At 63.7% G+C, this 40,761-nt stretch carries 39 protein-coding genes (1 of these 39 running past the window's edge); 18 read left to right on the top strand and 21 right to left on the bottom strand.

The genetic code is table 11. From position 1 onward, the window contains the following. Window positions 1-400: 400 nt before the first annotated feature. Window positions 401-1,093 carry an anti-sigma factor gene (locus AC58EF_RS16330; RefSeq protein ID WP_497277425.1) on the bottom strand — a complete coding sequence of 231 codons (693 nt, stop codon included), beginning with the start codon at window positions 1,091-1,093 and terminating at the stop codon, window positions 401-403. Next, a complete protein-coding gene (locus AC58EF_RS16325; protein WP_497277424.1) occupies window positions 1,090-1,533 on the bottom strand; it encodes an RNA polymerase sigma factor in 444 nt (147 codons plus the stop codon). Before AC58EF_RS16325 ends, AC58EF_RS16330 begins: the two co-directional genes overlap by 4 nt. Window positions 1,534-1,669: 136 nt before the next feature. Here AC58EF_RS16325 and AC58EF_RS16320 point away from each other — a divergent pair, with 136 nt between their 5' ends. From AC58EF_RS16320 to AC58EF_RS16310, 3 genes are all read left to right on the top strand, one after another. Next, window positions 1,670-2,899, top strand: a complete 1,230-nt coding sequence (locus AC58EF_RS16320) for a S8 family serine peptidase (protein ID WP_497277423.1) — start codon at window positions 1,670-1,672, stop codon at window positions 2,897-2,899. Between the two features lie 83 nt (window positions 2,900-2,982). Beyond that, entirely contained in the window at window positions 2,983-3,621 is a 639-nt protein-coding gene (locus AC58EF_RS16315) for a hypothetical protein (RefSeq protein ID WP_497277422.1), read from the top strand. Between the two features lie 127 nt (window positions 3,622-3,748). Beyond that, window positions 3,749-4,495 carry a hypothetical protein gene (locus AC58EF_RS16310; RefSeq protein ID WP_497277421.1) on the top strand — a complete coding sequence of 249 codons (747 nt, stop codon included), beginning with the start codon at window positions 3,749-3,751 and terminating at the stop codon, window positions 4,493-4,495. Between the two features lie 43 nt (window positions 4,496-4,538). Here AC58EF_RS16310 and AC58EF_RS16305 read toward each other — a convergent pair whose 3' ends face one another. Together AC58EF_RS16305 and AC58EF_RS16300 are read right to left on the bottom strand one after the other, a co-directional pair. Next, window positions 4,539-5,651, bottom strand: a complete 1,113-nt coding sequence (locus tag AC58EF_RS16305; RefSeq protein WP_497277420.1) for a CobW family GTP-binding protein — start codon at window positions 5,649-5,651, stop codon at window positions 4,539-4,541. Continuing rightward, window positions 5,648-6,052: a MerC domain-containing protein gene (locus AC58EF_RS16300; RefSeq protein ID WP_497277419.1), complete on the bottom strand. Its 405-nt coding sequence runs from the start codon at window positions 6,050-6,052 to the stop codon at window positions 5,648-5,650. Before AC58EF_RS16300 ends, AC58EF_RS16305 begins: the two co-directional genes overlap by 4 nt. Before the next feature lie 84 nt (window positions 6,053-6,136). Here AC58EF_RS16300 and AC58EF_RS16295 point away from each other — a divergent pair, with 84 nt between their 5' ends. The 5 genes from AC58EF_RS16295 (at window position 6,137) to AC58EF_RS16275 (ending at window position 12,871) form a co-directional block, all read left to right on the top strand. After that, on the top strand, window positions 6,137-7,360 hold the full coding sequence (locus AC58EF_RS16295) for a GTP-binding protein (RefSeq protein WP_497277418.1): 1,224 nt from the start codon (window positions 6,137-6,139) through the stop codon (window positions 7,358-7,360). Continuing rightward, entirely contained in the window at window positions 7,357-7,953 is a 597-nt protein-coding gene (locus AC58EF_RS16290; protein ID WP_497277417.1) for a DUF1826 domain-containing protein, read from the top strand. The genes AC58EF_RS16295 and AC58EF_RS16290 overlap by 4 nt, the downstream gene beginning before the upstream one ends. Before the next feature lie 73 nt (window positions 7,954-8,026). Further along, window positions 8,027-10,081, top strand: a complete 2,055-nt coding sequence (locus AC58EF_RS16285; RefSeq protein ID WP_497277416.1) for a S46 family peptidase — start codon at window positions 8,027-8,029, stop codon at window positions 10,079-10,081. A gap of 1 nt (window position 10,082) precedes the next feature. Next, complete coding sequence (locus tag AC58EF_RS16280; protein ID WP_497277415.1) at window positions 10,083-10,907, top strand: class I SAM-dependent methyltransferase; 825 nt, start codon at window positions 10,083-10,085, stop codon at window positions 10,905-10,907. A gap of 32 nt (window positions 10,908-10,939) precedes the next feature. Continuing rightward, complete coding sequence (locus tag AC58EF_RS16275; protein ID WP_497277414.1) at window positions 10,940-12,871, top strand: CocE/NonD family hydrolase; 1,932 nt, start codon at window positions 10,940-10,942, stop codon at window positions 12,869-12,871. Between the two features lie 48 nt (window positions 12,872-12,919). Here AC58EF_RS16275 and AC58EF_RS16270 read toward each other — a convergent pair whose 3' ends face one another. The 4 genes from AC58EF_RS16270 to AC58EF_RS16255 form a co-directional block, all read right to left on the bottom strand. Further along, window positions 12,920-14,317 (bottom strand): alkaline phosphatase PhoX, encoded by a 1,398-nt coding sequence (locus AC58EF_RS16270; protein WP_497277413.1) that lies wholly within the window; start codon window positions 14,315-14,317, stop codon window positions 12,920-12,922. A gap of 117 nt (window positions 14,318-14,434) precedes the next feature. Beyond that, window positions 14,435-15,685, bottom strand: a complete 1,251-nt coding sequence (locus AC58EF_RS16265; protein WP_497277412.1) for a DUF3526 domain-containing protein — start codon at window positions 15,683-15,685, stop codon at window positions 14,435-14,437. After that, window positions 15,682-17,124 carry an ABC transporter permease gene (locus tag AC58EF_RS16260; protein ID WP_497277411.1) on the bottom strand — a complete coding sequence of 481 codons (1,443 nt, stop codon included), beginning with the start codon at window positions 17,122-17,124 and terminating at the stop codon, window positions 15,682-15,684. The genes AC58EF_RS16265 and AC58EF_RS16260 overlap by 4 nt, the downstream gene beginning before the upstream one ends. After that, window positions 17,121-17,858 (bottom strand): ABC transporter ATP-binding protein, encoded by a 738-nt coding sequence (locus tag AC58EF_RS16255; RefSeq protein WP_497277410.1) that lies wholly within the window; start codon window positions 17,856-17,858, stop codon window positions 17,121-17,123. Before AC58EF_RS16255 ends, AC58EF_RS16260 begins: the two co-directional genes overlap by 4 nt. 157 nt (window positions 17,859-18,015) lie before the next feature. Here AC58EF_RS16255 and AC58EF_RS16250 point away from each other — a divergent pair, with 157 nt between their 5' ends. The 5 genes from AC58EF_RS16250 to AC58EF_RS16230 all read left to right on the top strand — a co-directional run bounded on the left by AC58EF_RS16250 (window position 18,016) and on the right by AC58EF_RS16230 (window position 23,929). Further along, window positions 18,016-20,103, top strand: a complete 2,088-nt coding sequence (locus AC58EF_RS16250) for a TonB-dependent siderophore receptor (protein WP_497277409.1) — start codon at window positions 18,016-18,018, stop codon at window positions 20,101-20,103. After that, window positions 20,100-20,501, top strand: coding sequence for a hypothetical protein (locus AC58EF_RS16245; RefSeq protein ID WP_497277408.1), 402 nt, complete (start codon window positions 20,100-20,102; stop codon window positions 20,499-20,501). Before AC58EF_RS16250 ends, AC58EF_RS16245 begins: the two co-directional genes overlap by 4 nt. After that, window positions 20,498-22,018 carry a TonB-dependent receptor gene (locus tag AC58EF_RS16240; RefSeq protein WP_497277407.1) on the top strand — a complete coding sequence of 507 codons (1,521 nt, stop codon included), beginning with the start codon at window positions 20,498-20,500 and terminating at the stop codon, window positions 22,016-22,018. The genes AC58EF_RS16245 and AC58EF_RS16240 overlap by 4 nt, the downstream gene beginning before the upstream one ends. A 101-nt stretch (window positions 22,019-22,119) precedes the next feature. Next, on the top strand, window positions 22,120-22,983 hold the full coding sequence (locus AC58EF_RS16235; RefSeq protein ID WP_497277406.1) for a DNA methyltransferase: 864 nt from the start codon (window positions 22,120-22,122) through the stop codon (window positions 22,981-22,983). Next, entirely contained in the window at window positions 22,916-23,929 is a 1,014-nt protein-coding gene (locus AC58EF_RS16230; protein WP_497277405.1) for a type IIL restriction-modification enzyme MmeI, read from the top strand. Before AC58EF_RS16235 ends, AC58EF_RS16230 begins: the two co-directional genes overlap by 68 nt. A 65-nt stretch (window positions 23,930-23,994) precedes the next feature. Here AC58EF_RS16230 and AC58EF_RS16225 read toward each other — a convergent pair whose 3' ends face one another. Further along, complete coding sequence (locus AC58EF_RS16225) at window positions 23,995-24,963, bottom strand: recombinase family protein (RefSeq protein ID WP_497277404.1); 969 nt, start codon at window positions 24,961-24,963, stop codon at window positions 23,995-23,997. A gap of 99 nt (window positions 24,964-25,062) precedes the next feature. Then, window positions 25,063-25,419: a recombinase family protein gene (locus tag AC58EF_RS16220; RefSeq protein WP_497277431.1), complete on the bottom strand. Its 357-nt coding sequence runs from the start codon at window positions 25,417-25,419 to the stop codon at window positions 25,063-25,065. A gap of 324 nt (window positions 25,420-25,743) precedes the next feature. Between AC58EF_RS16220 and AC58EF_RS16215 the strand changes: the two genes are divergently transcribed. The 3 genes from AC58EF_RS16215 (at window position 25,744) to AC58EF_RS16205 (ending at window position 27,281) form a co-directional block, all read left to right on the top strand. Then, complete coding sequence (locus AC58EF_RS16215; protein WP_497277403.1) at window positions 25,744-26,385, top strand: DUF433 domain-containing protein; 642 nt, start codon at window positions 25,744-25,746, stop codon at window positions 26,383-26,385. 5 nt (window positions 26,386-26,390) lie between these two features. Continuing rightward, window positions 26,391-26,759, top strand: a complete 369-nt coding sequence (locus tag AC58EF_RS16210; RefSeq protein ID WP_497277402.1) for a DUF5615 family PIN-like protein — start codon at window positions 26,391-26,393, stop codon at window positions 26,757-26,759. Window positions 26,760-26,951: 192 nt separating this feature from the next. Beyond that, the gene (locus tag AC58EF_RS16205) at window positions 26,952-27,281 is read left to right on the top strand and encodes a hypothetical protein (RefSeq protein WP_497277401.1); all 330 of its coding nucleotides are present in this window, start codon (window positions 26,952-26,954) and stop codon (window positions 27,279-27,281) included. 528 nt (window positions 27,282-27,809) lie between these two features. On the opposite strand, the gene AC58EF_RS16200 is transcribed toward AC58EF_RS16205, so the two are convergent. Both AC58EF_RS16200 and AC58EF_RS16195 read right to left on the bottom strand, forming a co-directional pair. Further along, a complete protein-coding gene (locus AC58EF_RS16200; RefSeq protein ID WP_497277430.1) occupies window positions 27,810-28,091 on the bottom strand; it encodes a type IV toxin-antitoxin system AbiEi family antitoxin domain-containing protein in 282 nt (93 codons plus the stop codon). A gap of 344 nt (window positions 28,092-28,435) precedes the next feature. Beyond that, window positions 28,436-28,855: an acyl-CoA thioesterase gene (locus AC58EF_RS16195; protein ID WP_497277400.1), complete on the bottom strand. Its 420-nt coding sequence runs from the start codon at window positions 28,853-28,855 to the stop codon at window positions 28,436-28,438. Window positions 28,856-29,060: 205 nt separating this feature from the next. On the opposite strand from AC58EF_RS16195, the gene AC58EF_RS16190 reads away from it, so the two are divergent. Continuing rightward, on the top strand, window positions 29,061-29,213 hold the full coding sequence (locus tag AC58EF_RS16190; RefSeq protein WP_497277399.1) for a hypothetical protein: 153 nt from the start codon (window positions 29,061-29,063) through the stop codon (window positions 29,211-29,213). A gap of 126 nt (window positions 29,214-29,339) precedes the next feature. Here the strand turns inward: AC58EF_RS16190 and AC58EF_RS16185 are convergent, their stop codons facing one another. The 6 genes from AC58EF_RS16185 to AC58EF_RS16160 all read right to left on the bottom strand — a co-directional run bounded on the left by AC58EF_RS16185 (window position 29,340) and on the right by AC58EF_RS16160 (window position 38,656). Next, the gene (locus AC58EF_RS16185; RefSeq protein WP_497277398.1) at window positions 29,340-29,993 is read right to left on the bottom strand and encodes an outer membrane protein; all 654 of its coding nucleotides are present in this window, start codon (window positions 29,991-29,993) and stop codon (window positions 29,340-29,342) included. 175 nt (window positions 29,994-30,168) lie between these two features. Then, complete coding sequence (locus AC58EF_RS16180; protein ID WP_497277397.1) at window positions 30,169-31,563, bottom strand: L-serine ammonia-lyase; 1,395 nt, start codon at window positions 31,561-31,563, stop codon at window positions 30,169-30,171. 2 nt (window positions 31,564-31,565) lie between these two features. Then, window positions 31,566-35,765 carry a translocation/assembly module TamB domain-containing protein gene (locus tag AC58EF_RS16175; RefSeq protein WP_497277396.1) on the bottom strand — a complete coding sequence of 1,400 codons (4,200 nt, stop codon included), beginning with the start codon at window positions 35,763-35,765 and terminating at the stop codon, window positions 31,566-31,568. Continuing rightward, window positions 35,765-37,837, bottom strand: a complete 2,073-nt coding sequence (locus AC58EF_RS16170; protein ID WP_497277395.1) for an autotransporter assembly complex protein TamA — start codon at window positions 37,835-37,837, stop codon at window positions 35,765-35,767. Before AC58EF_RS16170 ends, AC58EF_RS16175 begins: the two co-directional genes overlap by 1 nt. Window positions 37,838-37,892: 55 nt before the next feature. After that, window positions 37,893-38,363 carry a DUF1465 family protein gene (locus AC58EF_RS16165; protein WP_497277394.1) on the bottom strand — a complete coding sequence of 157 codons (471 nt, stop codon included), beginning with the start codon at window positions 38,361-38,363 and terminating at the stop codon, window positions 37,893-37,895. Window positions 38,364-38,476: 113 nt separating this feature from the next. Then, window positions 38,477-38,656, bottom strand: coding sequence for a YdcH family protein (locus tag AC58EF_RS16160; protein WP_497277393.1), 180 nt, complete (start codon window positions 38,654-38,656; stop codon window positions 38,477-38,479). Window positions 38,657-38,844: 188 nt separating this feature from the next. Here AC58EF_RS16160 and AC58EF_RS16155 point away from each other — a divergent pair, with 188 nt between their 5' ends. Further along, window positions 38,845-39,003 carry a YdcH family protein gene (locus AC58EF_RS16155; protein ID WP_228166595.1) on the top strand — a complete coding sequence of 53 codons (159 nt, stop codon included), beginning with the start codon at window positions 38,845-38,847 and terminating at the stop codon, window positions 39,001-39,003. A gap of 165 nt (window positions 39,004-39,168) precedes the next feature. On the opposite strand, the gene AC58EF_RS16150 is transcribed toward AC58EF_RS16155, so the two are convergent. From AC58EF_RS16150 to AC58EF_RS16140, 3 genes are all read right to left on the bottom strand, one after another. Next, entirely contained in the window at window positions 39,169-39,534 is a 366-nt protein-coding gene (locus AC58EF_RS16150; RefSeq protein WP_497277392.1) for a PilZ domain-containing protein, read from the bottom strand. Between the two features lie 64 nt (window positions 39,535-39,598). Beyond that, the gene (gene dksA / locus AC58EF_RS16145; protein WP_497277391.1) at window positions 39,599-40,063 is read right to left on the bottom strand and encodes an RNA polymerase-binding protein DksA; all 465 of its coding nucleotides are present in this window, start codon (window positions 40,061-40,063) and stop codon (window positions 39,599-39,601) included. A gap of 558 nt (window positions 40,064-40,621) precedes the next feature. Continuing rightward, on the bottom strand, window positions 40,622-40,761 hold the end of the coding sequence (locus AC58EF_RS16140) for a hypothetical protein (RefSeq protein ID WP_497277390.1). 190 nt of this gene lie beyond the right edge of the window; only the last 140 of its 330 coding nucleotides appear in the window; its start codon lies off the right edge, out of view — the gene reads right to left on this strand; the stop codon is at window positions 40,622-40,624.

The raw sequence follows: 40,761 nt of genomic DNA, 5'->3' as shown, positions 1-40,761 counted from the left end.
GGGAAAGACCTGACCAGTGTGCGAATGGCAATGACGCGGATAGCGAAGGGGTAATCATATAGCAGCAGCCGACCAATTCAGGCCACTCCTGTGCGACCGTTGGAATGTCCGCTGGCGCCGGAACCCGCCCTTTGCTCTTTAGAAAGATGCCGGTCAACGGACGCAAGCTTGCCGATGAGGCGCTTTATCGGCGGCCAAGCCTCAAAGTCCCGTTCACAACCGGAACACGCGCAACGCCGTGGTGAACAATCGCGTGTTCGATCCTGGCGTCTGACTGATCGGAAAGCCCTACAGCGTCGAGCAGCTTTCCGTTGAAGTACGCGCAATCCTGACGGGTGATCTCACTGCCGGGCCGATCAGCCCCTGCCGCACTTAGGGGTCGCAGGAACCAAGCCAATAATTATTCCCTCCAGCCCTGCCGCCGAGCCTTTCGTTCGCCCTCGGCATCCAACGCTGCCCCTCGAGCGAGATCCTGGATCGCGGCGAGCACTTCGGCCTCGGCGCTGCCGGCTTGGCGGTATTCACTCGCTTGCGCTTTGTCGCCGCCGAAGACCTTGCCCAGCTGCCAGCCGCGGTCGTCGCGGCAGGCCACACCCGACTGTGCTTCGCTGGAGAACCCACGGCAAAAGCGACCTTTCTTATCCCGGAAGCTCAGCAGGATGCGGACCGGCGCCTGCGCCTGCTGTGTGGCGACGAGCTGACTGTCGAGCGCAGTGGCGATGTCGCCCTCAGCATATTCGCGGACCCCGCTCTGGCTGATGCCGTAACCGACGAGCGCGACGACGAGCGAAGCTGCCAGCGCCGGGCCGAACCAAGTGAAGGGCGGCGCCGGGGGCCTAACCCGCTTGCGTGCGGCCTCGGCGAAATCGACCACTTCGGCCCCGCCTCTGACCGCGCGAACCAGGCGTTCAGGCACCGGCGCTTCGGCGACCGGCGCGAAATGGGCCGAAAGACGCGCCCTAAGCGCGCGGTGAGCATCGACCTGAGCCTGCAGCTCGGGATCGGCCGCCACCGCCGCTTCGACCTCACTTAGCGATCCTCCTTCCAGCTCACCATCGGCATAGGCGGCGATCTGCTCCTTCGACGGGTTCATGCCGCTTCTCCCAGCAGTGCCATCAGCGCATCGCGCCCACGCACCAGGCGCGAATTCAGAGTGCCGACCGGGCAGCCGACGATCTCGGCAGCCTCCTTGTAGGAATAGCCTTCGACCATCACGAGAAGGACAGCCTCGCGTTGTTCATCGGGCAGCTTCGCCAGTGCCCGGTCGACATCGTTCAGTTCCGCGCTCGCCTCCTGGCCGCCGCTGGCGCCCACGCTCAAGCCTTCATCCGCACCGAGGAAGGTCTGCATCCTTCGCGTGCTTGCCCGGCCTTCGTCGATCCAGATATTGCGCATGATCCGATACATCCAGCTATCGAGCCGGGTGCCCGCCTGCCACTGTGCGCGGCTGCGGAGCGCCCGTTCGATGGTCATCTGGCAAAGATCGTCGGCCTCGGGCAGGTTGCGGGCAAGGCTCGAGGCGAAGCGCCGCATGCGCGGCAGCAGCGCCAGAAGCGCATCCTCGAATATCTCAGCCCTTGGTCTCGACAGTGTCTTGGCCTTTCATGGATGAAACGACGTGGTCCGCCCGTTTAATCCATGCTTCATGATAAAAGGCGTCAAAGGAATCATGCAAACCCGATTATCCAGGTTCGTGCTCCTGGCGACGCTCACCGCGGCGCCTGTGACCGCGCAACTCGGCCTTCCGCCGATGGGGCCAGCGGTAGGCGGCGTGCTCGACCGGGCGGGCGGTATGCTCGATCCGATCCAGGGCGCCGTCGGCGAAGTCACCCGCAGCGCTACCCGTCTCGCCGACGCCCGCCTCTCGCGGCTGGGCGACCTCGTGCGGCGCAACCGCGAGGTGCTGGAGCTGGACGCCGCCGGCGATCCCGCCCGGCGCGGCGAGTTGCTGCTGACCGGCGCCAGCGAGGCCGAGGTCGCCCGGGCCGAGGCGGCAGGCTTTGCGGTGCTGGGCCGCGAGCGGCTAGATACGCTCGACATCGCGTTGGTTCGCCTGAGCGTGCCCGCGCAGCAGTCGCTCGGCCAGGCTGAAGCGGCGCTGAAGAAGCTGCTGCCCGGCGCGGTTGTCTCGGCCGATACGCTGCACTTCCAGTCGGGCACGGCGGCGGCGACCAGCGCCGCCGCCGCCACGGGCGCGGCGGCGACCATCGACCAGCCCGTCGGCATGATCGACGGCGCCCCCGGCCCGGCGATCCCGGTCGCCGCCATGCGCGGTTTCGCCGAGGGCGCGCCGACGCCCAGCCACCACGGCAGCGCAATCGCGTCATTGCTGAGGTCAGCGGGCGTGCGGCGGATCGCCGTGGCCGACGTCTACGGCACTGACGCGGCGGGCGGCAATGCGCTGGCCGTGGCGCGCGGGCTCGATTGGCTGGTCGGCCAGCAGGCCTGCCGAGTGATCTCGATCAGCCTGGTCGGACCGAACAACCCCTTGGTTGCCCGCGCGCTCGCGGCGGCACAGCGGCGCGGCGTCCATATCGTCGCGGCAGTGGGCAACGACGGGCCGGCGGCACCGGCGTCCTATCCGGCTTCCTACCCTGGCGTCATCGCCGTGACCGCGGTCGACGGCCGCGGCCGCGCGCTGATCGAGGCCGGCCGCGCGGCCCATCTCGACTATGCGGCGCCGGGCGCCGACATTTTCGCGGCCAATGCCGGCGGCAAATGGGGCAAAGTGCGCGGCACTTCCTACGCTGTGCCCCTTGTCGCCGCCCGCGCGGCCACCGCGCTGAATCGCGGCGTCATTCCGACGCTCGACCGCGAGGCCGTGGACCTCGGTCGCAAGGGCGCCGATCCGATCTTCGGCCGCGGCCTGCTCTGCCGCGACTGCGCGCGCAGAAAATAGACGGATTAAATCGCAAGGCTCCCTCGTTCCTCGATGGAGAGACGGCGAACGCCTCTCGCCAGACAAGAGGAAGGACTTCAGCCATGCGCAAGATCATCGCAGCTTCGGCGGCCCTGCTGCTTTCGACCACGGCTCACGCCCAGATCCTGGGCGGCGGCGGCTTGAATGGCGGCATCGGCGGTTCCATCGGCGGCACGCTTGACTCCGTCCGCTCGGGCACCAGTGGCACCCTGCGTGGCGCTTCGTCGAGCACCGGCAGCCAGAGCGTCGACCGCAAGAGCGGCCGTGTGAAGGCCGACCGCAGCGTCAGCGCCAACGGCGGCGGCGACGTGACCAGTTCAGTCACCAGCCCGGTCAATTCGCTGACCTCCAGCGTTTCGGGCAGCGGCAGCGCGACCGGGTCTGGCAGCGCCGATGCGCAGCTCATTGGCACCAACGCTGTCCGCGGCACCGCCCAGGCGGCACGCGGCACTGTGCTGGGCGCCACGTCGGGCGCGGTCGAGCGCGCGCGCGGCAATGCGCAGAGCCAAGGCAAGGGCCTGATCTCGGGCGCTTCCGGCCTGCTCGGCGGCTCGTTGACCGGATCGGGCAGCTCTGCCGGCTCGGGCTCGGCAGGTGGCGTCAGCGAGCCTCTTATGACATGGTCAACGCGACGCTCGCCTATCGTCTCGAACTGGGCGGCAAGCGCAGCGCCGAACTGTTCGTGCGCGGCACCAATCTGACAAACGAGCTGGCGTATAACCATACGTCTTTCATCAAGACCTTCTCTCCGCTGCGCGGCCGAAATTTCGTGTTCGGCCTGCGGGGAGCGTTCTGAGCAGGACGGAAGGAACAGCGCGGCGACCGTCCGTGCTGTTCCGCCATATCGAGGTGCTTCAGGGTGATCGGCCCTGGGGCGCCTTTCTCGACGCAGGGAAGGGCACCAATTCAATCGGCTGGGTGTCGGGCCTTGCGACCGACCGCTGGGTCGCCGTCACCGGCGCGACGGGTCACGCCGTTCAGGTGCGTGACGCGTCGGATCGCGTTCGGCGACCGCAGGACAGGATTATCGTCGGCAACTGGGCAGACCCGACGCTGCTGGACGGAGAATGTTTCGATACCATTCTCGCCGACTATCTGATCGGGGCCATCGAGGGCTTCGCACCCTATTTTCAGGAAAGGATGTTCGCCCGCTTGCGAACACTGGCGCGCGGGCGGCTATATCTGATCGGCCTCGAACCCTATGTCGCTGAGAGAGCGGAGACGCCCAATGGCCAGATCCTGTGCGACATCGGGCGCTGGCGCGACGCCGTGCTGCTGCACGCGGGCGAGCGGCCCTATCGCGAATTTCCGATGGAATGGGTGCTGGAACAGATGACGGCGTCGGGTTTCCGCGTCGTCAACGCGCATCGGTTCCCCATCCGTTACCAGCGCCGGTTCGTGAACAGCCAGATCGACATGTGTGCGTCGCGGCTTTCCAGGCTTGAGGATCGGGCGCTGGCTGTAGCGCTCCGCGCGCACGGCGAAGCGTTGCGACAGGAAGCTTTGGCCTTCATCGCACGCGAAGGCGGGCTGCGCCATGGCTTCGACTATGTGGTAACGGCCGAGACAGGCTGAGACGTTCTCGACACCTGCTGTAGTAGGGGTGGCGCAGGCACCGTCATGTCGGTGCGCGATCGTTAAGCAGGTCCTCGACGAAGCCTGCAAGGCCGTAGCGCCGGATGCCACTGGTCAAGAGGGTCAGCGTGTCGCGCAGTTCCTGCGCGCTGATGTCGCGAGTTATCATCACCAATCGCGTCCGTCGGTCGTCGGACGGCCAACGGTCCAGCACCACAGGGGGATGAAAGATGTGCTGGACACCGTGAACGACGACGGGCCTGTCCTCCCCTGCCAGATTGACGATACCCTTCACTCTCAGGATATCGGGGCCCTTGAACATGGTGAGGATGTCGAGCCAGCGTTCGAACCCTTCTGCATCCAGCGGTTCATCGAACGTGAGGCAGGTCGCGTGGATATGGTCGTCATGCCGGTTCACATCATGATGGTCATGACCGTGCGCATGGTCATGTTTCCTGGTTTCATAGGCTTCGGCTTTGAGCCAGCGCTGGACGTCATGGCTTCTGGTCATCGGATCATAAAGACCCGAGTCGAATATTATGGTGGGTTCGACCCTGCCCTGCGTTACCGGAATGATAGGCGCCGCCGGGTTGATCCTGCCCAATCGGGATTCCAGTATGGCCCGCTCGTCCGGGGACGCGAGATCGGTCTTCGTCAGCAGGATATGATCGGCCATGGCTGCCTGCTTCACAGCCTCTTCCTGCGCGTCGAGCGTCGCCATGCCTGTCGCCGCGTCCACCGTCGCGATAACCCCGTCGAGCCGGTATAGGCTGGTCAGTTGGTCGTCGGTCATCAACGTATGCAGGATTGGAGCGGGGTCGGCGAGGCCCGTTGTTTCAATAACGACCCGGTCAAACCAGCATTTACCGGCACGTGCGAATCGCCAGGGCGCGTCACGCAGCGTGCGGAGCAGATCGCCGCGGATCGTGCAGCACAGGCATCCGCCCATCATCTCGACCACCAGATCATCGGCCGACCGCACGATCAGGTCATGGTCAAGACTGACCGCACCAAATTCGTTGATGACGACCAGCGCCCGACTCATCTCGCTCGCCTGCACGAGCTGGTTGAGCAGTGTCGTCTTGCCGCTACCCAGAAAGCCGGTGAGGACCGAGACGGGGATGAGTGACTGAGGACCGGTGAGGACGCCGCTCATGCGCCTGCTTTCCAGCTTTGGCCTGCAAGGCGCAACCTCCGCCAATTCAGTGCATGACCGATCGCCAGCAGAAGCACGCCAGGGATGGTAAGCGCCGTTTCCATCCGTTGCGATGACGTCGCTAACGCACCGATTGCCATCAGCGCAAGGCCCGGCAGGGCAATGAGCAGAGGGCTGGCAGCCCGATGACGTCGATAACCGGCGGACAACGCCAGCAGGCTGACCGGCGTGGCGAAGACAAGCGCCCAGACGTGGAAGGATTCCGGTACGACCAAAAAGGCCGCAAGCGCGGGCAACAGCATGATCAGCAGCGGCAAGGCCAGGCAATGCATAAGGCAAATGAAGGATGCGCCGATCGTCAGCCCGTCAAAGAGCTGCTGCCTGGGTGACAAGACTTTCATGACATTCTCCAACCACGCTGGACAGGCGAGGCACAGCTCTATATCAGAGATGATATACCGTAACATAAAAATCAAGGGTTGAATATGGCATCCGCTGACAATCGGCTCCCGGTCACCGTGCTTTCGGGCTTTCTGGGCGCGGGCAAGACGACTACGCTCAATCACATTCTCGCCAATCGAGAGGGGCGGCGCGTAGCGGTGATCGTCAACGACATGTCGGAAGTGAATATCGACGCCGATCTCGTGCGCGGCGGCGACGCGGCGCTGGCGCGCAGTGAGGAGAGCCTGGTCGAGATGACCAATGGCTGCATCTGCTGCACCTTGCGCGACGACCTGTTGAACGAAGTGCGCGCTCTTGCAGAGGCAGGGCGCTTCGATAGTCTGGTGATCGAGAGCACGGGCATTTCAGAGCCTCTGCCGGTGGCGACGACCTTTTCCTTCCGCGATGAGGAAGGCAATTGCCTGGGCGACGTCGCCCGGCTCGACACGATGGTCACGGTCGTCGACGCGCTTAATCTCCTGACCGATTATTCGAGCCAGGATTTCCTGGCCGATCGTGGTGAAAGCCTGGGGGAAGACGATACACGCAGTCTGGTTGGCTTGCTGGTCGAACAGATCGAGTTTGCCGATGTCGTCGTCATCAACAAGGCGAGCGCTGTGTCGTCCGATCAACTGGCTATCGTCAAGAAGTTGGTCGCATCGCTCAATGCCGATGCGCGCATCATCACCTGCGATCACGGCAAGGCGCCGCTCGATGCGATGCTCGACACCGGACTATTCGACGAAGAGAAGGCCGCGCAGCATCCGCTCTGGGCCAAGGAGCTTTACGGCTATGCCAGCCACCAGCCCGAGACTGAGGAATATGGAATCGAGAGCTTTGTCTATCGCGCGCGCCAGCCTTTCGATCCAGCGAAGCTCCATGCCTTTCTGACCGATGGCGGGCTCGACAATGTCGTGCGCGCCAAGGGACATTTCTGGCTGGCGACGCGGCCTGACTGGGTCGGCGAACTGGCCGTCGCCGGCGCGCAGACGACCACGGCGCGGATGGGCCGCTGGTGGGCCTCGATCCCCAAGAACCACTGGCCCGACGATGATCGCTTCGAGCGCTTCGTGTCGCAGCATTGGGACGGGACTTGGGGCGACCGGCGGCAGGAACTGGTATTCATCGGCATTGGCATGGACGAAGCCCGCATCCGCGCCCGGCTCGACGCCAGCCTCTTGCCGATCAAGCGCTTGACGCCGGAGATGTGGACCAGCCTTCACGATCCCTTCCCAAGCTGGGAGCCGCAGATGGAGGCGGCGGAATGACCGTGCTGGCAACGTGCAGCGATGCGGTTGTGACGGACATCGACGCCAATATTCTTGCGCGAATCTGGGAGCCGGACGTGCATCTGGCGCTCTGGCGCCGATCGCTACCCTACAGTCTTGCACAGCTATCGTCGCTCTATTGGGACCAGATCGACGATATCGATGAACCGATGTCGCGCGACAGGCTGGTGGCTGACCTCCCTGCCCTCCTTGAGGCAGCAGGCTATGATGGCATGGTACAGGCTCTAATATGCGAGTTAACGCCATTATGTGAGCGCTTTGCCGGCATCATGGATTGCGCCGAAATCAGGCTACGTCTCGAAGTGGTCGAGACTGATGCATGTCGGAAATTTCATGCCGACAATGTATCCGCACGCTTGCTGATGCCGTTGGTGGGTCCTGGCACCCAATGGATTCATGCCGGGGGTGATGAAAATATTCATCAGTTGCAGCCGGGTGAAGTTGGACTGTTCAAGGGCTGGAGATGGACCGAGACTCCGCGCATTCTCCACCGATCGCCGCCCGTCGCGGCGACCAGTGAAACCCGCCTGCTCTTCGCGCTCAATCCTGTCGAACGGAACGAAGGCGCCTGACAGCCTTTTCTCCCGATCCTCGCTGACAAATGCCCAATATTACATGACCAAGTTTTAGTCCGGAGACAGGTGCATGATGTTCCTTCAAACCCTGGCGCGGTCTTCCGCCATTCTTTCGCTCGCGATAATCGCTGCTGGTCCTGCCGCTGCGGAGGAAGGCATGTGGACCTTCGACGCATTTCCTGCAAAATCATTGCGGGATCGCTATGGCTGGGCACCCGATCAGGCGTGGCTGGACCATGTCCGCAAATCAGCGGTTCGACTGACCGGCGGCTGCTCGGCAAGCTTCGTATCGAGCGCGGGACTGATCCTCACCAATCACCATTGCGTCGCGAGTTGCCTGTTCGACAACAGCACGGCTCAAGCGGATTTGCTGGACAAGGGTTTCATCGCAGCCCGACGCGAGGATGAAAAGCTTTGCCCGGGCCAGCAGGCGGAAATCGTGACTGCCATCGCCGATGTCACCGGAACCGTGCAGAATGCCTATAAGGGCATGACGGGCGAGGCACTGACCCGCGCCCGCGACGCAGCTATCGCGAAGGTGGAGGTTGATGGCTGCCCTGACCGCAAGACGACGCGATGTCAGGTCGTGACCCTGTTCGGCGGTGGGCAGTATAAGCTTTACATCTATCGCAAATATTCCGACGTGCGGCTGGTATGGGCGCCGGAAGACCGGGCAGCGACCTTCGGCGGCGATCCCGACAACTTTAACTTTCCCCGCTATTCGCTCGATGCCAGTTTCCTGCGCGCCTATGAGGACGGGAAGCCGGTCAGTCCGTCCGACCATCTCACGTGGAGCCCGCGCGCGCCCAAGCAGGATGAACTGACCTTCGTCGTCGGCAATCCGGGATCGACGGCGCGGCTGTGGACGCAGAGTCAGTTCGCCTTCGAGCGCGAAGTGCGCCTGCCGATCACGGTGGCCGTCCTGTCCGAACTGCGCGGGCGGCTGATCGCCGCCATGGAAACCAGCCCGGAAAAGCAGCGGGAAGGGCTCGACATGCTGAACGGCATCGAAAATTCGCTCAAAGTCTATATAGGCCGGACGAAGGCCCTGAACGATCCCGATTTTACCGGCAGGCTTGCAAAGGCGGAAGCGGACCTCCGCCAGCGCAGCGGAGGCAACGCCGCTATCGGCGACCCATGGGCGGATGTGAGCGCGGCCGTGCAGTCCTATCGCACGCTCTACCTCCCCTACCGCTTCATTACGCCGTCGAGCGATCTATACGGCTATGCCGAAGCTCTGGTGATGGCGGCGAAGGAAAAGGCAAAACCCAATAGCGAGCGCCTGCCCGGCTACACCGACAGCGCGCTGCCGCTGCTGGAAAAGCAGATATTGGACAAGCGACCGCTCTATCCCTGGCTGGAAAAGCTGCAACTTTCCTGGAGCCTGTCCAAAGCGCGGGAGTATCTGGGCGTGGACGATGCGGACACGCAGTTGCTGCTCGGCAAGGAAAGTCCCGAACAACTGGCCGAGCGGCTGATATCGCAGACGCGCCTGGCCGATCCCGACTATCGCCGTCAACTGTGGGAAGGCGGATTGAAGGCGATCGAAGCGTCGAACGATCCGCTCATCCAATATGGCCTGAAGCTCGAACCGCGTCAGCGAGCCCTTAAACGGCAGGTGGACGAAAATTATCAGGGGCCGTTGACCGTGGCCGGCGGCAAGCTCGCCGAGGCGCGTTTCGCGGCCTATGGCGACGCGCTCTATCCCGACGCGACCTTCACCCTGCGCATCAGCTATGGCCAGGTGAAAGGCTGGACCGAACGCGGAAAACCCGTGCCCTATTCCACGACCATCGGGGGCACATTCGACCGCGCGACCGGTAGCGCACCGTTCGACCTGCCGACCGCCTTTGCCACACACCGTAAGGACATCGATCCCGCCACGACCTATGATTTCGTAACCACCAACGACATCATCGGCGGCAATTCCGGCAGTCCCGTCATCGATCGCAGCGGCGCGGTGATCGGCGCGGCCTTTGATGGCAACATCCATTCGCTGGGCGGCAATTACGGCTATGATCCGTCGCTCAACCGGACCGTGGTCGTGTCGACCGACGCGGTGCAGGAAGCGTTGGAAAAACTCTACCTAGCTCCATGGCTGGTCGCCGAACTCCAGGCGCGCTGACGTGACGCAACCCATTCAGACCGCCGCCTACTGGGACGAAACGGCGGATGCCTATGTCATGAGCGCGGAACCGTTCACGGCGCAATTCTGCCGCGATGCCGTGGCGCTGGCCGATATAGATCCGGGCATGTCCCTGCTCGATATCGCGACGGGTCCCGGAGCGCTGGCGCTCACCGCAGCGGCAGCTGGCGCCCAAGTGACCGCCATCGATTTTTCGGCAGCGATGATCGATCGTCTCGCCGCCCGGTCTGACGGGCTTGCCATCAAGGCCCGTCAGATGAACGGTCAGGCGCTCAATCTGCCGTCAGACTCGTTCGACCGCGTCTGCTCGGTCTTCGGAGTGCCGCTTTTCCCCGATTGGCGCGCTGGCCTCTCCGAAATGGCGCGCGTGCTGCGTCCCGGCGGCCTCGCCGTCCTTGGCGTGGCGGCAAACCCTTATGGTTTTGGCCCCAACCAGCTGTTTGCGCAGGCGCGGCTGACACTATGGCCGGGCATCGCGATCGACATGGATATTCCCGGCATGATGGCGCTGTATGACGGTGATCGCATCATCGCCGCGCTCGAAGCAGCGGGACTGACGCATGTCGTGCTGCACAGCCGAACCCATGACATCTTTCTCCCAGCCGACATATTGTCCAACGGCAGCGCGATGATCGGTTCAAACCCGCTGATAGCCGGACTGAGCGATGGCGAGCGCCGCGCCGTCATCGCGCAGGCGGAAACCATGCTGGATCAATGGCGCGAGGGCGATATCATCCGCATGCCGGGGACGGCGCATCTGGCGGTCGCGACCAAAATGGCCAGCACAGGGCTTGAAGCTGCCTAGCGCAATAGGTGGCACCGGGAGGAAAGTAAGAGATGATCGATAACAAAAGCTTTGGGGGTTCCTTCCGGCACCGGTTGGCCAGCGCGCTATGCCTGTCCTTTTGCGGATGGGGACTGGCGGGTGTCGCCGCGCCGACGCAGCACGCGCCTCTCACCGACACGATGATGAACGAGCAGGTCAAGGCCTATGACTGGGTCCGCCCGCAGGCCGATTATGTGCGCAGGGTGGTGATGATCCCGATGCGCGACGGAAAGAAGCTCTATACCGTCATCGTGCATCGCAAGGGCGTGACGGATGCGCCGATCCTGCTGAGCCGCACGCCCTATAATGCCGACAAATCGACCAGCCGCAATCGCAGCCAGAAGATCGAGGAAATCCTGCCCGTCATGGACGCGGAGTTCGTCAATGACGGCTATATCCGCGTTTATCAGGACGTGCGTGGCCTTGACGGGTCGGAAGGCGACTATGTCATGAACCGCCCGCTGCGTGGGGCCCTTAATCCGACCAAGGTCGACCATGCCACCGACGCCTATGACACGATCGACTGGCTGGTGAAAAATGTGAAGGAGAGCAACGGGAGGGTCGGCATCACAGGCTCGTCCTATCTCGGCTTCACCTCCCTTATGGCGCTGATCGACCCGCATCCGGCGCTCAAGGCCGCGGTGCCGCAAAGCCCGATGGTCGACGGATGGATGGGCGACGACTGGTTCCATAACGGCGCGTTCCGCACCTTCGGCTTCGACTATGACCTGGGCCAGACGGTGAAGAAGGGCGGCGGGGCGGTGCCCAAGGGCACGGGGGACGAATATAGCGCCTATCTGGAGGCGGGATCGGCGGTCGACTATGCCCGCGCATACGGCCTGCTGGACCTGCCGGTGGTGCGCAAGGTGCTGGAGCATCCCAGCTATGATGCATGGTGGCAGGGGCAGGCCGTCGACAAGCTGCTGGAGAAGCGAAAACTGACCGTTCCGACCATGCTGGTCGTCGGCCAGTGGGACCAGGAGGACAGCTATGGCGCCCCGGCTGTCTATCAGGCGCTCGAAAAGCAGGACAGCGCCAATGACATGGTCAGCCTCGTCATTGGGCCGTGGCGCCATTCCCAGGTCAATTATGAGGCACGCACGCTCGGGCCATTGCAATGGGAAGGCGACACCGGGCTTCAGTTCCGCACGCGTTATATGAAGCCGTTTCTCGACTGCCACCTCAAAACCAGCCCGCCGCCCTGCTCCACGCCGCCGGTGCTGACCTATGCGACCGGCGAGGACCGGTGGGAGGTCTCGCAGCAATGGCCGGCCGGTGCCTATACCCCGCTCTATCTCGGCACCAATTTCGGCCTGTCCTGGAGCAAGCCGCAGGCGGGCAGCGACAGCTATGTCTCCGACCCCGCCAAGCCCGTGCCGATGCTCCCCCGCCCGATCCACATGCAAGGCGACGAATGGCGCACCTGGCTGGTGCACGACCAGCGCTTCGTCGACGGCCGGCCCGATGTGCTGAGCTACACGACCGGCCTGCTCGACAAGCCGGTGCATATCAAGGGCGCGCCCAGGGTGGACCTTCGCGCGGCGACCTCCGGCCGCGACAGCGACTTCGTGGTGAAGCTGATCGACGTCTATCCGCAGGAGGAGTCAGCCAATCCCGCCATGGCCGGCTATCAGCTCGGTATCGGCATCGAGATTTTCCGTGGCCGCTATGTCCACGGCTTCTCCACCCCCGCGCCGCTGGAACCGGGCAAGACCTACGCCTTCCAGTGGTCGCTGCCCAATGTCGACCATGTGTTTCTGCCGGGGCATAAGATCATGGTGCAGGTGCAGTCGAGCCTGTTCCCGCTCTATGACCGCAATCCGCAAAGTTGGGTGAACTCGATCATGGAGGCCAGGCCCCAAGACTATGTGAAGGCGACCGAGACGATCCACCGGGGCGGCGACGCGGCCAGCGCCGTCTGGCTTCCAATCGTTCAAAAATAGCACATCGAATGGCCGGTCGAGGCGGTTCCAGGTCGGGGATGAACAATTTCAGCCCGCTACATTCCGCCAGGGGCCGGTTATCGCCAGGGTCTTTGCAGGGCTATACGCGTTGACATAGAGTGTACGATCATCGGGAGAGAAGCAGGCGCCGGCAAGTTCGGTCTGCGTTTTGAGCGCGCCTAAGACGTAAGTGGCCCCTGCCGGTGTCACGCCGATGAGGCGATTGGCGACGACGTCAGTATATTGATCTTCGCAAACGACCAGATGGCCCGTCGGCGCGACCGTCAGATTGTCGCCGAAGTCGAGCATCGCCTTGGCACGAGATTCGACGAAGAGTTGGAGCCGGTCTGCGGACCATCCGGCCTGCGGCGGGCCGGGCCGTAGACGCATTATCTGGCCGAGCTTGGCAGCGCCGCCGGAGGTGCAGCAGAAGAACAACTCGCCCTCGCCCCAATGGATGCCTTCGCCGCGCGCGAAACGCAGCGCCCCGGCGCGATTACCGCGAAGACGCAGGTCGTCCTCAGGTGCGTCCGTGCCGTCAAGGTCGATCCAGCGAACGGGCAGCCATTCACCCCGGGACATGTCCGCCCCGTTCCAGTTGCGGCTGTCGGTGCGGGCGGTATCGAGCAATGCCAGCGCCTGGAGCCTGCCGCCCTTGGCCAATCGCCCGCGTTCTTCGGGGAGGAAGCGATAGAGCAGCCCATCGTCCCGATCCTCGGTGAGATAGACGATACCGGTGCGCGGATCGACGGCGGCGGCCTCGTGGTTAAAGCGGCCCATGGCGCGGATCGGTTGCGGGTCGACCACTCCGCGCGCGGCGGCCGGCACTTCAAATATCCAGCCATGATCCTGCCGAACGCCGTTGCCCGCCCGCGTCACATCTTCCTCGCAGCTCAGCCAGCTGCCCCATGGCGTCGTTCCGCCTGCGCAGTTGCGAATCGTGCCTGCAAGGCTTAAATGCTGGGAGACTATCCGCCCGCTTGCATCGTCAAGGATGATCGTCGTCGTACCGCCGGGAAGAGCGCGCCCATCGGGCAGCCAGTCGAATGCAGGGAAATCGGCATTCCGGCCGCTCAGCGCGCCGTCGTCGATCTTGTCGACCGGCAGTTCGTGATTGCGCACTAGCGCGTGCCGACCGCCGGGTAGCGCGAAACAGCCCATCCCGTCCGCCCGGTCGGGCACGAAAAGGCCATCGCTCATCCTGTCGCCGAACTGGGATATGACACGGTAGGAAAAGCCCGCTGGCAGATCGATCAGGCCCGCCGGGTCGGCGATGGTCGGGCCATAGCCCGGCGTCGGAAGCGCGGCGCTCGCCAGCATGGCGGACCGCTCAGCGCAACCGGCGACCGCCAGCCCGCTGAGCGCCGCCGCCATATGGGCGGCGAAACGTCGGCGATCCACCTGCGCAGATGCTGTCAGCGGTCGCTCCATCCCATCTCTGCTCACGTCGTTCCTCCAATCCACAACACAATATCCACGGCCAGCGTCAGACCCTGGATGACGATGCAGACTTCAACCGCGTCATGCATTTGGCTATGTTCAAACCCCTCAACTCCAGCGCCATCAACCTTCGAATTTCGGCGCCTTGTCGAAGTCGGCTTTTCCGAAGGGTTTGTCGGTGAACAGATAGCCGTAGTAGAAATTGCGAAGACGCTTGTGAAAAGCGCGGATACGGTCCTGATAAGCCAACTGAGCCTGCATGTCCGTATCCGCGAGGCGCGCGAGCACGGACTGAACCCCGACCGAAGGCAGCAGCCAGCCAATGGCATGAGCCGCCGCGTCGCGCGCCTCTATGGCGTTGCGATAGTCCGCGACCTTGCTCGCGACGCTCTCGTCACCCACCTGATGAAAGGCGAGATACCATTTATAATGGAAGGCGGCTGTCAGGGGTGGGCTGTCCTTCCATTCGGGATGGTTGGCGTAAAAGGCGCGCATCGTATCCTCGCGCGGAATGTCCCAGGCGCGATTCACCGCCTCCCGCTGGGCCAGGCTTATTTCGACGCCCTGACCGACCGGGATCACCCGGTTGATCGCGACATGGGCAATGGTCGGCAGGATCAGCGTCAGCACCAGCCACAGCCCCGCCAGCGTCGCGGCATTGGCGACCGAACTCCAGCGCATCCGCCCGATCAGCAGCGTGACGCCGACCCAGAAAGCAAGGTAAAGAGCGACCAGCCCCAGCACGGCCAGTAGCTGAGCGACGGGCACATGCGACAGGATCGCGCCGATCGACAGCGGCAGGCCAAGTGCCAGGAACAATAGGCCGCCGCGCAAGCCCACGCGACGTGCCCACAGATGCCGCCCCGATCCCGCCAGGACGTCCAGCATCCGCAATCGGCCGGCTTCCCGTTCGCCCGACACCAGGTCATGAAACAGCGCGATCACGAACAGCGGCGTCAGATAGACGAGGACGAAGGAGAAATCGAAGCGGCCGGGCAGGGCCAGCTCGGGATTGAAGGCTTCGCCGTCATAGAGCTGCGCTTCCAGCCCCAGCGCGCGGACCCGCAGGATATAGGGCGCGACATCGCGCATGCCGAGCGCCGCGAAGGCGAGAGGCGCGGGCGTGTCCCAGGTCGCATGGAAGCTGTAATAGGCTGCGCTCCCCGCATCTTTCTCCTTGTCCACCCATTGGGCGATGCTGGCGATATCCTGCGCCTGCTTGGGCTGGATACGCGCGATGACGTCACGCTGGCGGTCTATCTCCGCCATGCCCGCGACTACAGCGGCGCAGGATAGAAGAGCGACGAGCAGCAGCGCCAGCGCCGCCATGCGCGACCGCAGCAGCAAGCGCAGTTCGTGGGCGATCAGGATCATGAACGGGCTTTCTGAATATGACGGGCGACGGGCAGCAGGGCCAGCGCGGCGAGGATGAGCCAGCCAAGCAGGAGGCCAAGGCCCGGCAGGCTGGCCTTCACCAGATCGGCGGCGCTGGCAGCCTTGAAACGGAATGGCGGGATTTCGTGCCAATGTCCGGCAGAGATACGCTTGCGCTGGTCAGCGCCCGCGTCGCTCGCGGTGTCATTGGCGTAGCTGACGGCATCGGCCTGAAGCCGGTTCAGCCGCTGCACCATATCGAAACGATAGGCTTCCGCCTGTGTGAGGAAACGGCGATGGCCTTCCAGATCGGTGCCAGCCGCCGCCATGGATAATTGCCGCAGCGAAATGGCCGGGCTGACGATGCCAAAGCCGTCGGTCAGTCGGCTCTGCGCTCGCTGGATCCCGAAACTGCGATCGGCATAGTCGTCAAACAGCCGGGACGTCAGCTTCTCACCCTCCACTGCCAACAGCCCCTTATAGTTGACCGGCAGATCCTCGACACGGGTCACGCCATATTGGCGCAGCGTCTTTTCCTTGAACGCGGTGAAGAAGGGGTCGTCGGGATTATGGCTGTCGCCCAGCTTGTGAAGGTCATCCGCGATGGCGATATCGGTCTCCAGCCGCGTGGGCAGCGCGTGCGCCTGCGACGCCACGTCCGGCGCGACCCGTGGCACCAGAATCACCAGCACCGCCCAAAGCGCCAGCAGGGCCAGCAGCGCATCGCGCCCGCGCCTGACCAGCGCGGAAACAAGGATGGTGATGATCGCCCAGAGCGCCAGATAGGCAGCATAGCCAAGCGCGATCACCAGCATGGGCCCGGCCAGCGCGCCGGGCTGTCCTGCGATCAGCAGGAAGGCGATCATGGCGGGCAACCCGACCAAAGCCGCGACCAGGGCCAGCGCGAGCAGTTTGCCCAGGATCAATGCGCGGGCGGACACACCCTGCGCCAGCATCTGGCGCAACGTGCCGCGCTCGCGTTCGCGCGCGACCGCGCCATAGCCCAGGAAGATCAGCAGCAGCGGCGCAATGACCTGCAACACGAAGGCCGGCGTCAACTGGCCGAAGCGAACCAGCAGCGAGGATTGGCGGACATCACCGAAATTGGCGCTGTTCTGGCGATGACCTTCCAGGAACATGCTGTTGCCGGTGAAGGCGTCCACGCCCGGATCGAAGGCGGCGAGCGGCCCCAGCGGACGGAAGATGAAATTGCCATAATGGACCATCCGGTGCGGGTGGCGATCAGGCTGGGCCTCGAACGCTTCGCTGGCCTGCGCCTGAAAGCGGGCGCGGGTTTCGGCGATGGAGCGCTGATGCGACCAGCTGATGAGCGCCGCCGCCAGCGTCAGCAGAACCAGCAGCGCAAAGGCGACAACAGCGACCCGGTTGCGCCGCATCAGTCGCAGTTCATCGCGCGCGATCAGGCTGATGGCGCTCATGCGGCGGCGACCTCCCGCGCGAATTTCCTGTGCAGTTCGCGCACATCGAACCGCTCTTCGCCCTGCGCCGATGCTTCATCGACGATGCGGCCGGATTCCAGGAAGCCGATGCGGTCGGCAATATCGGCGGCCGACAACAGGTCATGCGTCACCATCAGCACCGCCGCGCCCTTGCGCGCGACATCATGGACCAGCTTGTTGAAATCGGCCGTAGCGCGCGGGTCTAGGCCGGAAGACGGCTCGTCCAGCAGCAGCACCGGCACTTCGCGCAGCAGGGCGATGGCGATCGCCACCTTCTGCCGCATCCCCTTGGAAAAGCCGACAAGCCGCTTGTCCCAGGCTGCGGCCTGCAATCCCGTCGCCTCGAACGCGCCGTCAATCGACTCGGGTGCAGGGTGACGGCCGGCCAGTGCCAGCAGGTAAGCCGCATTTTCCCGCGCCGTCAGATGCTCGTAAAGGGCGACATTCTCCGGCACATAGGCAATCTGCTCTCGCGCCTTGTCCGGCGCCGCCGCCGGATCATGGCCTGCGACCAGCACGGTTCCGCTGTCGGGCCGTGCAAAGCCCAGTAACGTAGACATGGTCGTCGATTTGCCTGCGCCATTGCCGCCCAGCAGCGCATAAATTTCACCGGCATCGACCTGCAGGCTAAGGCTGCGCAGCACAGGATGGCTGCCGTAGGACAGGTTGACGTCGGACAATAGGATGCGCTGGCCGTTTGCGGTCAGGGACATGAATGATGCTCCTTGGCTGTTGCCCTAGAGCATTTCGGCAATGCAGCAATCTGTCAATGGAACGTTATAACATTTTCAGTTGCGCGCGCCGGGCCATCCCATTAGAGGGCCGGGCGACCAATGATACGGTGTATCATTGTTCTGAACAGGGGCCATCATGAATATCTTTTCTCTGCGGTTCGCGTTGCTCGCGTCCGCTATCTCTGCCATCGCGCCGTCCGCGCTGGCGCAGCGAGCCGTGCCGGGCGATAGCGAGAACGACATTCTTGTCACCGGTTCGCGCGAGGCGAGCGCCAGCATCAATGGCCTAGTCGTCGACCCTCTGTTGCTGCCGCAGAATGTGCGCATCCTTGGCAGTAGCCTGATCGAAGAGACAGGGTTCACCGATCTGTCCCAATTGTTTGATCTCGCTGGCGGCATGGCCCGGCAGAACAGCTTTGGCGGCGCTTGGGACGCCTATGCCATTCGCGGCTTTTCCGGCGACATCAACCAGGGCCCGGACCTGCTGCTCAACCGCTTCAACGCCAATCGCGGCTTCAACGCGCGGCGCGACGTCGCCACGGTTGAAAGCTTCCAGGTGCTCAAGGGACCCGCCTCCGCCCTGTCGGGCAAGGGCGAGCCTGGCGGCTCGATCAACATCGTCACGAAAGCGCCGCTCGACCATTTCCATGCCTCGACCGAATTGTCCTATGCCAGTTACGACACGGTCCGGGCCAGCGCCGATTTCGGCGGCCCCGCGTCCGGGACGATCGCGGCGCGGATGATCGCCGTCTATCAGCAGGGCGACAGTTTCCGGGACTTTAACAAGAGCGACCGCCTGCTATTGGCCCCCTCGGTCGCCTGGCAGCCGAGCGAGAGCGTGCGCTTCCTCTATCAGCTTGAATATAATCTGGTGCATTTCACCCATGACCGTGGGCTTGCCGCGGTCAATGGCGATGGCAAGGCGCTGCCGCGCAGCCGCTTCCTGGGCGAACCCAATGACGGCCAGATGCTCCAGCGGACGGGGCAGCATCAGGGTAGCGTGACGATCGACCTTGCAGACGGCGTGGCGCTGGAGGCGGGTGTTCAGTATCGCGATGGCGTTATGCAGGGCCAATCGACGCACAACAGCGCGCTGGTCGGCACGCGCCTGCGGCGGCAGTTGCGCATTCATGATTATGACTGGCAGGATCTGTCAGGTCGGGTCGAACTGAGCGCGAACCGCACGCTGGGTGGCATCGGACACCAGATCCGGATCGGCGCCGACGCCTATAGTTATGACCAGCGCCGCGTCTTCTACCGCTTCAGCCCGACGGCGGCCAATCCCTATGACATCGACATCTTCAATCCGGTCTACGGCCAGCCCAAGCCGGTTGCGACGCTTAACCAGGACCTGCTGGAGCAGCAGCGCGGCGAGAGCCTCTATGCGCAGGATCTCCTGACCCTCGACGATCGATTCAGCCTGCTGCTGGGTGTCCGGCACGACTGGATTCGCCAGCGCGTCACCAATTACCGCAGCGGCACGTTCGACCGGCAAAGCCCGTCCGTCACCTCGCCGCGTGCCGCGTTCACCTTCGCCCCCAGCCAGTCGCTGTCCGCCTATGTCAGTTGGGGGCGATCCTTCCGCTTCAACCAGGGCGTCGACGCCAATTCGGACCCTTACGCCCCGGAACGCGGGGAGGCGCTGGAGGGCGGCGTCAAATATGCGCTGCTCGACAAGCGGCTGACCGGCACCCTGTCGGCATTTCGCATCACCAAGAAGAACGTGCTTGTGAGCGACGGCACCAGCAGCGGCTTTTCCATCGCGGCTGGCGAGGCGCGTAGCAAAGGCTTCGAGTTCGACCTGAACTATGCGCTGGATGAGCGGTTTAACCTCACGGCCGTCTATGCCTATACCGATGCCGAGGTGACCAGGGACACGCGGCCCGCGCTGTTGGGATCGGGGCTGAGCAACGTGCCGCGTCATTCCGGCGCCATTCATGGCCACTGGCAGTCCGATGCCGCCAACCCCGGATCGATCGGTCTGGGCGCGGGTCTCACCTATGTCGGCGAACGGCCCGGCGATGACGTGAACAGCGGCTTCCGTTTGCCCGACTACGTCACCGCGCGCCTGAACCTGTCCTACCAGCTCAACAAACATGTCGCCCTGCATCTGGACGCGGAAAATCTGTTCAACGCCTATTATCTGGAAAGCAGCTACAGCAATGTCTGGATCACGCCCGGCACGCCGCGCACCGTCCGGGGAAGACTGGTGCTGTCGCTGTGATCGGAAAATGGAGTGCCCCTCTCGCCCTTTCGGCGCTCCTGTTAAGCCAGCCCGCCACCGCCCAGCGTACCGATGAAAATGCCGTGCGTGAGGCGGAGGATGGCTTCGGGAAAAGCGTCGGCAGCGATTCCGTCGGCATCTACGCCAGCGGCAACGTCCGGGGTTTTTCTGCCAGCGACGCCGGCAACAACCGGGTCGAGGGCCTCTATTTCGACAAGGCGGGCCAGATCAGCAATGTGATCGTACGCGGCTCCACGATCAGGTCGGCCTCACATCCTTCGGCTATCCCTTCCCGGCGCCGACGGGCATTGTCGACGCCGACCTCCGGCGGGTCGGCGAAAAGCCGGTCGTCAGCGTCCAGCTCAACAGTGGCGACTATCTGGGCACCGATCTGGTGATCGACGCCGCTATGCCGGTGACGGAGCAGCTCGACATCAATCTCGATCTTGGCCTGTACGACGATGAATATGTCAGCGGCGCCAGCGCCTGGTTCGTCAGCTATGGTGGCGTGCTGCGCTATCGGCCGGTGAAGGGGATGGAGGCGACCGCCTTCGTCGCTGGCTATCGCTATGGGGATGAGGAGCAGGCACCAGTCATCTATACCGCAAACGGCGCGCCGCCGCCGCGTATCAAGCACCGCCGCTATTTCGGTCAAGACTGGGCCGACTGGGCGGGCGACAATCGCAATGTCGGTGGCACGATCAAGGCTAACCTTGGCCGGTGGCAAATCGCCATGGGCCTGTTCGACAGCCGCTTCACCAAAGACGATTATGCGTCCGCCTATTATTCCGGCGTCAACGCGCAGGGCCTGGGCGGTTCGACGCTGCTGGTCGGGCGGGACCAGAGCAATATGTCGACATCGGGTGAAGCCCGGCTGAGCCGCACTCTGGGCAGTGGCGCGCTGGTGCACCGCCTACTGTTCTCCGCAAGGGGACGAAGGGCGGAAGCGCGCTATGGCGGCTTCGACACGATCGATTTGGGAGAGGCGATGATCGGCCTCCCCGACCCTCAGGAACAGCCCGGCTTCGCATTTGGCGAACGGACCCGTGATCGGGTGCGGCAAATGAATTATTCGGCCGGCTATGAGGCGCGCTGGCGTGGTGTCAGCGAATTCAACCTGGGCCTTACCCGGGCCGATTATCGCAAGACCGTCGCGCAGCCCGGTCTTCCCGCCGACCTTGTGCATGATCGCCCATGGCTCTGGAACGCGGCGATCGCCATCACGCCGACCGCAACGACCACATTCTATGGCGCGATGACGCGCGGGCTGGAGGAAAGCGGCGTGGCGCCCGCCAACGCCGTCAACCGCAACCTCGCTTTGCCTGCACTGCGCACGCGGCAAAAGGAAATCGGCCTGCGCCAGCAACTGCCCGGCGGCATGAAGCTGGTCGCGGCGATCTTTGACCTGAGCAAGCCCTATTTCGACATCGACAGCCGTGACGGCTATTATCGCGCACTGGGAGACGTGAAGCATCGCGGTCTGGAAGCCTCTCTTGCCGGTCAACCCATCGCCGGCATGAACATGGTGATCGGCGCAGTCTATCTGCGCCCCCGCGTGACGGGGCAGGCCGTCGATGAGGGGCGCCTGGGCAGCAAGCCTATCGGCCGCACCAACCTCACCATCGACGCCAACCTCGACTATCGCCTGCCCCACATCCCAGCGCTGTCGTTTGACATACACATGCTCTACGAGGGCAAGAAGGTCGCCAACGCCGCGAACAGCGCGACATTGCCCGCGCAGGCGGTCATCGACCTTGGCGCACGGTATCGCACCCGCCTAGGTGGAATTCCGACGCTGGTGCGGCTTCAGGCCAAAAATGTGACGGATGTCTTTGGCTGGAAGGTGTCGGGCGGCGGGGGGTATACCCTCTTGCCAGGGCGAAGACTGGCCGTAGTCCTTACCATGGACATCTAGCCGGCTATGACAGACCTGCTCTTCCAGGGCGTTCGCGATCCGCGCCGTGGGGAGCGGAATTCTGCCAGTCGCTCAAAATCTCTCTCAAATGCCAGCCGTCATTGCGCTCACGCCGATCCCGACGGTCCGGCTGGCCGCGTGCAGACTTCATCATCGGCAATCCGCCCTTCATCGGCGGCAAGGATGTGCGCGAGCGGTTGGGCGACGGCTATTTCGAAGCTCTGTTCGCCACGACCGACGTGCCGGAGAGCGCCGATTTCGTGATGCATTGGTGGGACCGCGCTGCCTTTGCGGTCCGGAGCGGCGCAACGCGGCGCTTCGGCTTCGTCACTACCAATTCAATCACCCAGGTGCTCAGCCGCCGCGTCATTGCAAAGCATCTGGACGCCAAGGACCGGCTGAGCCTGATCTTTGCGATCCCTAATCACCCTTGGGTGGACGAAAAGGACGGCGCGGCCGTCCGCATCGCGATGACGGTCGCCGCGCCGGGCAAGCTGGCCGGCCAGCACTGGACGGTCGTCGATGAACGCGGCGCGCCCGATCACATCACTTTTACCGAGCGTGCTGGCCAGATCAGCAGCGATCTGCGGATCGGGGCGGACGTGACGGCGGCGGTGGCGCTCAAGGCAAACCACGACCTCTGTTCACCGGGGGTAAAACTGCATGGCGATGGCTTCATCCTGACGGCCGCAGAAGTTGAAAAAATTTCACCTAATTCTTTGAAAATACTTAATTATACCCCTGAATCTGCGCTATATAATAGCCAGCAGCCATTCGATCCGCAGCGGAACGTCGGACGAGACGCAGGTCGTCTTCGCCTATCGCAATGGCCGCGATCTCGCCGCACGGCCACGCGGCGCGCTCGTTATCGACCTGTTCGGCCTATCCGAGACACAAGTGCGGGAATATCATCCCGCTATCTACCAGCACCTTCTCGCGACGGTAAAACCACACCGCGATCATAACAATCGCGCCAGCTATCGCAACAATTGGTGGCTGTTCGGCGAGCAACGCTCGGAACTGCGCAAAGCGCTGAGCGGCCTTACCCGCTATATCGTGACTATCGAAACAGCGAAGCACCGCGTCTTCCAGTTTCTGCCGATGTCAATCGTGCCCGACAATATGCTGGTCTGTATTGCTTCGGACGATGCCTTCCACCTCGGCGTGTTGTCGAGCCGTTTCCACGTGCCCTGGGCGACGGCATCGGGCGGGCGGATGGGAATGGGCGATGATCCCCGCTACAGCAAATCCCGCTGTTTCGACCCTTTCCCCTTCCCTGCCGACGTATCAGAACCGCTCAAGCATCATCTCCGTACCGAAGCCGAAGCACTCGACACCCTGCGCAAACGCGTACTCGCCGAGCAAGACGACCTCACACTCACCAAGCTCTACAACGTGCTTGAGGCGCTGCGGTCCGGTCGTGCGCTCACTGCACCCGAGCGTGACCTGCACGATCGCGGACTCGTCACCCTGCTGCGCGAGCGACACGACACAATCGATGCGCTGGTCGCCGAGGCCTATGGTTGGCCCGTCGATCTGGCAGACGAGGAGATCCTGCTCCGCCTGGTCGCGCTCAACGCGGCGCGTGCAGCGGAAGAGACGCGAGGTCTCATCCGCTGGTTGCGACCGTCCTTCCAGGCGCCTGATTATCACGCACCTATCGCGGAGAGGCTCGATCTGGGCGAGACGCCAGTTGCCTTGCCCGACAATGTTATCCCCTGGCCCGGTTCGCTGCCCGAGCAGGTTAGCGCGGTGCAGTCGCTATTGGCCGCCGCCGCCACACCACTCACACCGCAGGATATCGCCCGATCGTTCCGGGGCAAACGAGCCGCGTCAGTGCGGCCGGTGCTGGAGGCGCTCGCCGGAATCGGCATGGCACGACGGTTGGGCAATGGCCGCTACGCCGCATAGCGATCGCAGGGTCAAACGATTGAACCGCTGACCCATATCGCCAAATTTGCCGGCGGCTGCAGGCATCAGGCCGCCAGCCGCAGCGTTTCGGAAAGGGAATGGCAACCCTCATCAGGCTCGGATCTCGTGAAATTGTCATCCGCCCCCGCCATGCGCACCCGTTCCATCGCATTATATCGAGCGATGAGCAGGCGAACGTCCGGTGTCGCTCGGAGAAACAAATCCGAAAGCAGCGGCCCGATCGATGCTGTGCCCTCCCGGGCCGCCAGATGCCCCGCTAAGATATCGAAAGGCGGATTGAAGGCACCCGTCAGTTCACCATTCGCCCACGAACACCGCTGAAAAACCAGGCCCAGCATCTGCCGCTTCATTTCGTCGGAAAGACCGGACAGCCGCAGGTGCAAGCTCCGTCCCACATTCAACAGGGCCAAGCCGGCATCGAGCAACGCTCCTGACATGCCGGCCATTACGCTCGGATCGCGCAAGGCAGCCACATTGGTCCCAGCCTCGTTATTTTCCGGACAACCCAGTTCTACCGCGTTGCGGATCTCCTCGAACTGATCCCTCCCGCATCGAAACTTTCTGAGCAGGCCCAGGAAATGCTCCTCGAGCGCCTCCTGCCGGACGAAACGCTCCGGACACCGCCCGCGAAACCCGGAGCAGCGATAATAGATATATTTGCCCTTCTGAATCTGGGCGACGAGCGCGCAACCGCAATGCCCGCACTTGATGAGGCCGGAAAACGGGAAGAAACGCGGCTTGGCGCGGGTGTTAGCGCTGCTCCGCTCGTCAAGCGTCTGCTGGACCGCGTCCCAGATGTCGATGGACACAAGGGGTTCGTGCACCCCGGCATAAAGCTCGCCTCGCCATTCAAAAGTGCCCGCGTAGAGCCGATTGCGCAGAATACCATGAACAGTGCTGACGCCGACAGGTCGGCCGCTTCGGCGATACCGCATTCCGGCGTTCCGGGCCATCACCGTCACTTCATTCAAGGAATAGAGGCCCGTTGCGTACCAGTCGAACAGGCGTGTCACTATCGGCCCTGGCTCTGGATCAACGGCGATGACATTCCTCCCCAGCCCGTCTTTGACGTTGCGATAGCCGATCGGCGCGCAACTCGGCCAATGGCCCTGCTACGCCTTCTCGATCATCCCTTTGCGCGTTTCCTCGGAGAGATTGTCGATATAGGCCTTGGCCATCAGCACCTTGATGCCATGGACGAACTTCTCCGACGATCGGCAGCCATCAGACATCACGACATTCTCTTTGACGAAATGGACCTCGACGCCGAGGTCATCGATCGTCGCCCAGTCCTTCAGGTTGCGGTAAAGCCGGTCGGTCTTCTCGACGAGGATGACCCGGACTTGCGGATGCCGGCGCAGGTAGCGCAACATGTTGCCGAATGCGGCCCTACCGCTCTTCCGGGCCGTTTCCACGTCGACATGGCTCGATACGACGGCGATGCCGTTCAATGTCGCATAATCTTCCAGCAGCTTGACCTAAGCGGGGATCGAATAGCCTTCACGCTGCTGCTCCGGCGTGGAGACCCGAGCATACAGGACCGCCTCGCGGACCTTGAGATGATCAATGTTTTTACGATGTTTATAACGGCTAACTGCACTTCTCGGCCTTGCCAACCCATTGCTCCTGTTGAGATTCGTTCCGTCAAAAGGGTGCCTCTGAAGCAACAGTGGTTAATACGAGGCCGAAACGATTCTAAAAAACTTATCCCCTCACCTCTGGGCCTGCCTAGAGAAGACCTTCTTTACGTCCGGAATGAAATCGGTTATATCTTCTCCTGAAGGAGATAATTTATGAATGCGCTAACGCGAGCATTCACCCCTGCTGAGGCAGCTGTCGTCGGCGGACTGGAACTCAAGGCTGTCAACAATGCTATCGACAAACGCATTGTCGAGGTGCCGGTCCGCGCATCCAAGCGGCGCGAACTGACTGCGGAGAATGTACTGCAGCTCAAGCTGTGGCACGAGATCGGCCCGATCCTGTCGCAGGAGCGCCGCCAGCGTCTTTTCGGCCTGATCCGCGAAAACCCTGCGGCTCGCACCATCAGGGCAGACAATCTGGTGATTGTCGACGTCGCAGAGGCACGCAAGCAAATCAACCAGCGCACGAAGGATCTTGCCGAAGCCGAAGCCATGGTCGTCAAATCCCGTGATGTCATGGGTGCTGAGCCGGTATTCAAAGGCACGCGCATTCCAGTCCGACTGGTCGTCACCATGCGGGCGCAGGGCGCAGATGATGGTGAGATTCTGTCGGGCTACCCCAAGCTGACTGCGCGCCAGCTCGAGTTGGCCGAGATCTGGGCTGCGGCCCATCCGCGCCGTGGCCGGCCAAAGTCGCTTGCCGATCGAGGACTCAAAGCAAAGTCCTCGCGCCGGGCCAAGCTCGGTAGCGATCCGTTGGCGAAACCCAGCGAGACGTCGCTTCCGCGCGTATGAGATTCTTGATCGACGAGTGCCTGCACACTTCGCTGGTCGAGGTGGCGCAGGCACGCAACCATGAGGCTTGGCACGTAAACTGGCTCGGCCTGTCCGGCACGACGGACTGGGACTTGATGCCGCGCATCATTGCCGATGACTGCACCTTCGTGACCAACAATGCGGCCGACTTCCGCCGTCTATATGCACGTGAAGAAGTTCACGCCGGGCTGATCATCGTCGTGCCACAAGTGCCACCGGCAGAACAGCGCGCACTGTTCGACGCGCTGCTGTCCGGGTTTGAAGCGGACGAAGAGCTCCTGAACGAGGTGATCGAGATCACGATCGATGGCGAGGACATTCTCTTCACCCGCTACGATCTCGCACAGCCTTGAGGCGACGCTCCTGGGGTGCCGCGCTGTAGCGGCCCACGCACAACCTTGATCCTATGGACGTCCATGAAAGGATCGCTCTATGCTTCCGACATATGGTACTTCACACGCAGGACGACTTGGCAGCGCTTAAAGCCGCTTCCGAAAAAACCGCTGGTTTCCGTGGGGACATGTCCACACGGGTCGGTGGCATGCTTGAGCGGATATACGTCGCAAAAAACGCTGGGCATTAGCCCCGTAGAAGTCTCAGCGTTGCACAACCGTCGGCAGATTTTGGGAGTACCCTATGGAGCGGAAACTCGCTATCCGGCCGCGCAATTCGTCAATGGGCGACCGCTACATGGCTTGGATGACATTCTCGACGCCTTCGATGACATGAACCCATGGGAGCAGCTTATGCTCCTAGCTACGCCGCTCGAGGGCTTTAGCGAACATCCTGAGACAATCTTACAGATGCTGGCAAAAGAGCAAGATTCCAACTGCCTGCAGCAGCTGACCGGACTGGCCTTGAGCTGGGCAACCTAAACCCAAAGGTGAGGCAAGCGGCCTTCCTGTCCGGGAAAGTAGGGCACAACTCGGCTATTTCTTCGCCGTCCAGAGCGGATCTCCCGTGATCATACATCCCGTCTTTTCGATATAATGAAGCAATGTCATCCGGCCACGTTCGCCGCGGTTCTGCCCGTATGAAAGAATCATGATGCGTCCCAAGAGCTTTCTGCTCAGCGGCAGAATAGCGAGAATCTATGCACCCTCGTGGCATCGAGGCCGTCGTACGATGTGGCTTGGGGAAGGCCTCGTCGTCCTCGCCGAACGTCTCCCGCGAAGTCCCTTCCGTCACTCATTCGGCGCCACCCGAACCCGTTGGCACCGCATTCGGCACACATGCGCGTAATGCAGCGCAAAAAGGCGGAAATCGGCACATTCGGCACTTTAGTGCCCTACCCCTTGCGCAGCGAATCACCTTGCTGCATCACGATGCTGGACAAAGAAAAGACTGGATGTGCTACAGGCCAATCTGGGTTCTGAACTGCCGCCTACGTGCCCAACGGATGGTTAGGTTGCTTCCCGGTAGCGGCCATGGCCGACCTTCAGGAGCAACCCTTCATCGCACATGCGGGAGAGATAGCAGCGAGGGATACCAACGTCCGTGAGATCTTTGGTTCTCACTTCACCCCGCTCTCGTACAAGGAGGACGGCGCGTTCCCTCAAGGATAGTTTCGGAGAAACTGCTGATTTAGCACGTTCCTTACGATCGCGGTCACGCTTGCGAACCCCATGCGTGGGCTCCCGTGGAAATGGTAGAGGTGCATCTGTGGCGAACTCATGGGACAACACTGCCGGCTTGAGCAAGGAATTTCTTGCCAACGCACGGTATCGTGATATAGTTTTTCTTGCTTCCTCGGATGCGAATATTAAAATTTTTTTAGACGTATCCTGAAATGGGAACCAATGTCTTACAAAATGAGACGATCGCCGAAATCATGATGCGATTTCACCGCCGTTTCTACGATCTGCGCTGATTGAAGCGCTACTTTTCCCTCAATAGGAGCAGCGCACCGAAATGCGTGAGGCGCTACTGGACAGCCGGCAAACGGACAAGCGTCAGTCGAACCCCCGACAATCGCTGGCGGGATGAAGCTGAACTAATCGACGAGTACTGCTGAGCGGCAATTTGCCGGTCAGGCGCGTTCGTTGCCTTCATCCCCGACGAAGAAACGTTCGATCACATCCCGCGCCAACCGCGCGGGGCGCAGCGTGCTGGCGTCGACGCAGCACCAGCTCGACTTGACCTCCGCCAGCACTTCCTCGCCCCGACGGATCACAGTCTCGTAAAAGGCCCGCGCGCCCTGCACCTTTTCCAGCAGGACGGTGGCGATCACTTCATCGTTCAGGAAGGTAGGCTTGCGATAGGTGATTTCATGCTTGAGCGCGACCCAGAGATGCTGGCCAACCGCTTCGGCCGGCGCCAGGGCGCGCCAATGGTCCAGCACCGCATTCTGCACCCATTTCAGATAGCTGGCATTGTTGACATGACCCATGAAGTCGATGTCGTCCGGCTCGATGCCGATAGGGAAGCGGTGGGGAATCGCGTTACTCACATGGATGTAAATAACATCCCTGCATCCTGCCTGATAGGGGTTTAATGCGCCCTTCCGACGCCAACGCTCGATCGCCAAGGTCATGGAACGGCGGCCCGTTATCTTGTTGATGACAAATCTATTGCAGTGCAACGTAAATCATTGACACGCGATCGCAAATAATCATCATATCGCAGATGCAACAATCCATGGAGTCGGCGTGGACATGAGCAAGGAAATCGCAGCCCAGATTGCCGCACATCTTACACAGGCCTGGGCAATTCGTTCCGGTGTGAAGAAACCCGATCCAACCAAGCCCATCGAGGATCAGGTATTGACGATCTACAAGCGTTTTCTTGACGCAGTGCAAAAAATCTAACCGTAGAAACAAGAAGGTGCCGGAAGATGCGACCGTCGTTTGATGCGGCGCAGCGTGTTCGGCCATGGGCGATGCTGCTATAGGACAGGGGCCGATCCCGCGATCGGCCCCTTCCCCCGTTCTGCGTCAGAAGCGCCAGCCGACGCTGCCGACAATCTGGTGGCGATCCGTGTCGATGCCGAATTCGCTGCTGGTCGACCCATCGGCGAAGTTGATATGGGCATCGTCATATTTTGAATAGCGATATTCGACCTTGGCGAAGCTGTTGGCCGTGATCGCGCGCTCCACGCCCGCGCCGACGCGCCAGCCGTCCAGCTTGAAGGCGGTATCGGTGCTTTCGTCGGTGTCGCCGGCCAGCACGTTGAGCTTGGTGTTGGTGTAGCCACCCTTCACATAGACCAGAGTGGCGGGATCGGCGAGGATGCCGGCGCGCGCGCCGACATAGAGGTCGCGGCCCTGCTTGACCCGGCCGAAACCGAACTGGTCGGTGAAGTCGCGGCGGTTACTCTTCGCGGTGGAGTCGGTCCATTCGCCCTCGACGCCAACGACCGCGCTGCCCAGATTCACGTCATAGCCCGCGCCGACGCCATAGAGCAGGCCGTCGATCGACTGGTCGTCGCTGCCATTGTCATTGTCGACGCTGCTGCCCGCGCCGGTGTGGTCATAGCCAAGGATGCCCTCGATCCGGGGACCGGTAAAGGTCGGGGCGGCATCCTGCGCCAGCGCAGGGGCGGCGACCGTGGCGCCGGCCAGGAGGGTTGCGACCAGGAACTTACGCATAACTGATACTCCGTTCGTCATTCTCCCCCCTCAGGGGGTGAGCGCTCAAGCCGGAGCAACGTCGTTTGTTTCATGAATGGGAGATAAACGACTGATTATGTTGTATTAATGCCACGAAAAAGACTCGGTTCATCGCGACGGCGTGCCGATGCGGCGGTGAACCGAGAGATATTTTTCAGCACTCCACCACGTTGACGGCCAGCCCGCCGAGCGAGGTTTCCTTGTAGCGGCTGGCCATGTCCTCGCCGGTCTGGCGCATGGTTTCGATCACCGCGTCGAGGCTGACGATATGCCGGCCGTCGCCCTGAAGCGCGAGATAGGCGGCGTTGATCGCCTTCACCGCGCCCATGGTGTTGCGCTCGATGCAGGGGATCTGGACGAGGCCGCCGATCGGATCGCAGGTGAGGCCCAGATTATGTTCCATGCCGATCTCGGCGGCATTTTCGACTTGGCTGTTGGTGCCGCCCAGCACCGCCGCCAGCCCCGCCGCCGCCATGGAGCAGGCCACCCCCACTTCGCCCTGACAGCCCATTTCGGCGGCGGAGATGGAGGCGCGCTTCTTGTAGAGGAAACCGATCGCGGCGGCGGTGAGGAGGAAACGCCGCTCGCCGTCGCGGTCGGCGCCGGGCACGAAGCGGCGATAATAATGCAGCACCGCCGGGATCACGCCCGCCGCCCCATTGGTGGGCGCGGTGACGACCCGGCCGCCCGCCGCATTCTCCTCATTCACCGCCAGCGCGAACAGGCTGACCCATTCGAATATCTGCGCCGGTCCCAATGCGTCCTGTTGCAGCCGCAGCCGCTGGTGAATGGCCCGGGCGCGGCGGCGGACCTTGAGGCCGCCGGGCAGCAGCCCTTCCTGCATCAGCCCCCGGTCGATCGAGGCGGACATGGCGTCGATCACGCTGTCGAGGAAGGCGTCCGTTTCCTCTTGCGCGCGCCAGGCGCCCTCGTTGCGCAGCACCAGGGTCGCGATGGAGAGGCCGCTCGTCTCGCCCTGCGCCAGCATCTCCGCGCCGGAGGAGAAGGGATAGGGCTGGACGACATTATGGCCAAGCGGCGTGTCGTCGCTGACCGGGACGACGCCGGGCAGCACCGCGCCGCCGCCGATCGAATAATAATCGCGCACCAAAGGGGCTTCGCTGTCGTCGAACCAGGCGGAAAAGCGCATACCGTTGCTGTGCGCTTCCAGAAATTCACCCATGCGGAAGAGAAGGTCGCGCTCCTCCGCGAAGGGCACCCAGCGGTCGATCGCGCTGCCCGCCTGGATGCGGCCGTCGCTGCGGATCGCGGCGAGGAGGACGGGAATCGCATCGGGATCGACGTTTTCGGGACGATGGCCCGACAGGCCGAGCAGGACCGCAACGTCAGTGGCGTGACCCTTGCCGGTCAGGGCCAGCGATCCGAACAATTCGCATTGCACCCGCGACGGGATGGCCGGCAGCGTGTCCATGAACATCAAAGCGGCGCGCATCGGCCCGACGGTATGCGAACTGGACGGGCCGATGCCGATGGTGAACAGGTCCATCACGCTGATTGCGGTGCCGGCATCGATGCGGCTCTTGGTCACTATCAATAATCCTTGGATATGCGGACGTTGGCGCTCTGGCGCCCAAGGGTGGAGATGGCGCCCAGCAGGGACAGCCAGCGCGTGACCTGATATTCCATCCGGGTGGCGCTATAGCCCTGCCCGTCGGTAATCAGTTCGACATAGGTCTTGCGGGTCAGATATTTGCCCGCCGCGATCGAGGTGCCCTGCCCCTGGGTCGGGTCGGCGGCGATGATGCGCAGGCGGTCGAGGCCCGCCGCCTTGCGCACCGCATTGATCGGGTCCAGCCCGCCATCGCCCTGGAGCGATCCGACCGCCGAGGCGAGTTGGAGCGCTTCGGGCGCGGACAGGTTGGTGATCGAGGTGCCGAACAGGATGCGCGAGAGCAGTTCGTCCTGCGGCAGCGCGGGCGTGCTGGTGAATGTGATGTCGGGCTTCAGGCCGGTGCCGCCGACATGGATGGTGGCGCTAAGGTCGCTGACATCCGCCTCCGCGCTGATGTCGAGCGTCGGATTGACCGGAGTCCGGCCGTCGAACTGGATATGGCCTTCGCGCAGTTCGAAGCGACGGCCAGCAAACTCGTATCCGCCGCGCACCAGTTCGGCGCGCCCCGCGATCGCCGGGCTGGTGACAGTCCCGCCGATGTCGAGGTCCGCGCGCCATTCGCTGTCGAGGCCGAGGCCCGTGACGGTCAGGCGGTTGCGCGCGCGCGCCTTGACCGCCAGCGCCCAGGGCACGGTGGCGCGCGGCTGCTCGATCTCCTCGCCGCGCCGGTTAATCTCGATCACGCGCAGTTCGGGGATCTGGGCCACGGCGGCGGCGCGGCCCATGGTGAAGCGGCTTCTGTTCAGCACCAGGTCGCCGCCGATCGTGCCGCCCGATCCGTCAGAACGCAGGGTGATCGGCCCGGTCACGGTCGCGGCGATATCGTCGCGCTCCAGCAGCGCGGCATTGTCCGCCTGCAAGGCCAGGTCCATGCCCACGCCGGCAATGCCGTTGAAAGTGAAGCGGCCGGCACCCGTCACCGCCCCCCCATTTTGCGCGGTGGCGGTGAAGCTGGAGATGACGAGCTGCGCGCCGGAGAAGCGCCCTTGCGCCTTGACGCCACGCAGGCGCATACCGGTGACGGGGCTGTTGATGGTGGCGTTGTCGGTCGCAAGCTGCCCGGTGATGCGCGGATCGCCCAGCGTGCCGCGCATATCGGCCGACACGCTGACCGGGCCGCCTATGTCGACGATCTCCACCCCGAACAGCCGCCACAGCGTATCGGCCGTGCCGCCATAGCGCAGCTGCGCGAACAGCGGCGCGGCGTTGAGCCGCTGGACAAGGCCGCCCTCCCGCCCGAGCGGCGTCAGCAGCGCCTGGGCGCGACCGATCGTCTTGCCGTCGGCGACGAAGACCATGCGGGTCGCCAGCCGATCGGGCGTCAGCACCCCGTTAAGGCCGACATCGACCGGGCGCGAACTCAGCGACAAGCCGGACCGCGACAGGCCGCGAATGCGCAGTTCCGCCTTGCCGCTGGGCAGGCCGCCGCGCGGCTGGGCATAGCTGAGCGACCCGGTCGCCATGCCGCCCAGCCCCAGATTGTCATAGGCGATGTCGAGCAGCGAGAGCGGCAGTCTCTCCATCCGGGCCTCGACATGGGTCGACGCGCTGCCCAGTTCGCCCGCCAGTTGCAGCGATCCCCCGGCATAGCTGACCGTGGTCGGCGACAGGCGCCAGCCATCCTCCGTCCGGGTCAGCACCGCCGCGCGGCTGAGGCGGATGGCGCGCTTGTCGACGGTGCCGCTGGCCGACAGGCGGATGCGGTCGGGGTCGACCTGCGCTTCGCCCTGAAGGTCGAACAGACGGCCGCGCTGGCCCGACAGGCTGCCGCGAACCTTGCCCTTGCCGTCGACCAGTTCCGCATTGGCGGCGAAGCGGCCGAGCAATATGCCGCCGACCCGCAGGCCCCGCGCCTGCGCCGTTCCGGTGATGCTGGTGCCGTCGGGATCGAGCAGGATCGTGCCGTCGAGCGTGCCGCGCCGCACCGTGATGACGGTCGGTCCTTCGAAACTGGCGTCACTGGCGTTTAGCTTCAATTGCACCTGCTGGACATCGTTCACCGGCTTGAAATTGATATAGCCGGTGACGGGGCCGGTCACGCCCAGCTGGCCGTCCAGCCCGCCATCGACCGGACGGATATCGCCGCTGGCGGTGACGCCCGACACGGCGAGGTTGGCGACGCGCACCACCGCCTGCCCGCCGGGCGGCAGCAGGATCACGCCGCGCCCGGTGAAGGGGCCGAGCGTCGACCCGCCATTGGCGGTATAGCTATAGCCATTGGCGTCGGGGATCAGCTTCGCCCGCACGTCGCGCAGGCCGAGCGCATCCATCGGCCGCGCCAGCAGCAGGTCGACGGTCGGCCGTTCGATCCGGCCGTCCAGCGTCAGGGTGACGGGGCCATAGCGGCCATGGCGGCCGCTGCCCTCCAGATGCAGCGTCCCGTCGCGGTGACGCAGCCCCTGCCCCGCGAGGGTCAGCAGCGGCGAATCGAGGTGCAGGTCGGTGAGACGCAATTGCCCGTCCGGCAACAGTTCCAGCCTGCTGCGCGCCGTCGGCAGGCCGCCGCCCAGCGTCCGCAGGAAATCATTGTCCAGCCGCCGCACCCGCGCCGACGCATTGCCGCTGAGGCCGAAACCGCCGTCACGGCGCGGCGTGGCGCGCAGCTTCGATGCCACATCGACTACCCCAAAGCCACGGATGAACAGGTTGCTGAGCTGGCCGTCGAGGCCGAAATCATAGCGGCCGGTCTTCAGGTCCGCGATCATCACCAGCTTGCCGCGCAGCTTGTCCGAGCGGAACTGCATCGGGTTGCTGACGATCTGCTGCCCCTTCAATTGCAGCACGCCGTCGAGCTGGAAGTTGCGGAGGATGCCTTCGACCAGTTCGCCCTGCCCGTCCAGCCGACGTGCGCGCAGCCTGAGCGGAATTTGCGCCGTGCTGCCGCCCGCGTGCCGCCCCTTGCCCTCGGCGCGCACGTCATGGATCGCCGTCTTGTCGAAGGCCAGTTCGCGCGCGGTCAGCAGATATTCATAGCCGGGCGCGCTGAACGGGCCGTCGAGCCGGATCTTCGCGGCGATATCGCGCCCCCGCATATTCTTGAGCAGGGCCTGGGGCCGGGCGAGTTTCAGGTTGATCAGCAGATTGTCGAGCGCATTGTTGCGCAGGTCGATCGCGCCATCCGCGTCAAGATCGAAGGCGGCGGACCGGAGCGCCAGCTTGCCGTCGATCACCCGGTCGACCATCGTGCCGCTGGCCCTTACCGCCAGACGCGGATCGGCCATGCGGCGCAGCAGGCCATTGCCCGTGATCGCCGTCCCCTCGATCGTGCCGCGCCCCGAATAGGCGCCGCTGCGCGCGGCCAGCACGACGTCGGCGGCCGGCGCGCCGTCCAGCGTCGCGGCGAGGCGGCCGTCCCAGCGGCGCCAGCTGCCCTTGCCGCCGATGCGGAGATTGGCGTCCTGCTTCAAACCTGCCATCGCCGCCAGCACGCCGGTCCTGGGCGCGTTGACGATCACGTCCAGCTTGAAGCGGTCGTCATCGGGCCGGCTGTCGAGCGCAATGGTGAGCGCGTCGCTGCCGTCCAGCGTTCGCGCCGACAGGTCGATGATCGCCCGTCCGCCGCGAATATCGGCATCGCCCGCCATGGTCGCGGTCTGGATGCGGCCGTTGACCGCTTCCGCAATCATCAGGCGCCCGACCGAAAATTGCATCAGGCGAATGTCGAAACCGGGCAGGATCGGCCCGCGCCGCTGGGTCGGGTTGAGTTTGGGCAGCTTGTGCAGGGTCGCCTGCGGAATGACGAGCCGGTCGATATCCAGCCGGTTGGACAGCCAGGCGAAGGGCCACCAGTCCAGCTCGACCCGCGGGGCATTCAGGAACGGTCCCTTGGGATCGGACAGGGTGAGGTCGCGCAGCACCGCCTTGCGATAGATGCTGCCTTCGATCGCGCCGACATGGATGCGCAGCCCCGACGCCGACTTGATGGTCGCGACGCGGCTGGCGAGGAAACGATGGCCGCCCGCCGTATCGAGCCAGACCAGCGCACCGATGACGATCAGCAGCGCCATCCCCAGCAGCCCCGCGATCCAGCGCTGCCAACGCCCGTCCCAGGCGCGGCGGTGCCGGGCGGGCGGCGGCGGTGGCGGCACGAGGGCCGCGGGGGGCGTTTCCTCCACCATCAGAAGGCCTGCCCCAGCGAGACATAGACGGCGACCTTGGGGTCGCCCGGCTGCGGGTTGAGCGGCGTGCCCACATCGACGCGGATCGGCCCGAAATTGCTGTAATAGCGCACGCCCATGCCCGCGCCGATGCGCAGGTCGCGGAAGCGCGGCAGGAAGCTGGTCGAGATATTGCCCGCGTCGACGAAGGGCACGACGCCGAAATTGCCGAAGCGAATGCGGCTTTCGAGCGAAAATTCGGCGAGGCTCTTGCCGCCGACCGGATCGTCATCCTCGCCATAGCGCGGCCCGATCGCCTGATAGCCATAGCCGCGCACCGACGCGCCGCCGCCCGCATAGAAACGGCGGGACGGCGCGATCTGATCGACGGTCGATCCGAAGATGGTGCCGAAGCGGGCGCGGGCGGCGACCACCACCCGGTCGCTCATCGGCTGGTAGACGCTGCCGTCCACCTGCGTGCGGACATAGCCGAAGGTCTTGTTCTGGAAGGAGAGTTCGGGGCTGACACGCGCGCCCAGGCGGAAGCCCCTGCTGGGGTTGAGCAGGTCGTCGCTGCCGTCATAGGTCAGGCTGACCGGCACCGCCGCGATCAGGAAGGTGCGGCGCGACCCGCCCGAGAAGGCGTCGGCTTCGTCCGACGCGATCAGTTCGCCGCCGAAGCGCCAGACCCATTTCTTCTGGAACAATATGTTGCTCTGCCGCTCGATCGCGCCCGACAGGTTGATGGTGCGCGCATCATAGGCATCGCGCCTGATATTACTGATCGACAGCAGGCCGGTCAGCACATTGTCGCGCCGTTTGAAATTGTTGCGGCGATAGGTGAAGGATGCGGTCTGCTCCTGCGTGCCGATCACGCCTCGCAGCGTCACCGCGCCTTCGGGCGGGAAGAGGTTGCGATGTTGCCAGCTCACTTCCGCGCGATAGCCTTCGCCCGTGCCATAGCCCAGTTCGCCCGCGACGGTGCGCAGCGGTGCCGGGCGCATGTCGACGTCCAGGTCGACATGCTCGCCATCGCCCGCATCCTTCGGTGTCAGCGTGACGGAGGAGACGAGGCCGGTGGCGACGATCGCCCGGCGCAGATCCTCGACATCCGACGCCATATAGGTGTCGCCCGGATCGAAGCGCGCGATTTCCTGCACATGATGGGCGCTGAACAATTGCTCGTCATCCATGCGGATCGCGCCGAAGCGACGGAAGCCGCCGGGTGTGACGATGATGTCGAGATCGCCCTTGCGCTCCTCATGGTCGATCCGCACTTCCGGCTCATCGACCTTGGCGAAGGGAAAGCCGCTTTCGGATAGGGCCGTGGTCAGGCTGTCGCGCCCGACGAGGATGGCGTCGGCATCGACCGGATCGTCGACCTTGGGCGGGAAGGCCGCGCGCAGCTTCGCTTCCCGCTCGCCCGTCTCAGCAAGGCCGGTGACGTCGACCGACGACAGCAGATAGCGCGCGCCGGGCGTGATTTCGAAACGGACGGCCAGCCGGTCGCTGCCGGCCGGCGGCGGCGCGACGCTGCCCCGGACGCGCGCGGCATAATAGCCCTTGGCCCGCAGCAGCCGGTCGATCAGATCGCTGTCTTCCTTGATGCGACGGTTGATCTGGGCAAGGTTGGCGGCCTTGTCCTGCCCCAGGCGCAGCGCCGACAATTCGTCGAAGCGCTGCGTGAACTGCGCGTCGGCGATCGTTTCGATGCCGTTCAGCACGACCGTGTAGCGGCGCTCCTCCCCGGCATCGGTGAAGGTGGCGACATCCTCCACCGGCTCGGGCAAGGCCGGCAGCGTCTCGGCGGGCGGTTCGGCGCCGGCGGCGGCATTGGGCTCGACCGGCTCGGCCGGCAGCGGATCGACGCTGTCGGGTTGCTCCATGTCGGGCCAGTCCACGCCGATGTCGGGCATGGCGTCGAGCGGCGCGTTCACGTCAGGCGCGGTTTCCGGGGGGGCGGCTGGGGGCGAGGACGCCTGCTGCGCCTGCGCCGTGCAGGGGGCGAGCAATAGCAACGGCGCTAGATAGAGCCGGGCGGTATGCGGGCGTCGGCCAGAAGTGCGGCGTCGGGTCCGCAAACCATGGGTCATGGCGACGGGTCTAGACCAACTTCGCCCGCCATGGCCAGTCCAGAAGCGCCAGAGGTCAGAAAGCGGTATTGAGCCGATCCAGCAGCGCGCGCGCCGGGCCGGGATCGGACGGCGCCGACAACCGATCCAGCCGGTCCTGGAGACGCATGACCCGGTCGTAGAGATCCTGGCTTCCCTCGATCAGCGCCCGTGCGGCGAAGGGGAAGTCGGCCGCCTGCGCGGGGTCGCTCAGCGTCGCCCGCCCCAGCCGATATTTCTCGTCTGCCAGATCGGTGTCGCTGATCTCGCCCCGCTGCCAGGCGCGCTGGCTCAGCAGCCAGGCGATGATGTGCATCAGCCGGGTCGTGACCTTGAGCGATTCGCAGGCGAAGGCAACGCGACGCAGCGGGTCCTGGATATGCTGATCGGCCAGGGCGCCGCCGTCGAAATAGGAACGCGCCTCGTCCGCCATCACCATCGCCTCCAGATAGAGGCTGTCGACCAGGCGTCGATGGAGGCTGGGATCGAGATAGGCTGCGTTCTTCATGACCAATGACTGACATAGTGCAATAAATTTGTCAGGTCCGTTAACGGCCCTTTGCGCCCGACTGTCCCATTCGGGGCCGGTCGCCCCGCATCGCCCGGATCAGGCCCCGGCCATCAGGCGATGATGTCCGGCACAAGCTGGTCCTCCAGCAGCGTAATCTCGTCACGCAGGCGCAGTTTGCGCTTCTTGAGGCGTGCGATCTGCATCTGGTCGCCGCCGCCCGCATCCACCAGCGCGCCGATCGCGCTGTCGAGATCGCGATGCTCGATCCGCAGCAGTTCCAGGCGCCGCATGATGTCTTCCCGGCTCACGTCCCGCTCGCATCCCGATTGCCACCCGAACGCAAACAGATAACGCCAGAGCGCCCTACGGGCCACCGCAAAATTTCGCGCAGCCCGTCGCAAAGCCCGAATCACCTCAAGACAACCACCCGAAATGATGATCTACTTCGTCATCCATCACCCCTCGTAAGGAGATTGTCATGGAAAACAGCCATATTTCCGCTCTTTCAGCCAAGCACGCCGGCCTTGAAGCACGAATCAAGGCGGAGTCGAGTCGGCCCATGCCCGACGCGATCCTGGTGGCCTCGCTCAAGAAGCAGAAATTGCGGCTGAAGGAGGAGATGGCGGCACAGCACTGAGCGGCTGAAGCCAATCCGGGAAGAGGTCGGAATCCGGCGGCGCAGACCGCCGATCCGACCCGCCCCCCCCCCGATATGGATGGATAACAAGGCCGTATAGGCCGCAAACCCCGGAACCACAGGTTCGCGGGGCTTTTCATTGCATGTTGCCGCTTGAAGAAAAACTCAGCGCGACCTTCTGGGGGGCTGATGCATACGCAGATAATCGGGCGTCTGCTGCCCCCCGCCCACCGGCTTGCGCGCAAGTTGCGGATCGATCGGTTCGTCGAAGGCCACCCCGATCTTGTCGTCGCGCGACCAGGCGACGCTGCCGCTGACCTGGCCCACGCCGCGCAATTCCAGCGCAATCCGGGTTCCTGCAGGCACGGCCCGCTCGCAATCCGCCATCAGCCCGGTGGCGGAGAGGTTGCGAATCCGGGCCTTGCCCAGTTCCTCGCCATCGACCGTGCTGAGGCTGGTCAGCAGGAACAGGCTGTCGCGCGGCGCGGCGCGCGCCGGCCCGCGATCGGAAATGCCCTGTTCGTCTTTCATGCCAAACCCGCGAATAGCTGCCGTTCAATCGCCGACACGCTATTCGCGGTAGATGGAAGAAAGGTTAATCGTCGCGAGAGACTTTTTCCTGCCGCTCGTGCCGTTCCTGCGCCTCGACCGTCATCGTCGCGATCGGACGCGCTTCCAGCCGGCCGAGCGAGATGGGTTCGCCGGTCACTTCGCAATAGCCATATTCGCCATCGTCGATACGGCGCAGGGCGGCGTCGATCTTGGAAATCAGCTTGCGCTGGCGATCGCGGGTGCGCAGTTCGATCGACCAGTCGGTCTCGCTCGAGGCGCGATCATTGAGATCCGGCTCGCGCAGCGGCTCTTTTTGCAGAACGGCCAGCGTGCCTTCCGCTTCGGCCAGTATCTGCTTTTTCCAGTCCCAGAGGCGCTGCCGGAAATATTCCAGCTGAAGCGGATTCATGAACTCTTCGTCAGGCGAAGGCCGATAGTCAGGGGGAAGCGTTACCGTCGATTTTGGCGGCTTCTCGCCGTCTTTATCGGAATTTAGGACCGATGCCATCTGGCTCTCCGACTCGTTGGCCCCGGCGCTTGCAGTTCCGGGGCGCCCATGACTTTTCATTGAGCGCGCCTCATAGCCATGGGCGCGGGGCGACACAAGCGGGCATTCAAGGGCTTGTGTCCCCATTTGGAGGATTTTGCAGCTCTTTCGAGCAAGCCCCGTCTTCGTTCGTGGACCGCCGCGCCACAGGCGAACTATTCAGACCCAGCGCCATGCCCGTTTCAATGTGGGACGTTAACCATATTTTTTCAGGAGGACGCAGGATTTCCCTCGACTTGACCCCTCGATTCAGAGTTAACGATCTTGCGGTTAACCATTTCTTTTGCGTTCATGCGCATAGGAAGTTTTGGTTCGTCCATCGCCAGTATCGGATTGCGCGGGGACGAGGGGCAACAAGATAAGAGTGGATCCTATGTCGGTACGGATGGCATTGGCTAAATTATGCGCCTGCACGTGCGGCGGAGCGATCATCGGCGGGGGCGCCGTGCATGTCGCCGAGAGCGCGCGCCCGGCGGTGGTCCACAGCAGCAAAAGCGTGAAAGCCGCGCCCAAGAAACGCTATGCCGTGCGCACCGTGCAACGCAAGGTGGTGAAGACCGTCACCGCCTGCGCGCCGCAGACCGTGACTATGACCAGCCAGGCGGCGCCGATTCCCCTGCCCGCCCCCATGCCCGCGCCGGAAATGCCGATGATGTCAG

It is taken from the genome of Sphingobium sp. WR1 (genome assembly GCF_059693745.1).
Note: the sequence above shows the minus strand (reverse complement) of the source record. Positions and strands in the feature narration are given on the sequence as shown.

Bases quoted from the DNA above. Each gene is read 5' to 3' on its own strand.
- AC58EF_RS16330 (WP_497277425.1), bottom strand. From the start codon at position 1,093: ATGAACCCGTCGAAGGAGCAGATCGCCGCCTATGCCGATGGTGAGCTG.
- AC58EF_RS16325 (WP_497277424.1), bottom strand. From the start codon at position 1,533: ATGCGGCGCTTCGCCTCGAGCCTTGCCCGCAACCTGCCCGAGGCCGAC.
- AC58EF_RS16320 (WP_497277423.1), top strand. From the start codon at position 1,670: ATGCAAACCCGATTATCCAGGTTCGTGCTCCTGGCGACGCTCACCGCG.
- AC58EF_RS16315 (WP_497277422.1), top strand. From the start codon at position 2,983: ATGCGCAAGATCATCGCAGCTTCGGCGGCCCTGCTGCTTTCGACCACG.
- AC58EF_RS16305 (WP_497277420.1), bottom strand. From the start codon at position 5,651: ATGAGCGGCGTCCTCACCGGTCCTCAGTCACTCATCCCCGTCTCGGTC.
- AC58EF_RS16300 (WP_497277419.1), bottom strand. From the start codon at position 6,052: ATGAAAGTCTTGTCACCCAGGCAGCAGCTCTTTGACGGGCTGACGATC.
- AC58EF_RS16295 (WP_497277418.1), top strand. From the start codon at position 6,137: ATGGCATCCGCTGACAATCGGCTCCCGGTCACCGTGCTTTCGGGCTTT.
- AC58EF_RS16290 (WP_497277417.1), top strand. From the start codon at position 7,357: ATGACCGTGCTGGCAACGTGCAGCGATGCGGTTGTGACGGACATCGAC.
- AC58EF_RS16285 (WP_497277416.1), top strand. From the start codon at position 8,027: ATGATGTTCCTTCAAACCCTGGCGCGGTCTTCCGCCATTCTTTCGCTC.
- AC58EF_RS16275 (WP_497277414.1), top strand. From the start codon at position 10,940: ATGATCGATAACAAAAGCTTTGGGGGTTCCTTCCGGCACCGGTTGGCC.
- AC58EF_RS16265 (WP_497277412.1), bottom strand. From the start codon at position 15,685: ATGATCCTGATCGCCCACGAACTGCGCTTGCTGCTGCGGTCGCGCATG.
- AC58EF_RS16260 (WP_497277411.1), bottom strand. From the start codon at position 17,124: ATGAGCGCCATCAGCCTGATCGCGCGCGATGAACTGCGACTGATGCGG.
- AC58EF_RS16255 (WP_497277410.1), bottom strand. From the start codon at position 17,858: ATGTCCCTGACCGCAAACGGCCAGCGCATCCTATTGTCCGACGTCAAC.
- AC58EF_RS16250 (WP_497277409.1), top strand. From the start codon at position 18,016: ATGAATATCTTTTCTCTGCGGTTCGCGTTGCTCGCGTCCGCTATCTCT.
- AC58EF_RS16215 (WP_497277403.1), top strand. From the start codon at position 25,744: ATGAATGCGCTAACGCGAGCATTCACCCCTGCTGAGGCAGCTGTCGTC.
- AC58EF_RS16190 (WP_497277399.1), top strand. From the start codon at position 29,061: ATGAGCAAGGAAATCGCAGCCCAGATTGCCGCACATCTTACACAGGCC.
- AC58EF_RS16185 (WP_497277398.1), bottom strand. From the start codon at position 29,993: ATGCGTAAGTTCCTGGTCGCAACCCTCCTGGCCGGCGCCACGGTCGCC.
- AC58EF_RS16175 (WP_497277396.1), bottom strand. From the start codon at position 35,765: ATGGTGGAGGAAACGCCCCCCGCGGCCCTCGTGCCGCCACCGCCGCCG.
- AC58EF_RS16170 (WP_497277395.1), bottom strand. From the start codon at position 37,837: ATGACCCATGGTTTGCGGACCCGACGCCGCACTTCTGGCCGACGCCCG.
- AC58EF_RS16165 (WP_497277394.1), bottom strand. From the start codon at position 38,363: ATGAAGAACGCAGCCTATCTCGATCCCAGCCTCCATCGACGCCTGGTC.
- AC58EF_RS16160 (WP_497277393.1), bottom strand. From the start codon at position 38,656: ATGCGGCGCCTGGAACTGCTGCGGATCGAGCATCGCGATCTCGACAGC.
- AC58EF_RS16155 (WP_228166595.1), top strand. From the start codon at position 38,845: ATGGAAAACAGCCATATTTCCGCTCTTTCAGCCAAGCACGCCGGCCTT.
- AC58EF_RS16150 (WP_497277392.1), bottom strand. From the start codon at position 39,534: ATGAAAGACGAACAGGGCATTTCCGATCGCGGGCCGGCGCGCGCCGCG.
- dksA (WP_497277391.1), bottom strand. From the start codon at position 40,063: ATGGCATCGGTCCTAAATTCCGATAAAGACGGCGAGAAGCCGCCAAAA.